Source organism: Blastococcus sp. SYSU DS0539 (genome assembly GCF_054050855.1).
On sequence record NZ_JBJHAF010000004.1, the window covers coordinates 112,458 to 169,711 of the forward strand.

The 57,254-nt window shown below is 74.0% G+C and carries 50 protein-coding genes and 1 pseudogene (2 of these 51 cut by a window edge); 21 read left to right on the forward strand and 30 right to left on the reverse strand.

Features of this window, described 5'->3' with window-relative positions:
• Positions 1-614, reverse strand: partial view of a hydroxymethylglutaryl-CoA lyase gene (locus ACI790_RS06750; RefSeq protein ID WP_456569024.1) — the 5' portion only. The gene continues 325 nt to the left of window position 1, outside the view; the window shows 614 of its 939 coding nt (coding positions 1-614); the start codon lies at positions 612-614; the stop codon falls past the left edge of the window.
• Positions 615-767: 153 nt separating this feature from the next.
• Here ACI790_RS06750 and ACI790_RS06755 point away from each other — a divergent pair, with 153 nt between their 5' ends.
• Positions 768-1,667 carry a GGDEF domain-containing protein gene (locus ACI790_RS06755; protein ID WP_456569025.1) on the forward strand — a complete coding sequence of 300 codons (900 nt, stop codon included), beginning with the start codon at positions 768-770 and terminating at the stop codon, positions 1,665-1,667.
• A 17-nt stretch (positions 1,668-1,684) separates the two neighbouring features.
• Here the strand turns inward: ACI790_RS06755 and ACI790_RS06760 are convergent, their stop codons facing one another.
• The 5 genes from ACI790_RS06760 to ACI790_RS06780 form a co-directional block, all read right to left on the reverse strand.
• Positions 1,685-2,437, reverse strand: a complete 753-nt coding sequence (locus ACI790_RS06760) for a hypothetical protein (protein WP_456569026.1) — start codon at positions 2,435-2,437, stop codon at positions 1,685-1,687.
• Positions 2,438-2,530: 93 nt separating this feature from the next.
• Positions 2,531-4,165 carry a phosphoglucomutase (alpha-D-glucose-1,6-bisphosphate-dependent) gene (pgm, locus tag ACI790_RS06765; protein ID WP_456569027.1) on the reverse strand — a complete coding sequence of 545 codons (1,635 nt, stop codon included), beginning with the start codon at positions 4,163-4,165 and terminating at the stop codon, positions 2,531-2,533.
• Positions 4,166-4,212: 47 nt separating this feature from the next.
• Positions 4,213-4,647: a VOC family protein gene (locus ACI790_RS06770; RefSeq protein ID WP_456569028.1), complete on the reverse strand. Its 435-nt coding sequence runs from the start codon at positions 4,645-4,647 to the stop codon at positions 4,213-4,215.
• Complete coding sequence (locus ACI790_RS06775) at positions 4,644-5,498, reverse strand: helix-turn-helix domain-containing protein (protein WP_456569029.1); 855 nt, start codon at positions 5,496-5,498, stop codon at positions 4,644-4,646. Before ACI790_RS06775 ends, ACI790_RS06770 begins: the two co-directional genes overlap by 4 nt.
• 94 nt (positions 5,499-5,592) lie before the next feature.
• Positions 5,593-6,021 (reverse strand): DUF4190 domain-containing protein, encoded by a 429-nt coding sequence (locus ACI790_RS06780; RefSeq protein WP_456569030.1) that lies wholly within the window; start codon positions 6,019-6,021, stop codon positions 5,593-5,595.
• A 143-nt stretch (positions 6,022-6,164) separates the two neighbouring features.
• Between ACI790_RS06780 and ACI790_RS06785 the strand changes: the two genes are divergently transcribed.
• Positions 6,165-6,860, forward strand: a complete 696-nt coding sequence (locus ACI790_RS06785; RefSeq protein WP_456569031.1) for a DUF222 domain-containing protein — start codon at positions 6,165-6,167, stop codon at positions 6,858-6,860.
• On the opposite strand, the gene ACI790_RS06790 is transcribed toward ACI790_RS06785, so the two are convergent.
• The 3 genes from ACI790_RS06790 to ACI790_RS06800 are packed head-to-tail and all read right to left on the reverse strand — an operon-like array spanning position 6,838 to position 9,308.
• Positions 6,838-7,170: a YnfA family protein gene (locus tag ACI790_RS06790; protein ID WP_456569032.1), complete on the reverse strand. Its 333-nt coding sequence runs from the start codon at positions 7,168-7,170 to the stop codon at positions 6,838-6,840. The two genes, ACI790_RS06785 and ACI790_RS06790, sit on opposite strands and share 23 nt — an antisense overlap.
• Complete coding sequence (locus tag ACI790_RS06795) at positions 7,167-8,012, reverse strand: alpha/beta fold hydrolase (protein WP_456569033.1); 846 nt, start codon at positions 8,010-8,012, stop codon at positions 7,167-7,169. Before ACI790_RS06795 ends, ACI790_RS06790 begins: the two co-directional genes overlap by 4 nt.
• A gap of 48 nt (positions 8,013-8,060) precedes the next feature.
• Positions 8,061-9,308: a DUF3152 domain-containing protein gene (locus tag ACI790_RS06800; protein WP_456569034.1), complete on the reverse strand. Its 1,248-nt coding sequence runs from the start codon at positions 9,306-9,308 to the stop codon at positions 8,061-8,063.
• A gap of 228 nt (positions 9,309-9,536) precedes the next feature.
• On the opposite strand from ACI790_RS06800, the gene ACI790_RS06805 reads away from it, so the two are divergent.
• On the forward strand, positions 9,537-11,288 hold the full coding sequence (locus ACI790_RS06805; protein ID WP_456569035.1) for a helicase: 1,752 nt from the start codon (positions 9,537-9,539) through the stop codon (positions 11,286-11,288).
• A 36-nt stretch (positions 11,289-11,324) separates the two neighbouring features.
• Here ACI790_RS06805 and ACI790_RS06810 read toward each other — a convergent pair.
• Positions 11,325-11,528: pseudogene (locus tag ACI790_RS06810) on the reverse strand (acyl-CoA dehydrogenase family protein); the annotation flags it as partial.
• Between the two features lie 445 nt (positions 11,529-11,973).
• Between ACI790_RS06810 and ACI790_RS06815 the strand changes: the two are divergent.
• On the forward strand, positions 11,974-13,317 hold the full coding sequence (locus ACI790_RS06815; RefSeq protein WP_456569036.1) for a DNA polymerase IV: 1,344 nt from the start codon (positions 11,974-11,976) through the stop codon (positions 13,315-13,317).
• 70 nt (positions 13,318-13,387) lie between these two features.
• On the opposite strand, the gene ACI790_RS06820 is transcribed toward ACI790_RS06815, so the two are convergent.
• Entirely contained in the window at positions 13,388-14,320 is a 933-nt protein-coding gene (locus tag ACI790_RS06820; RefSeq protein WP_456569037.1) for a hypothetical protein, read from the reverse strand.
• A 137-nt stretch (positions 14,321-14,457) separates the two neighbouring features.
• On the opposite strand from ACI790_RS06820, the gene ACI790_RS06825 reads away from it, so the two are divergent.
• Positions 14,458-15,063: a class I SAM-dependent methyltransferase gene (locus ACI790_RS06825; RefSeq protein WP_456569038.1), complete on the forward strand. Its 606-nt coding sequence runs from the start codon at positions 14,458-14,460 to the stop codon at positions 15,061-15,063.
• 27 nt (positions 15,064-15,090) lie between these two features.
• Here the strand turns inward: ACI790_RS06825 and ACI790_RS06830 are convergent, their stop codons facing one another.
• Positions 15,091-15,978, reverse strand: coding sequence for a hypothetical protein (locus ACI790_RS06830; protein ID WP_456569039.1), 888 nt, complete (start codon positions 15,976-15,978; stop codon positions 15,091-15,093).
• Between the two features lie 94 nt (positions 15,979-16,072).
• Positions 16,073-17,284, reverse strand: a complete 1,212-nt coding sequence (locus ACI790_RS06835; protein ID WP_456569040.1) for a PucR family transcriptional regulator — start codon at positions 17,282-17,284, stop codon at positions 16,073-16,075.
• 91 nt (positions 17,285-17,375) lie between these two features.
• Here ACI790_RS06835 and ACI790_RS06840 point away from each other — a divergent pair, with 91 nt between their 5' ends.
• Entirely contained in the window at positions 17,376-18,485 is a 1,110-nt protein-coding gene (locus tag ACI790_RS06840) for a ferredoxin reductase (RefSeq protein WP_456569041.1), read from the forward strand.
• A gap of 26 nt (positions 18,486-18,511) precedes the next feature.
• A complete protein-coding gene (locus ACI790_RS06845; RefSeq protein WP_456569042.1) occupies positions 18,512-19,708 on the forward strand; it encodes a fatty acid desaturase family protein in 1,197 nt (398 codons plus the stop codon).
• Between the two features lie 58 nt (positions 19,709-19,766).
• Here ACI790_RS06845 and ACI790_RS06850 read toward each other — a convergent pair whose 3' ends face one another.
• The 9 genes from ACI790_RS06850 to ACI790_RS06890 all read right to left on the reverse strand — a co-directional run bounded on the left by ACI790_RS06850 (position 19,767) and on the right by ACI790_RS06890 (position 29,455).
• A complete protein-coding gene (locus ACI790_RS06850) occupies positions 19,767-20,186 on the reverse strand; it encodes a DUF7715 family protein (protein ID WP_456569043.1) in 420 nt (139 codons plus the stop codon).
• Positions 20,187-20,365: 179 nt separating this feature from the next.
• The gene (locus ACI790_RS06855; RefSeq protein ID WP_456569044.1) at positions 20,366-22,264 is read right to left on the reverse strand and encodes a hypothetical protein; all 1,899 of its coding nucleotides are present in this window, start codon (positions 22,262-22,264) and stop codon (positions 20,366-20,368) included.
• A 322-nt stretch (positions 22,265-22,586) separates the two neighbouring features.
• Positions 22,587-24,074, reverse strand: coding sequence for an amidase (locus ACI790_RS06860; RefSeq protein ID WP_456569045.1), 1,488 nt, complete (start codon positions 24,072-24,074; stop codon positions 22,587-22,589).
• A gap of 607 nt (positions 24,075-24,681) precedes the next feature.
• Entirely contained in the window at positions 24,682-26,052 is a 1,371-nt protein-coding gene (dnaB, locus tag ACI790_RS06865) for a replicative DNA helicase (protein WP_456569046.1), read from the reverse strand.
• A 652-nt stretch (positions 26,053-26,704) separates the two neighbouring features.
• Entirely contained in the window at positions 26,705-27,151 is a 447-nt protein-coding gene (gene rplI / locus ACI790_RS06870; RefSeq protein ID WP_456569047.1) for a 50S ribosomal protein L9, read from the reverse strand.
• A gap of 11 nt (positions 27,152-27,162) precedes the next feature.
• Positions 27,163-27,399, reverse strand: a complete 237-nt coding sequence (gene rpsR / locus ACI790_RS06875; RefSeq protein WP_014378671.1) for a 30S ribosomal protein S18 — start codon at positions 27,397-27,399, stop codon at positions 27,163-27,165.
• A gap of 41 nt (positions 27,400-27,440) precedes the next feature.
• On the reverse strand, positions 27,441-27,929 hold the full coding sequence (locus ACI790_RS06880; protein WP_456569048.1) for a single-stranded DNA-binding protein: 489 nt from the start codon (positions 27,927-27,929) through the stop codon (positions 27,441-27,443).
• A gap of 2 nt (positions 27,930-27,931) precedes the next feature.
• Entirely contained in the window at positions 27,932-28,222 is a 291-nt protein-coding gene (gene rpsF, locus ACI790_RS06885; protein WP_347058678.1) for a 30S ribosomal protein S6, read from the reverse strand.
• Positions 28,223-28,435: 213 nt separating this feature from the next.
• On the reverse strand, positions 28,436-29,455 hold the full coding sequence (locus tag ACI790_RS06890) for a hypothetical protein (protein ID WP_456569049.1): 1,020 nt from the start codon (positions 29,453-29,455) through the stop codon (positions 28,436-28,438).
• Between the two features lie 126 nt (positions 29,456-29,581).
• Here ACI790_RS06890 and ACI790_RS06895 point away from each other — a divergent pair, with 126 nt between their 5' ends.
• On the forward strand, positions 29,582-30,394 hold the full coding sequence (locus tag ACI790_RS06895) for a deoxyribonuclease IV (RefSeq protein WP_456569050.1): 813 nt from the start codon (positions 29,582-29,584) through the stop codon (positions 30,392-30,394).
• Between the two features lie 124 nt (positions 30,395-30,518).
• On the opposite strand, the gene ACI790_RS06900 is transcribed toward ACI790_RS06895, so the two are convergent.
• The 3 genes from ACI790_RS06900 to ACI790_RS06910 form a co-directional block, all read right to left on the reverse strand.
• Positions 30,519-32,027 carry a glycosyltransferase family 87 protein gene (locus ACI790_RS06900; RefSeq protein WP_456569051.1) on the reverse strand — a complete coding sequence of 503 codons (1,509 nt, stop codon included), beginning with the start codon at positions 32,025-32,027 and terminating at the stop codon, positions 30,519-30,521.
• Positions 32,028-32,048: 21 nt separating this feature from the next.
• Positions 32,049-34,589 carry a transglycosylase domain-containing protein gene (locus ACI790_RS06905; protein WP_456569052.1) on the reverse strand — a complete coding sequence of 847 codons (2,541 nt, stop codon included), beginning with the start codon at positions 34,587-34,589 and terminating at the stop codon, positions 32,049-32,051.
• A gap of 144 nt (positions 34,590-34,733) precedes the next feature.
• A complete protein-coding gene (locus ACI790_RS06910; RefSeq protein ID WP_456569053.1) occupies positions 34,734-35,150 on the reverse strand; it encodes a DUF5318 family protein in 417 nt (138 codons plus the stop codon).
• Between the two features lie 160 nt (positions 35,151-35,310).
• Here ACI790_RS06910 and ACI790_RS06915 point away from each other — a divergent pair, with 160 nt between their 5' ends.
• The 3 genes from ACI790_RS06915 (at position 35,311) to ACI790_RS06925 (ending at position 38,009) form a co-directional block, all read left to right on the forward strand.
• Positions 35,311-35,973, forward strand: a complete 663-nt coding sequence (locus ACI790_RS06915; RefSeq protein ID WP_456569054.1) for a PadR family transcriptional regulator — start codon at positions 35,311-35,313, stop codon at positions 35,971-35,973.
• A gap of 95 nt (positions 35,974-36,068) precedes the next feature.
• Complete coding sequence (locus ACI790_RS06920) at positions 36,069-37,148, forward strand: inositol-3-phosphate synthase (RefSeq protein ID WP_456569055.1); 1,080 nt, start codon at positions 36,069-36,071, stop codon at positions 37,146-37,148.
• Positions 37,149-37,250: 102 nt separating this feature from the next.
• Complete coding sequence (locus ACI790_RS06925) at positions 37,251-38,009, forward strand: hypothetical protein (protein ID WP_456569056.1); 759 nt, start codon at positions 37,251-37,253, stop codon at positions 38,007-38,009.
• A gap of 118 nt (positions 38,010-38,127) precedes the next feature.
• On the opposite strand, the gene ACI790_RS06930 is transcribed toward ACI790_RS06925, so the two are convergent.
• Positions 38,128-38,649 carry a YqgE/AlgH family protein gene (locus tag ACI790_RS06930; RefSeq protein ID WP_456569057.1) on the reverse strand — a complete coding sequence of 174 codons (522 nt, stop codon included), beginning with the start codon at positions 38,647-38,649 and terminating at the stop codon, positions 38,128-38,130.
• 263 nt (positions 38,650-38,912) lie between these two features.
• On the opposite strand from ACI790_RS06930, the gene ACI790_RS06935 reads away from it, so the two are divergent.
• On the forward strand, positions 38,913-40,184 hold the full coding sequence (locus ACI790_RS06935; RefSeq protein WP_456569058.1) for an MFS transporter: 1,272 nt from the start codon (positions 38,913-38,915) through the stop codon (positions 40,182-40,184).
• Positions 40,185-40,197: 13 nt separating this feature from the next.
• Here ACI790_RS06935 and ACI790_RS06940 read toward each other — a convergent pair whose 3' ends face one another.
• Positions 40,198-41,139, reverse strand: a complete 942-nt coding sequence (locus ACI790_RS06940) for a matrixin family metalloprotease (RefSeq protein WP_456569059.1) — start codon at positions 41,137-41,139, stop codon at positions 40,198-40,200.
• Between the two features lie 76 nt (positions 41,140-41,215).
• Complete coding sequence (locus ACI790_RS06945) at positions 41,216-42,703, reverse strand: CCA tRNA nucleotidyltransferase (protein ID WP_456569060.1); 1,488 nt, start codon at positions 42,701-42,703, stop codon at positions 41,216-41,218.
• A gap of 184 nt (positions 42,704-42,887) precedes the next feature.
• Between ACI790_RS06945 and ACI790_RS06950 the strand changes: the two genes are divergently transcribed.
• The 9 genes from ACI790_RS06950 (at position 42,888) to ACI790_RS06990 (ending at position 55,108) form a co-directional block, all read left to right on the forward strand.
• Positions 42,888-43,364 carry an NUDIX hydrolase gene (locus ACI790_RS06950; protein ID WP_091930860.1) on the forward strand — a complete coding sequence of 159 codons (477 nt, stop codon included), beginning with the start codon at positions 42,888-42,890 and terminating at the stop codon, positions 43,362-43,364.
• Complete coding sequence (locus tag ACI790_RS06955) at positions 43,361-45,751, forward strand: DUF6049 family protein (RefSeq protein WP_456569061.1); 2,391 nt, start codon at positions 43,361-43,363, stop codon at positions 45,749-45,751. The genes ACI790_RS06950 and ACI790_RS06955 overlap by 4 nt, the downstream gene beginning before the upstream one ends.
• Positions 45,748-47,832 (forward strand): murein biosynthesis integral membrane protein MurJ, encoded by a 2,085-nt coding sequence (murJ, locus tag ACI790_RS06960; protein ID WP_456569062.1) that lies wholly within the window; start codon positions 45,748-45,750, stop codon positions 47,830-47,832. The genes ACI790_RS06955 and murJ overlap by 4 nt, the downstream gene beginning before the upstream one ends.
• A gap of 80 nt (positions 47,833-47,912) precedes the next feature.
• Positions 47,913-49,565, forward strand: coding sequence for a hypothetical protein (locus tag ACI790_RS06965; protein WP_456569198.1), 1,653 nt, complete (start codon positions 47,913-47,915; stop codon positions 49,563-49,565).
• A 65-nt stretch (positions 49,566-49,630) separates the two neighbouring features.
• Positions 49,631-50,644 (forward strand): thioredoxin-disulfide reductase, encoded by a 1,014-nt coding sequence (trxB, locus tag ACI790_RS06970; RefSeq protein WP_456569063.1) that lies wholly within the window; start codon positions 49,631-49,633, stop codon positions 50,642-50,644.
• 127 nt (positions 50,645-50,771) lie between these two features.
• On the forward strand, positions 50,772-51,098 hold the full coding sequence (trxA, locus tag ACI790_RS06975) for a thioredoxin (protein WP_456569064.1): 327 nt from the start codon (positions 50,772-50,774) through the stop codon (positions 51,096-51,098).
• Between the two features lie 210 nt (positions 51,099-51,308).
• Positions 51,309-52,406, forward strand: coding sequence for an N-acetylmuramoyl-L-alanine amidase (locus ACI790_RS06980; protein ID WP_456569065.1), 1,098 nt, complete (start codon positions 51,309-51,311; stop codon positions 52,404-52,406).
• Between the two features lie 288 nt (positions 52,407-52,694).
• Entirely contained in the window at positions 52,695-54,116 is a 1,422-nt protein-coding gene (locus tag ACI790_RS06985; protein WP_456569066.1) for an aminotransferase-like domain-containing protein, read from the forward strand.
• A complete protein-coding gene (locus ACI790_RS06990; RefSeq protein WP_456569067.1) occupies positions 54,113-55,108 on the forward strand; it encodes a D-alanine--D-alanine ligase family protein in 996 nt (331 codons plus the stop codon). The genes ACI790_RS06985 and ACI790_RS06990 overlap by 4 nt, the downstream gene beginning before the upstream one ends.
• Before the next feature lie 73 nt (positions 55,109-55,181).
• Here ACI790_RS06990 and ACI790_RS06995 read toward each other — a convergent pair whose 3' ends face one another.
• Positions 55,182-56,240: a ParB/RepB/Spo0J family partition protein gene (locus ACI790_RS06995; protein ID WP_456569068.1), complete on the reverse strand. Its 1,059-nt coding sequence runs from the start codon at positions 56,238-56,240 to the stop codon at positions 55,182-55,184.
• Positions 56,241-56,265: 25 nt separating this feature from the next.
• Positions 56,266-57,254 carry the 3' portion of a ParA family protein gene (locus ACI790_RS07000; protein WP_456569069.1) on the reverse strand. 64 nt of this gene lie beyond the right edge of the window, so only the last 989 of its 1,053 coding nucleotides appear in the window; its start codon lies beyond the right edge, outside the window; its stop codon occupies positions 56,266-56,268.

Here is a 57,254-nt window from a genome sequence, read left to right on the forward strand (position 1 = left end):
CCCGGGCAGGCCCGGCGGACCGCGTCGAGGAGGGTGACCACGCGCAGCGGCGTCGTCGTCCCGATGGTGTCGCCGAGGCAGAGCTGGTCGGCGCCGGCGGTGACCGCGGCGCGGGCGACGTCGACCGTGCGGGTCACCGGGGTGCGGCCGTCGAACGGGCAGTCCCAGGCGGTCGCGATGATCACCTCGAGGGAGCCGCCGGCCCCGTGGGCGAGGGCGGCGATATCCCCGACCGCGGCCAGCGCCTCGGCCGTGCTCCGCCCGGCGTTGGCCCGGCTGTGCCCGTCGGCGGCGGAGACGACGTACTCCAGGTCGGCGACGCCGGCGTCCACGGCCCGGACGGCGCCGCGGGGGTTGGCCACCAGGGCCGACCAGTGGACCTCCGGCCAGCGGCTCAGCTCGGCGGCCACCTGGTCGGCGTCGGCGAGCGCGGGCACGGCCTTCGGCGACACGAACGACGTCACCTCGATCCGGCGGACGCCGGTGGCCACCAGCGCCTCCAGCATCTCCAGCTTGGCCTCCAGGGGCACGGGGGCCTCCAGCTGGAGCCCGTCGCGCATGCCCACCTCGCGGACGTCGACCGACGCGGGCAGCACCAGGTCGAACTCGGACATCTGCGTCTCCTCGGCGTCGGGAACGGGTACCACCGCATCCTCCACCCACGGCGGGCGGTCCCTCGATCGGGCGGTCCGGGTCCCTGGCAGCCGATCCGGGGAGCAGACCGTCGGACCCGTCCCGCAAGATGAGTGCAGCACGGGAGGTGTGGAGTGAGCGAGGCGGCCGGCACGCTGCCCCCGGCGGATCGGCGGAGCGCCTTCGCCAACGCGCCGATGGGGATCGCGTTGACGACCCCTGCGGGCGTCCTGGTGGACGTCAACCCCGCCCTGGCGGAGATGGCCGGCCGCGCCCCGGCGGAGCTGCACGGGCGCTCGGTGCTGGACCTGGTGCACCCGGACGCCGCCGCCGCCGCTCAGGAGGCGCACGCCACCCTGACCGCCCGGCCCGACCGGCCGATGCGGCACGAGACCCGGCTGACGCGGGCGGACGGCTCCGACGTACCGGTGCAGATCACCGCCTCGTGGGTGGCCGAGACCGACGGCCAGGCCGCGCACCTGGTCCTCATCGTCGAGGACATCACCGAGCGCAAGGCGCTCGAGGCGCAGCTGGTGCACCGTTCGCTGCACGACCCGCTCACCGGGCTGCCGAACCGGTTGCTGTTCCACGACCGGCTCCGGCACGCCCTCGACCGCGGGCACCGGGAGAACACCCCCACCTGCGTGCTGATCATCGACCTGGACGGCTTCAAGGCGATCAACGACGAGCTGGGGCACCCGATGGGTGACCGGGTCCTCGTGTCCTTCGCCGATCGGTTGCGCTCGGTGCTGCGGGCCAGCGACACCGCAGCCCGGCTGGGTGGCGACGAGTTCAGCATCGTCTGTGAGAACACCGAGCGGGCCGACGCCGAGGCGCTGGCCGACCGGCTGCGCACGACGGTCACCGAGCCGCTGGAGCTCGACGGCGCCCGGGTGCCCGTGGGCATCAGCATCGGCATCGGCACCGCGCTGGGCGGCGAGGAGCCCGGAACCGTCGACGAGCGGGTGGTGCGGGCCGCCGACGACGACATGTACGCCGACAAGGCGCGCCGCCGGTCGGCCCGCCGCGGCTGAGCCGGGGTCCGGCCCGCTCAGCCCTCGGCCCAGGCGGTGACCCGGGGCAGCCGGGCGAACACCGCCGTGACGACGGGCAGCACGCAGGCGAGGACGACGAACGCGGCGACGCCGAACCGGCCCCCCTCGTCCAGGGTCAGCAGGCCGGCGACCAGGGCGGCCAGCAGCACGCCGACGGCGGCCAGCGCCGAGACGAACAGCAGCCCGGCCGCACGGTTCTGCAGCACGCGGACCCCGCCGACGACGAGGCCGACTGCGCACGGCAGGCCCAGGGTGAGGACCGTCGTCGCGGCGTCGTCCTCCCCGTCCAGCATCATCACGAGCATGAGGAGGGAGCCCAGCGCGGTCAGGCCGCCGGTGACGATGCCCAGCACGCCGGCCGCGGTGACCACGCCCGGGCGGGCTTCACCGGGAGCTCGGCCGACCCACCCCGGGGGTGCGTACGGCGGCTGCCCGTACGGCGCGTAGCCGTAGGGCGCCTGGCCGTACGGCGGCTGCCCGTAGCCGGCCTGCCCGTACGGCGCCTGGCCGTACGGAGCCTGGCCGTACGGAGCCTGGCCATACGGAGCCTGGCCATACGGAGCCTGGCCATACGGAGCCTGGCCATACGGAGCCTGCCCGTACGGAACCTGGCCGTAGCCGGGCTGGCCGAACGGCGCCTGGCCGTACGGGGCCTGGCCGTACGGGGCCTGGCCGTACGGGGGCTCGCCCGGCTGCTGGGGGCCGGGCTGACCGCCGGGCGGGGACGCCCAGTGCTGAGGGTCGCTCATGCCCGTCAGTCTGCCCGCCTCCCCGGCCGGACCCGGTGCCGACGCGGATGGGCTCACCCGCGCGAGCGGTCCCGGCCGCGCTGCGCGCGCCGGCTACCCGCCGAGTGCGGCGCCGACGACGGCGCGGGCCTCCTCCTGGACCTGCGCGAGGTGCTCGGGGCCGCGGAAGGACTCGGCGTAGATCTTGTAGACGTCCTCGGTGCCGGACGGGCGCGCGGCGAACCAGGCGTTCTCCGTCGTCACCTTGAGCCCGCCGATGGGCGCGTCGTTGCCCGGCGCCCGGGTGAGCTTCGCCGTGATCGGCTCGCCCGCCAGCTCGGTCGCCGAGACCGCCTCGGGGGAGAGCTTCCCGAGGGCCGCCTTCTCCTCGCGGGAGGCCGGGGCGTCGATGCGGGCGTAGGCGGACTCGCCGAAGTGGTCGGTGAGCTGCCGGTGCAGCTTGGAGGGCGACCGGCCGGTCACGGCCTGGATCTCCGCGGCCAGCAGGGCGAGCAGGATGCCGTCCTTGTCCGTCGTCCAGACGCTGCCGTCCCGGCGCAGGAAGGAGGCGCCGGCGGACTCCTCGCCGCCGAAGCCGACCGAGCCGTCCAGCAGCCCCGGCACGAACCACTTGAACCCGACCGGCACCTCGACCAGCGTCCGGTCGAGGTCGGCCACGACCCGGTCGATGAGCGAGCTGGACACCAGCGTCTTGCCGACGGCGACGTCCTTGGCCCAGCCGGGGCGGTGGCTGAGCAGGTAGGCGATCGCCACCGCGAGGAAGTGGTTCGGGTTCATCAGCCCGCCGTCGGGGGTCACGATGCCGTGCCGGTCGGCGTCGGCGTCGTTGCCGGTGGCGATCTGGAACTCGTCCCGCCGGGCGACCAGCGAGGCCATCGCCGACGGGGAGGAGCAGTCCATCCGGATCTTGCCGTCCCAGTCCAGCGTCATGAACCGCCACGTGGGGTCGACCAGGGGGTTGACCACCGTGAGGTCGAGCCGGTGGCGCTCGGCGATGGCGGCCCAGTAGTCGACGCTGGCACCGCCGAGCGGGTCCGCGCCGATCCGCACGCCGGCGTCGCGGATCGCGTCGAGGTCGACGACCTGGGGGAGGTCGTCGACGTAGCTGCCGAGGAAGTCGTAGGACTCGGCGGCGGAGCGGGCCTGGTCCAGCGGCACCCGGCGCACCCCGCTCAGCCCGGCGCGCAGCAGCTCGTTGGCCCGCCCGGCGATCCACCCGGTGGCGTCGGTGTCCGCGGGGCCGCCGCTCGGCGGGTTGTACTTGAACCCGCCGTCGCGCGGCGGGTTGTGCGAGGGAGTGACGACGACGCCGTCGGCCAGCCCCGAGCTGCGGCCGGCGTTGGCCCGGAGGATGGCGTGGCTGATCGCCGGGGTCGGGGTGTACCGCCCGCCGGCGTCGACCAGCACCGTCACGTCGTTGGCGGCCAGCACCTCGAGTGCCGTCGCCCAGGCCGGCTCGGAGAGCGCGTGGGTGTCCCGGCCCAGGAAGAGCGGCCCGTCGTAGCCCTGCTCCGCGCGGTACTCGCAGATCGCCTGGGTGGTGGCGAGGATGTGCGCCTCGTTGAACGCGGCGTCGAACGCCGACCCCCGGTGGCCGGAGGTGCCGAACACCACCTGCTGCGCGGGCTCCGCCGGATCGGGCTCGACCGTGTAGTAGGCGCTGACCAGCGACGCGACGTCGATCAGGTCGGCGGGCTGGGCAGGCTGTCCGGCACGGGCGTCGCTCATGCCGTTGATCTTGGCGCGCCCGCGCCGTCCGCGCGATATCTGCGGGGTCAGCCAGCCCGGCGCGGCTCTCCGCGGTAGGTGCCGAACTGCCAGACGTTGCCTTCGGGGTCGCGGATCGTCACGTCCCGGGAGCCGTAGTCGGTGGTGTGCGGGGCCCGGAGGATCTCCGCGCCCGCGGCGACGGCCCGGGCGTGCACGGCCTCCGGGTCGTCGGTGACCACGTAGGCGCCGGTCGAGCCCTGCCGCACCGGCCACTGGCCGCCGTCGTCGCGCTCGGAGCCGAGCATGACGCCGCCGCCCTCGGGCCAGTCGAGCTGGGCGTGGTCGACCCGGTCGCCCTCGCCGTACACGACCGTCTCCTCGAACCCGAGGACGTCCACGAGGAAGCGGATGAGCCCCCGGGCGTCGCGGGCCCGGAAGGCCGGCCAGACCACGGGGGCCGGCGTTGCCTGCTGGTCGGTCTGCTGCGGTGTCGTCGTCATGGCGTCGACAGTGCCGTGCTCATGGCGCGGGTGTCTTGTACGTATCCGAACTCCGCCGCGAGCCAGCGGGTGGGCGGCAGGCCGGAGAAGGCCCGCCACTCCCGGGTGAGGTGGGCCTGGTCGGCGAATCCGCCGGCCACCGCCAGCGACGCCAGGTCCGGCGCCCCGCCGGCCGCGACCCGGGACGCCAGGGCGCGCCGGGCCCGGTCGAAGCGCACCACCCGGGCCGCCTCCTTGGGCCCCAGGCCCGTCTCGGCGCGGAACCGCTGCTCCAGGTACCGGGCCGACCAGCCGGTCCGCCGGGCCACCTCGGCAACCGGCAGCCGCCCGCCGGCCGCGGTGGTCAACCGCCAGGCCTCGGCCACCTCGGGCGGTGGACCGGCCCCCGGGCGCAGCCGCCGTCGCAGGACCTGCTCCAGGGCGGCGAACCGGCCCGCCCACCCGTCGGCCGCCCGGACCCGGTCGGTCAGCTCGGTGCCCGCCGGGCCCAGCAGCTCCTCGAGCGGCACGTCGACCGAGGCCAGCTCGCCGGCCGGGCAGCCGAGCAGGGCCCGGGCGCCGAGCGGGGTCAGCGACAGCTGGACGCCGGCCTGCCGGCCGGGATGGACGATCCGGGCCGGGCGGGTGTGCAGCCCGCCGACGATCGTGTCGAACCGGCCGGGGGACTGCGCCGGGTCCGGGTGCGCGGCCAGCTCCAGCGGCTCGTCCAGGGTGACGACGACGGTCAGCCAGGGGGAGGGCAGGCCCAGGTGCTCACCGGGCGGGAGGCCCTCGTGCCGGTAGCCGACCGCCGCGGCGATGTACGGGCGCAGCGCGGGGTGCAGCGGGTGCACCACCGACTCCTGCCGCACGGCGCCATGCTGGCACCGGAGCGGTCCGCGCTCCAGGGCAGCGGGCGCGCTCAGGAACGGCGGCTCCCGGGGCGAGCGACCGTGCCCGCCGGACTCAGTAGCCGGTGGACGCCGCCACCCCGAACAGCAGCCCGAGCACCAGGAGACCGACCCCGATCCAGCCCAGCACGATGCCGGCCGTCGCCATGCCGGACCCGGACTCGCCGCGCTCCTGGATCTGGCGCTTGGCGGTGTATCCGAAGACCAGCGCCAGGATGCTGCCGACCCAGTACAGCCAGAGGATGCCCAGCACCAGCGAGGCGATCGCCATGCCGTTGGTGCGCTGCGGCGGGGCGTACGGGTAGCCGCCGTACGGCTGACCGTAGGGCCGCGGGTACCCGCTCCCGGGTGGAGGCGGAGGACCCGGGTACCCGCCGGCCGGCGGGTAGCCGGCGTAGGGGGCCTGCTCCTGCCCCCAGGCCGCCGGAGCCGGCCTGCCGTACGGGTCGCCGGCGGCGGGCTGACTCGGACCGGGGTGTGTCATCTACTCGCTCCTGGGGTGTACGTCCGGAGCGACGTCGGTCCCCGGGCGGTCGCCACCATCGTGGCGGCCGGCGGCGGCCGGAGGGACGCGGCGCGCGGCGCGACCACCCGGACTGGGGAGTCGCAGCGCCCGCGCCCGCGCGCGTGGGGCGCGCTCGCGGCGACTACCTGCACACGGCACTGGCCGCACTCATGAACGGTGATCGCCGCGCCGGGGACATGCGCTCGCACGCGGAACGGCAGGTCGACACGCTCGTCGCGCTGCCCAGTGGAGCGCTGGACGGTGGCGGACTGCCGACCGGTCGGGGTGAACGGCCGCACCTCCGGGTCACCATCGACCTGATGGCGCTGTGCGCCGAACGAGGGGCTGCGGGCTTCGCGGGCGGTTCCCTGGGATGGGCCGGTCCGATCAACGCGGAGACGGCGAGACGGCTGGCGTGCGATGCCGGCGTCGCACGCATCCTCACCGGCCCGAGCGGGCTGCCGCTCGACGTCGGCCGCGAGCAGCGGACCAGGAGCACGGCCATCCGCCGGGCGATCGAGATCCGCGACGAGCATCGCGTGTTCGCCGGCTGCGACGCCCCGCCCGAGTGGTGCGACGTCCACCACGTCGTGCACTGGGCGCACGGCGGGCCGACGAGCTGCGAGAACGGGGGCGCTGCTCTGCGAGCGGCACCACACCAGCTGCCACGAGGGCGGGTTCACCATCCGTCGGGATCCCGGCACCGCCCGATGGCACACCTACCGGCCGGACGGCACCGAGATCCTCCGCCGCGCCGGCCCCTGACTCCTCGGCGGCCCGGCCCGCTCGCTGTGGCTACCCGCGTGGGGAGTACATGATGACCGCGACGCCGACGAGGCAGAGCAACGCGCCGGCGACGTCGTACCGGTCGGGCCGGAACCCGTCGACGACCATGCCCCAGGCCAGCGAGCCGGCCACGAAGACGCCGCCGTAGGCGGCGAGGATGCGGCCGAAGTTGGCGTCGGGCTGGAGGGTGGCGACGAAGCCGTAGAGGCCCAGCGCCACCACGCCGGCGCCGATCCAGGCCCAGCCGCGGTGCTCCCGGACCCCCTGCCAGACCAGCCAGGCCCCGCCGATCTCGGCGAGCGCGGCCAGGGCGAAGAGGACCAGCGACCGGGTGACGGTCACTCCTCGACCGCGGCCAGGAAGCGTCGCAGCGTCTCCAGGAACACCTCGGGCTGCTCCGAGTGCACCCAGTGCCCGGCGTTCTTGACCTTCACCAGCCGGGTGGCGGGGAAGAGCGCGTCCATGTGCGGCCGGTCCTCGGGCAGCACGTAGTGCGAGTTCGCCCCCGCGATCCACAGCACGGGCCCGTCGAAGGTGGCGCCGGGCGGCGGCTCGGGAAAGCCCCGCAGCTCGCCGAGGTCGCGCTCGAGCAGCTCCAGGTTCAGCCGCCAGCGCCAGCCGTCGTCGTCCCCCACCCCTTCCCGGACCAGGCTCTGCAGCAGGAAGCTGCGCACCATCCGGCTGGGAACGGCGGTGCGCAGAGCGGCGTCGGCGTCGGCGCGGGAGTCCAGCGACCCCAGGTCCACCTCACGCATCGCGGTGATGAAGGCGGCGAACGGCGACGCCTCCTCGTCGGGGTCCTCGGTGCGGCCGCCCTGCAGCGGGTACTCGACCGGGGCGATGTCCACGACCACCAGTGCCCGCAGCAGCTCCGGCCGGCGCAGCGCCAGCTGCATCGCCACCTTGCCGCCCATCGAGTGCCCGACGAGCGTGACCGGCTCCCCGAAGGACGCCAGCTCGGCGGCGACCATCCCGGCCATGTCGACGTAGTCGATGCGCTCGGTCCACGGGGAGTGCCCGTGGTTGGGCAGGTCGAGCAGGGTCACCCGGTGGTCCTCGGACAACCCCTTGGCGATGGTCGTCCAGTTCTTGCCCTGGCCGAACAGGCCGTGCACGAAGACGACGCGCGGGCCGGCCTCGCCGAGCGTCCGGGCGGCCAGGGCTTCGTCGGGGTTCTCCGTCACCGGGCGATTCCACCAGAGCGGGCAGCGCCGCGCGCCGCCCGGCCGCGATCAGTCCAGCACGACCTCCGTCTCGCCGGTCTCGGCGTCCAGCGTGATGGCACCGTTCTGGAAGTCGGTCCGGCTACCGCCCTCGACGTCGTAGACCCCGCTCACCGGGTAGCCGAGCGGCCCCAGCTCCCAGTCCATCTGCCCCCAGCGGGCCCAGATCGGCCCGTAGACCTCGTGCGCCCCGGTGGCCGGCGTGAAGTAGATCGAGGCGCCACCGGGCCGGGAGAAGTTCTGGTAGCGCCCGACCCCGTCGGGCGAACCCAGCTCCCCGGTGGTCGGGTAGCCCAGGGGCCCGAGCTCGTAGCGCAGCGCCCCGTAGCGCGCACGGATCGCCCCGTAGATCTCGTACGCCCCGGTCGACGGGCTGAAGTAGATGGTCCCGGGCCGGGCGAAGTTCTGGTAGCGCCCGATCCCGTCGGGCGAGCCCAGCTCCCCGGTGGTCGGGTAACCCAGGGGCCCGAGCTCGTAGCGCAGCGCCCCGTAGCGCGCACGGATCGCCCCGTAGATCTCGTGCGGCCCGGTCGACGGGCTCCAGTAGATCGTCCCGGGCCGGGCGAAGTTCTGGTACGCGCCGACGCCGTCCGGGGAGTGCCGCTCCCAGTCCACCGGCACCCCCAGCAGCCCGCTCTCCTGACCCAGCGCCCCGTAGCGCGCCTCGATCGCCGACCAGTGGACCGAGACCCCCAGCCGCTCCCCGGCCTGCGCCCGCTCCGCGATGACCGGCCACAGGTTGGCCCGGCAGCCCTGCAGGGAGATCGACTGCTGCTGCATCACCCAGGCGGTGCGCCTCGGGGTGGGGCAGTCGGTGTGCGGGATGCCGATCCAGTGCCCGATCTCGTGCAGGATCACGTAGCGCTGGTAGGACGCCAGGTCGTGCGGCCAGGCGTCGGTGCCGAACCGCCAGCGCTCGTCGTTGATGTAGACCGAGCGCCCCACCCGGCAGCTCCACTGGGCGCTGCAGCCGGGCGCCGCGGCCGCGACCACCGCCGGGGAGGCGAGGATCAGGTCGAAGTCGCTGCCCGAGGCCACCTCCTGGAACGCCACGGTGCCGCCGAGGGCCCACCCGCGGGGGTCGGAGAGCGCGTCACGGGCGACCGTCGCGAAGGTGCCGAGGTCGCCGGCGACGACGCCTTGCGAGGACACGGTGTAGGTCACCGTCCGCTCCGCGGCCGAGGCGCCGGACGGGACCAGCAGCACCGCCGACAGCGCGACGAGGACGGCGAGGAGGAGACGAGCAGCTCGGGTCATGAGGGCCTCCGGCGCGGACCGGTCGTCCACGCGCAGGTCGACGTCGGAGCCGGTGCCCGGCGGACGCTCCCGGACCGGTGCCGGCTTCTGCCGGGAACCGGTCTACCGCATCCGGGCCCGCCGGAGAAGGGGGTCCCGAGGGCGCCGCCGCGACGGCGCGCTCGGCACCTGCGGGGCCTCGTCGGTCCCCGCCTCTACCGTGCCGGGGGATCCACGAGGGGGACGCACATGCCAGGACGACGCCGCAGCGCCAGCAGCGGCCGAAGCACGAGCAGCACTCCGCGCACCCGCCGGACGGCGGCGAAGGCCGCGCCGAAGAATGCCGCGCCGCGCCGGGCGGCCCCCAAGAAGGCCGCACCCGAGCTGCCGACCGCCCGGCCGGGGGAGCGGGTCTGGGTGCTGGCCGTGCCGTTCCGCGCGCCGGCACCGGGGGCCGTCTGGCACCCGGGTCTCCAGGCGCACGTGTGGGTGGGCCCGGAGCTGCCGGCCGAGCTGGCACCGTACGACCCGCCCGCCTACAGCCTGGAGCGGTTCCTCGAGGACCAGCTGAACGAGGAGCCCCGGCCGATCCCCCCGGCGCGTCCGCTGACCCCGCGGGCGCAGCAGTGCGACGGCGCCGACGTGATCGCCGAGCACGCCGCGGCCGGTGGGCGGGTGTTCCTGCTCGGGGACGACCCGGGAGTGGGCAAGACGGGCACGGCGATCCTCGCCGTGAAGGCGGTCGCGGAGCAGCGGGACGTCCGCACCGTGCTGGTGATCGCCGACCGGCCCGCCGCCATCACCATCCCGCACTGGGCCCGCTCGATCGCCGGCTTCGGCGACGGCGGTCTGCGCTGGTGCGTCACCACCTGGGACCGGCTGGGCAAGGTGGCGAAGCTCCGGTTCGACGTCGTCGTCGCCGACGAGGCGCACATGGTGCGGCACACGACGACCCAGCGGTGGAAGCACTGGAAGGCCGTCTCCGGCGCCGCGCGGGTCAAGGGCGCCCCCTACGTGCTGGCCGCCACGGCCACCCCCGCCCACACCCCGCTCGAGCTGCCGTACCTGGCCCCGGAGTTCGCTGCCCGGCACGGCGAGTCGATCCGGGAGTGGGCCGACCTGCCGGTCGCGCTCGACCGGCACACGTTCCACGTGGAACGTGGGCGCTACGGCTGGCAGTGGACCGAGGACGCCGACGAGCGCCGGGCCGACCTCGCCCGGCTGCAGTCCTGGCTGGCCCGTGCCGAGCCGCCGGCCACCCTGCACCGGCCGGCGCCGTGGGGGCCGGTGTCGGTCACCGGCACCCCGGTGCTGCTGACGCCGGCCGAGCGGTCCTCCTACGAGGCGGAGTGGTCGGAGTTCCGGGCGGAGATGCAGCTGGCCCGGCGCGGGCGGCAGACGGCGCGGGGCCGGGCGGCGCTGCTGCGCTTCCGGCAGAAGGCCGGGCTGATCCGCGTGCAGGCCACCGTCGACTGGATCAAGGCGCAGGTGGAGGCCGAGCGGCAGGTCGCCGTGTCGGTGGAGTTCGTCGAGACAGCGGCCGACCCCATCCGGGAGGCGCTGCTCGACGCCGGCATCCCGGTCGCCGGAATCTACGGCCGCGACCGGTTCGACGTCGAGGCCGAGCGGCTGCGGTTCCAGCGGGGCGAGGCGGCGGTCTGCGTCTTCACGGTCACCGCGTCGATCAGCCTGCACGCCGGGGAGCTGCTGCCCGACGGCTCGACGGCGTCCGAGCTGCCCCGCGTGGGGCTGTTCCACCAGCCGCGGTTCTCCGGCATCCAGGCCCGCCAGGTGACCGGCCGGACGCACCGGGACGGGAAGACCTCGCCGTGGCGGGTGGCGTTCGCCGCCGACACCGTGGAGGAGCAGGTGGCCCGCGTGATGGTGGAGCGGCTGGCGGTCAGCGGATCGGCCGCGGGTGCCGACACCAGCTCGCTGCAGGAGATCGCCGAGCTGCTGGACGCCGACTGGCTGCCGGCCGCCGCGCTGACCGAGGGCTGAGCGCTCCTCCCCGATCGACCCGGTCCGGACGGTCCGTCAGCCGGAGAGGTCTCGGAATGCCGACTGCGCGTACCGGCCCAGGTGCATGTCGGACGTGCCGTACTCGTATTCGATGGCGGTGAGCCGCTTGAAGTAGGAGCCGATCGCGAGCTCGTGGGTCATGCCCATGCCGCCGTGCAGCTGCACCGCGCTCTGCCCGACGAAGCGGGCCGCGCGGCTGACCGTGACCTTGGCGGCCGAGGCGGCGCGCGCCCGTCCCGGCCCGGTCGTTCAGGTAGCGCAGCGGCGCCACGGCCTGCCAGTTCTCCCCGCTGACGTAGCCGTCCAGGGGTGGGGCGAAGCCGGCGAGCGGTCCGCCGGGGCGGGTGGCGTGCGGCTGGTAGGCGCGCCCGCGTGGCCCGGCGGCCTCCAGCAACAGCGCGGTCAGCGTCTGGCTCAGCTCCGTGCCGACGATCTTGAGCATCGAGGCGGCGGTCCCCGGGTTCCTCCCCTCGGCCGCGGTGGACATGACGCGGAACTCCAGCACCTCGAGCACGTCGACTCAGATCCCCGGGAGAGGCTCGGAGTTATCGTCCACTCTCTTTGCCGACCGTCAACGGTCAGGACTGACTGGCCGCAGATTCCTTGAGTGGTGGAACGGCGCCCCCCGAACCGCGGCCGCACGCGGGCGGGGATCATCAGAGGCATGCGGCGGGAGGCGAGCATCCTGCATCTGGACCTGGATGCCTTCTTCGCCGCCGTCGAGCAGCGGGACAAGCCGTCGCTGCGCGGGCGGCCGGTCGTGGTCGGCGGGGTCGGGGGGCGCGGCGTCGTCGCGACGGCGTCCTACGAGGCGCGGGCCTACGGGGCCCGCTCGGCGATGTCCACGGCGGAGGCCCGCCGGCGCTGCCCCTCGGGGACGGCGTTTCTCGGCGGCCGGTTCGCCGCCTACCGGCGGACCTCCGACGTCGTCATGGAACTCCTCCGCGAACTCTCCCCGCTGGTCGAGCCGGTCTCCATCGACGAGGCGTACGTCGACCTCGCGGCGGGCCCCGGTCACGACCTCTCTGTTTCCGGTGTGACGGAATTGGGCCGAAGGCTCAAGGAGCGCATCGCGGTGGCCACCGGGGGCGTCACCGGGTCGGTCGGCATCGGCAGCTCGAAGCTCATGGCCAAGATCGCCTCCGACCTCGACAAGCCCGACGGTCTCGTCGTCGTCCCACCGGGTGGCGAGCTCGAGGTGCTGCACCCGTTGCCGGTCACCCGCCTCGGCGGGGTCGGCCCCGCGACGGCGGAGCGGTTGCACCAGGTGGGGGTGAAGACGGTCGCCGACCTGGCGGCGAAGTCACTGCCCGACCTGGTGGCGCTGGCGGGGCGCGCCCACGGCGCGGGCCTCCACGCCCTGGCCCGGGCGGAGGACGATCGCGCCGTCGTCCCGGACCGGGAGGTGAAGTCGGTGTCGCACGAGGAGACGTTCGAGCGCGACCTCACCGACCTCGACGTCCTCGGGCGGGAGATCGACTCGATGGCGACCCGGGTGGGCAGCCGGCTGCGGACCTCCGCGTACTCGGGACGGACCGTCACGGTGAAGCTGCGGCGGTACGACTTCACCACGATCACCCGCTCCCAGACGCTACCCCAGCCCACCGACGACCCCCGGCTGATCGCCGCGACCGCCCGCCGCCTGCTCAGCGAGGCCGGCACGAGCGGCGGGCTGCGGCTGCTCGGTGTCGGGGTCTCCGGGCTCTCGCTCTACGCGCAAGGGGACCTGTTCGCCGACGACGAGGAGGTCCCCGAGGAGGCGCCCGCAGCCGCCCGTCCGGAGCTCCCCGCCGAGGATGCGGAGCTCCCGGCCGAGAAGCGCTGGTGGCCCGGGCAGGACGTACGGCACGAGGAGCTGGGGGCGGGCTGGGTGTGGGGCCGCGGGCTCGGCCGGGTGACGGTGCGCTTCGAGGGGCCCACGACGCCGCCCGGGCCGGTGCGCACGCTGGCCGCCGACGACCCGTTCCTGCAGCCCTCCGATCCTCCCGACTGGCGGGCGCAGGGCTGACCAGCCCCGGAACCGCGAAACGGCACCGCCCGGGGGTCCCCGGGCGGCGCCGTCCGTCGTGCGGCGGGTGCTACTTCTGCTTCGCCACCGAGCTGACGCACTGGCCCTGGTTGCGGAAGGACGGGTTGTTGAAGGTGGCCCAGCCGCCCTTCTTGCACTCGTCCTTGCTCACCGGCGGCGGGGTGTCCCGGATGCCGTCCCCATCGCAGTCGCCGTGGCCGTACATGGATCCGAAGGTCTCGTCGGTGGCCTGGTCCCAGACCGACAGGCACTCGTTGGCGGCTCCCAGCGCCTGCACGTCGTACGGCGTCTCGTTCACCGCGAAGATCACGATGCTCCACTCGCTGGGCAGGTCCGCCGGCCCGGCACTGTTGCCGCTGATCACGAAGTCCGCCTGGTCGGCGAGCAGGTAGTCACCCTTGGTGTTCCAGGTGACGTTGTCGGAGATGACGCCGGACCCGCCGTCGATGTATCCGCCGGTGCGCAGCGTGTGGAAGGTGTTCCCGGTGACCGCCAGGCCGGAGACGTTGTTGTTCGTCCACGCCCGGTTGGTCACCCACTTGCCCATCGGACCGGTCTGAGCGGGCCCGTAGATGGTGTTCCTGGAGATCGTGACGTCGTCGGCGCCGTTGATGCCGATGAACTCGCCGCGCACCGGTGTCGCGCTGGTCAACTCGATGCCGGAGATGGTGGCTCCGCTGCCGCCGGCAAGGACGGTGAAGGTCCGGGCGTTGGCGCCGGTCTGCGTCAGCAGGACGCCGGCGTCAGCGGTGATCGTGACGTCCTTGTTGATCGCGGTAGCGCCGGTGACCGACAAGTGCTCGGTGATGCGCACCGTGTCGCCGGCCGCGGCGGCCGCCACCGCCGCGGCGATGGAGGTGTAGTCGCAGTCGGTGGCGCAGACGGTCATCGTCCGAGGGGCGTCGTCGGCGGTGGCGACGGACGGCAGTCCGACGACGGCGGCGGCGCTGACGACAGCTCCGGCGAGAAGAGCGTGGCGCATGGACAAGAATGGCTCCCGGACGGGCGTGGACCGCGGCCCGAGTGCCGCAGTGCTGCCGCGGCAGCCTCGGGTACCGGAACGCCGATGTCAACGATCCCCTGGGGAGAAACGCCCGCTCAGGGGCTGGAGGGAATGACGTGACGGAACCGAGTACCTGGGTGCGGCTGACCCAGGAGGACCCGCAGCACTCGGCGGCCTACGTGCAGCGGTTCCGCACGCTGGCGGAGCAGGGGATGGACCTCGTCGGTGAGGCGCGGCTGGTCGACGCGATGCTGCCGCGCGGGTCCCGGGTCCTGGACGCGGGCTGCGGCCCCGGGCGGGTCGGCGCGCACCTGCACGAGGTCGGGCACCACGTCGTCGGCGTGGACGTCGATCCGGTGCTCGTCGCGGCCGCGGAGGAGGACCACCCCGGGCCGCGCTGGCTGGTCGGCGACCTGGCCGAGCTGGACCTGCCCGCCCAGGGCATCGCCGAGCCGTTCGACGCCATCGTCAGCGCGGGGAACGTGATGGCGTTCCTCGCGCCCTCGACCAGGGGCGCGGTGCTGCGCCGCCTCCGGGCCCACGTGGCGCCCGACGGCCGGGCCGTCATCGGCTTCGGGGCCGGCCGGGGCTACGGGTTCGACGAGTTCCTCACCGACGCCCGGGCCGCGGGGTGGGAGCCGGACGTGCTGCTGTCCACCTGGGACCTGCGGCCGTTCACCCCCGACGCGGACTTCCTGGTGGCGATCCTGCGGCCGGTCTGATCCGGCACTGCTCTTCGTCGACGGCGGTCAGAGGCGGCCGTTGGCGCGCAGCAGCAGCAGCGCCTGCACGGTCCGGTGGCCGCGCCACTCCAGCGTGGCCGCGGGGGAGTAGCTGGCGAAGTCGACCGCCCACCCGCCGTCGGCCTGCTGTCCGGCGGCCAGCCGGTCGAGCTCCGCCTCGACGACGGCCGGGGCGAACAGCGCGCGCACCGGGCCACCCGGCAGCGGCGCGAAGTCCAGGGGCCGCATGTACTCGTCGTCGGCGCCGCCGGCCACGTGCAGCAGACCGTCCTGCGGCACGTGCGAGAGCAGGTGGTCGACCAGGTCGGCGGCGTCCGGCCGGGCCGGGGCGGCGGCGTCGAGGAACTGGGCGGCGAACGCCAGCTCCATGGCGTGCGTGCTGCCGTCGAGCCCGCGGATGGCGGTCAGGCAGTGGTCCGTCGCCCGGGCGAGCCACGGGTGCCGGCCCACGGCGGCATCGGTCCCGGCCACCCGGTGCGCCACCGCGGCGACGACGGCGGTGATCTGCAGCGAGGAGCGAGCAGGGGCGGCGCCCGCCCAGAAGGGGGCGCACGCCGCCGGGTCGGGAACCGGCAGCGCGAACGGCAGTCCGCCGTCGGGCAGGGTCACCCAGCCGAGCCAGTCGCACAGCTGCCGCGCGCGCACCGTCGTCGTCGGCGCGACGTCGGCGAAGACCTCGAGCGCGTGCAGCGCCCCGCCCGGCTGACTCGATCCCGAGCGGAGGTCGGGCTCCAGGCCCCAGCCGTACCCGCCGTCGGCGTTGCGGTAGCCGTCGACGGCGGCCAGCACCGGCTCGGGCCCGCCGCCTCCGAACAGCAGCTCGAAGCGGCGCCGGTCCAGTACGCGGCCCGCGCCGGCGAGGAAGGCGGCGGCCGCGGCCAGGTCGACGGTCACCCGGCCACCCTGGCGCATCGCGGCCGCCGCGTCAGCGGCCCGTCACCCGCCTTCCTGTTTCCCGTGAAACCGATCCGCACCGGCGGGGGACCGGTCACTCCACGGGCGGCGGCGGCACCGCCGGCAGCGGCACCCCGAGGGCGACGGTGAGGTCCCGGACCACCAGCGGGTCCTCCAGCCGCGGCCCGTAGATCTCGCGCAGCTGCGTCATCCGGTAGCGGACCGTCTGCGGGTGCACGAACAACGCGGCGGCTACCTGGTCCCGCCGGCCGTGGTGCAGCAGCCACCAGCGCAGCGTCTCGGTGAGCTTCTCGCGCGCGGTCTCCCCCACCGCCTCCAGGGGCGCCAGCACGCGGGCCCGCAGATCGGTCAGGGCCTCCTCGTCGGCGCGCACCACCAGCTCGGCCAGCCGGGCGTCGGTGTCCACCGGCCCGCCGTCCGGCGGCGCCATCCCGAGCCGGAGCGCGCGCAGCGCCCGGCGGTAGGACGCCTGGGCGTTCCACCAGGCCCGCGCCGGCCCGACCACCGCCTCGCGGCCGCTGAGACCGCGCAGCAGGGCACCCCGGGCGGCACCCTCGGCGTCCGGCACCAGCAGCACGGCGAGGTCAGCGGCCGGGTCGAGCTCGGGAACGTCCTCGGCGGTGACCAGCGTGCGCGGGTCGAGGGAGACCATCGCGCCGCGGGTGCGGCCGTCAGGCAGCAGCACGGCGGTCAGGGTGCGCGGCGGAGCCCACTCGGCGCGCTGCGCCATCGCGGTCAGCTCCGTGTGCGGGCTGCCGGTGAGCAGCCCGTGCGCCAGGCGCTCCAGCAGCCGCTGGCGGGCCCGGCCGCTGGAGGCCAGCTCGTCGGCGTGCCCGGCGACGCTCGCGGCGGAGAGCCGGTCGATGTAGGCGAAGACCAGCTCGGCGAACCGGGCCACGGGTTCGGGCCCCAGGCCCGCGCCGACCGCGGCGGCGCTCATGTCCCGCCAGGACACCCGGGCGCCGACCCGGTAGGCGGCCAGCAGGGCGTCCATCGAGCGGCCGCTGCGCGCCTCTCCCCTGCCCAGCGCGTACGCGGCCTCGACCACCGGGCCACCCGGCGTGCCCGCGTCGGCGTTGCCACCCGCGGCCGCGAGCTGCAGGAATCCGCGCAGGGTCAGCTCGACGGCGGTGGAGATCTTGCGGCCCATCGGTCCGGAGAACGCATCGGCGTAGCTCGGCACCGCGACGATGATCTCCTCGACGGCCCGCTCGGCCACCTTCGGCAGCTCGACGCGCATCGCCTCGGCGACCGCCACGGGAAAGGGAGCGGGGTCCGATGTCATCTGGCTCCTTTGTCCTCGGCGAACAGAAGCTACCCGTCGATTCACGTCCGGAGCACAGGTAATTGACTACCGGCCTGGGAAAGCTAAGACCATGACCGCAACCGCCCCCCGCCCTCCGGCGGCCCGACCGCCGACGCGGGTCGCGCTGCGCGACCGGGTGCTCCGGGTCGCCGAGCTGGTGACCACGCCGCTGCTGCCCGTCGACTACCTCGACCTGTTCGACCCGCTCCGCTCCGGTGCGGCCCTCCGCGGCCGGATCGAGGCCGTGCAGCGGGAGACCCGGGACTCCGCGAGCATCGTCATCCGCCCGGGCCGCGACTGGCTGCCCCACGTGCCGGGCCAGTACGTCCGCATCGGCATCGACATCGACGGCGTCCGCCAGTGGCGCGCCTACTCGATCACCTCGGTCCTCGACCGCGCCGACGGCTGCTTCACCATCACCGTGAAGGCCATCCCCGACGGGAAGGTGAGCAACCACCTGGTGCACCGGGTCCGCCCGGGCACGATCATCCAGCTCGACCAGGCGACCGGGGAGTTCTGCCTCCCCGAGGAGACGCCCGCCAAGACGCTGTTCGTCACCGCCGGGTCGGGGATCACGCCGGTCATGGGCATCCTGCGCAACCACGCCGCGCAGCTCACCGACACCGTGCTGGTCCACTCGTCGCCCACCGCCGACGACGTCGTCTTCGGGGCCGAGCTGCGGCAGATGGCCGCCGAGGGCCGCATCCGGCTGATCGAGCAGCACACCGACAGCGCCGGGATGCTCGACGCCCGCTCCATCGCCGAGCTGGTGCCCGACCTGCACGAGCGCGCCACCTGGGCCTGCGGCCCCGTGGGCATGCTCGAGGCGCTGGAGGAGCACTGGGCGGAGGCAGGTCTCGCCGACCGGCTGTACACCGAGCGCTTCCGCCCGCGGATCCTCGTGACCGGCGAGGGCGGCACGGTGACGTTCACGAAGAACGGCACCACCGTCGAGGCCGACGGCGCCACGCCGATCCTCGACGCCGCCGAGGAGGCCGGCGTCCTCATGCCCAGCGGCTGCCGGATGGGCATCTGCTACGGGTGCGTGCTCCCCATGCGAACGGGCGCGGTCCGCGACCTGCGCAACGGCGAGATCACCACCGCCGAGGACGTCGGTGACGGCGTCCTCATCCAGACCTGCGTCAGCGCCGCCGCCGGCGCCTGCGACATCGACCACTGACCGCCTCGAGCCCTAGGAGCCCGGACATGACCGTCATCCAGAAGAAGCCCGAGAACCCGATCGCGCACCTCACCCCCGAGGACATCGAGCTGATCGGCAAGGAGCTCGACACCGTCCGCCAGGAGGTCCGCGACAGCCTCGGCGAGGACGACGCGAAGTACATCCGCACCGTCATCGACGTGCAGCGGAAGCTCGAGCTGGGCAGCCGCGCCGTCCTGCTGTTCTCGAAGTTCCCGCCGGCCTGGCTGCTCGGCACCGCCGGCCTCTCGGTCGCCAAGATCCTCGAGAACATGGAGATCGGGCACAACATCCTGCACGGCCAGTGGGACTGGATGCGCGACCCCAAGATCCACTCCACGACGTGGGAGTGGGACATGGCCAGCCCCGCCGAGCAGTGGAAGCACTCGCACAACGAGCTGCACCACACGTACACGAACGTGATCGGCAAGGACAACGACCTCGGCTACGGCATCATGCGCGTCGACGAGGACCAGAAGTGGCACCCGATGTACCTGGCGCAGCCGCTCTGGAACTTCATCAACGCCTGCTTCTTCGAGTACGGCATCGCCGCCTACGACCTCGAGCTGGGCAAGAACCTGGCGACCAAGAAGCGCCGCAGCGACCCGAAGTTCCGCGCCGCTGCCAAGCAGGTGCTGAAGAAGATCCGCAACCAGGCGGCCAAGGACTACGTCGTCCACCCGCTGCTGTCGGGCCCGTCGTTCCTGCCGACCCTGGCCGCGAACTTCACCGCCAACGTGGTGCGCAACCTCTGGTCGCACTCGGTGATCATGTGCGGTCACTTCCCCGAGGGCGTCGAGACGTTCGAGAAGAAGTCGATCGACGGCGAGACCCGCGGCGAGTGGTACGTCCGCCAGATGCTCGGCTCGGCCAACATCTCCGGCAGCAAGGCCATGCACCTCATGACCGGGAACCTGTCGCACCAGGTGGAGCACCACCTGTTCCCCGACATCCCGAGCAACCGGTACGCGGAGATCGCGCCCAAGGTGCAGGACATCTTCGACCGGTACGGCCTGACCTACCACTCCGCCCCGCTGTACAAGCAGGTCGCGAGCGCGTGGCACAAGGTCATCCGCCTGTCGCTGCCCAACGGCTGGCTGGCCGAGACCACCCCGAAGAACGCCCCCGCCCAGGTGGTCAAGCTGGTGCGCATGACGACCGGTGGCAAGAAGGTCCGCCGCGAGCTGATGCGCGCCGCCGCCTGATCCAGCGGAAGCCCTGAACGGAGAGGCCAGAACCGTCATGGTTCTGGGCCTCTCCGGTTCACTGCTCCCCGACCTCGCTCGGCTCCGACCGCCAGGTCAGGTGGTCGAGCCGTCGGCCGACGACGGCGCCGACGGGGAGGTGGGCGATCTCCGCGAGGTCGGCCAGGGTCGCGGACACCGCCTCCTGGAACTCGGTCCCGCCGATCACGTCGGGACCGGTTCCCGCGGAGACGTAGTAGCCCTCGACGGCGAGCCGGACGTCGTCGAGGGAGACGTCGAGGTCACGCACGAGGGCGGTGGTGGTGGCCCGCATGGAGCTCATCCCCGAGAAGGCGCGGCCGCAGCCGCACCCACCGGCCGGATCCGCTTCGTCGGCCGCACAGACGACGCCGAGCAGGACCAGCTCGCCTTCGATCGCGTGGCAGAAGTCGCCCGGGTGCTCGCCCTGTCGTTCCCTCGTGGCCGTCAGCAGCTTCATGCCCGCACCCTGGCACCAGGGTCCGACAGGTCCCGGGCCACAGCGGGGCCGGAGCGCCGGCTGGTCTGGCGCTCGCGGGTGGCCACGGCGGGACGGTGACGGCCGACCCCGGGCCGCCAACCACGGAGGCCCAGAACCGGAGTGGTTCTGGGCCTCGGTGGTTCAGGGCGTGCCGGTGATCAGGGGCGGAGCGCCGGCTGGTCGAAGTTCAGCGGGAGCAGCAGCGCCGGGTCGCTGATCGGCACCTCCCACACCGGGCCGGCACCGTCGGGGTCGATGACCCGGCCGGTCCCGAGGAAGGCCGCGACCTGCGCCTGCCCCTGCAGCCCGCCCGTGGAGGCGAGGTTCAGCAGGAACGCGTGCGGGTTGGCCACCGGGTCCGCCGCCTTGTCGTTGCGGAAGAGGCTCGTCCGCGACCACAGGTCCCCGGCGTCGACCAGCGTGTACGACGTCGGGTTCGGCACCGTCCGGTCGCCGTAGGCCACCTGGACCAGCACCCGGTCGTCCCGGATCAGCGGCGCGAACGTCTCGGGGCTCCCGGGTCGGGTCAGCCACGTGGCCTCGGCCAGGTAGTCCTGGACGGCGACCGCGCCGGGCACGGTGGCGGTGACCGGCCCTTCGCCGCGCAGCGGCATCTGCTCCTGGAAGAAGGCCCGCGACTCGTCGAGGCTGTTGGTCAGCCCCGCCGCCGCGAGCGACTGGGTGATCAGCAGGCGGAACGACGGCGACAGCCGGGCGATCTCGGTGACCGGACCACCGGGCACGTTCAGCACCGAGCGGGCGATCGTCCGGTCGGCGCCGGCGAGCATGGTGCCGTAGATGCCGCCGAAGCTCTGGCCGAAGTAGGTGACCCGCGTGCCCGAGAGGTCCGCGCGCCGGTCGCCGTCGACGTCCGTGCCGTCCAGCGAGCGGACCAGCGTCATGATGTCGGCCGCGGTCTGCCGCAGCGCGTCCCGCGAGGAGACCGCCGCGGCCGCCCCGGTGGCCGAGGAGCCCTCGGTGCTGGCGATGAGCGCATCGGCGTCGTCCTGGTCGACGCCCCGGCCGTAGCTGGGCAGCGTCGTGGTGGTCCCATCGTTGGTGACGAGCCACTCGCTCTCCGGACCGAAGCCGTGACCGACGACGTTGGTGGCGACGGTCGCGATGCCGCTCTGCGCGTTGGTGGCGGCGGCGAGGAAGACGTTCGCCGTGGAGCCGGTGAAGCCGTGCCCGAAGACCGCCACCGGCCAGCCACCGCGCGGCGCGGGACCGTCGGGGAGAACGGCGACGAACGGCAGCCGGTCGGCCTCCACCGGCGCGGGGCCGCTGTCCCGGGTGGGGGTCTGCTCGATGGTGACGTCCGGGCGCAGCCAGGACGGAGCGAGGTAGGAGCCGAAGACCAGCGTCCCGTTCGCCACCGGCTGGAGAACCTGCGCCGGCTTCGGGTCGGCGGCACCGGCGTCGGCCTGGAACTGCAGGGTGGTCCCGGCGGCCGGGAAGACGCCGTCGATCTGCAGCCCCGGGCGCTCGATGCCGACCGCCCTCAGCGCGCGGCCGGACTGGATCTGCCGGTTCAGGTCGAGGAGCCCGTCGGTGGCGCTCATGGTCGTGAACGTCTCGACCGTGGCCCCTTCCCCGGCGCCGTTCCGGACGCTGATCCGGTAGGTGGTCCCGGGCGCCAGCTGCTCGACCGGGTGCGCGTAGAGCGTGTTCGTGGCCGGGTTCCAGACCACGCGGTCGACGCCGGTGCGCCACGTGCTGCGCGCCCCCTGCACGGTGATCCGCTGCGCGGCCTCGGCCGGGTCGACCGGACCGTCGAACCGGACCGCGACGCGCGGGTCCAGGTCGAAGCCGTCGAGCTCGTTGAGGCGCTCGACGAGGCCGCAGGTGATGGCCGCGCCGCAGTCGCCGGCCGGCAGGGCCACCCGGAGGCCGGTGAGCTCCCGCGGGTCGGGGACGGTCAGGTCGTTCGAGGGGAACAGCGAGACCGGCTGGGCCGGGGCGGGGGAGGCGAGCGCCGGTGACGCGGTGGCCGTGACGGTCAGCGCCAGGGCACCGACGACGGACGCGGTCGCCCGGCGCCAGGAACGTGAGGACAAGAAGGTCTCCAATGGCTCAGGGAGGCCTCTTCCTAGCCGACGGTGATGCGCACCACAACAGTTGCCGTCCGCAATAGTGCTGGTCGCAGCGCTGTGCTGGACGGAACGGTCCGTCGACAGTGCTCCCAGCCCAGTCGGGAGCCGTCGGAGGGCCCCGGTACGCCACGAGGCCCGGGACCGTCCGGTCCCGGGCCTCATCGCATGCAGGGCGACATGCATCTGTCAGTGCGCACGACGCCAGGTGTCATCGGTGACGCGGCCTGTGCCCGCCCTCAAACTCCTGGTCCACGCACTCGTCTCGCGACTTCGCGGCAGCCCTGGGTCATCGCCTTCCCGGATGGCCGCTCTCCAGGGCCGGGGCGGAAGCGGGCGGGACACGGACGTCGGCGGCCTGCTCGAACGCGTAGGCGTAGGAGAGAAGGTCGTCCTCGCTGTAGGCGCGGCCGAGCAGCTCGATGCCGATCGGGACGCCGACAGGCGCGGTCTGCGACGGAGCGGAGAACCCGCCTTGGAAGGTGACCGCCGGCAAGCCGGTGCTGTTCGACATCAAGCCGTTCCGCTCGACCTGCGACTCCCCGATCGGCACCACGAGGCGCTTCTGATGCGGGTAGACGATGGCGTCGAGGTCGAGGTCGGCCATCGTGCCGAGGACGAGGTTGCGCATCTGGTCACGGTTGGCGTAGCGCTGGAGGTACTCCGGCGTGCTCGTGCCGCCGCCGGCGAGCAGCTCCAACTCCTCCTCCAGGGTCTGCTGGACCGACGGCGCCGTCTTGCCGGTCGCGACGATGTCCGCCAGGGAGGTGTACGGGGTGTCGGGACCGAAGTCCTCGAGGTAGTCCGCCATCGCCTCGGCCGCTTCCCAGTTGCTGGTGGAGACTTGGGCGCTCAGCTCCTCGAAGCCCTCCATCTCGAACGGGACGACCTCGGCGCCGAGAGCCTCCATCTGCTTCACGGCGTCGGCGACGACGGCGTTGACCTCGCCGTGGACGGCCGGGTCGTCGCCCATCAGGTTGGTCATGAGGCCGATGCGGGTCCCCTTGAGCGCCTTCTTGGTGAGACTGTCCAGGTAGGAGTTCGGGGGCATCTCCTCACCGTTGGCGGTGATCGGATCCTCGGAGTCGTAGCCCACCATTACGTCGAGGAGGCGGGCGGCGTCCTCGACGGTGCGCGCAATGGGGCCAATCTCGTCCTGGGTGTAGCTGTTGGGTGCCACGCCGTGGCGGCTCACCAGTCCCCGGGTCGGCCGGATGCCGACCAAGCTGTTGGCCGAGCTTGGGGAGCGGATCGACTGCCCGGTGTCGCTGCCGGTGCCGATGAGGCCGAAGTTCGCGGCTATGGCCGCACCCGTTCCCCCGCTCGAGCCTCCCGGTGTGCGGGTGAGGTCGTACGGATTGTGAACCTGGCCGCCGAGGCTGGAGAGGCTCTCACCTCCACGGGCGAATTCGTGGAGGTGTGTCTTGCCGAGGATCAGGGCGCCCTCGTCCCGCATGGCGGCAACAGTCGTGGCATCTTCAGCCGGAGTCATGCCCTCCATCGCCTCGGAGCCGGAGGTGGTGGGCATGTCGGCGGTGTTGAAGTTGTCCTTGAGCAGGATCGGGACGCAGTGCAGGCTGCCGACGGACTTCTTGTCCTTCTTGTACTGCGCGTCCTTCTCTGCTGCCGTCTCCAACGCGTCCGGGTTGACCGTGACGATGGATGCGAACTGGTCGTCGTAGGCCTCGATGCGGTCCAGGTAACCCTGGACCAATTGGGCACAGGTGAGTTTGCCGCTGCGGAACGCGGTCTGCACCTCGGAGACGGTCGTCTCCATGATGTCGAAGGAGGGCCTTCCCGGGTGCTCGCCCCGGGGTTGAGCATGTGCAGCGGCCGGGACGACTAGTGAGACTCCGAGAATTGCCGCTGCCAGGGGAACGGCGCGTGTGCTATGTAGGCGACGCATGACAACGCCTTCCGATGAGGGAGCTGGGAGAGCTGGGGTCCCTCAGACCGTTCCAGTGCCTCGTTTCGGCCCGATGACGGCGGCCTCACCTATCCGTTTCCAAGCACAACCCGGCGAATCCGCAGACCTGGTGCTCTCGACCGTCTTCACGAGGCGCTGACGGAGGCCGACCGGCGCCTCCGCGCAGCCCGGTTGCGAATCACCCGCACGCATGGCCAAAGCAGGATGCAAGCGCTGCACGACCATGCGCAGGCACGCCACGAACTGACCCAGTTTCACGCTCACCGCGGGGGCCCCAAGCCCTACGAGTACCAGGCCGCATACCGGATCTACACCGGTCAACCGACCGGTGAAACTCCGTGACGCCTGTCCACGGACACGGGTAACACTCACCCGTTGGAACTGGTGACAGGAGGGTGTCGCGTGCTGGTGACGCTCATGTCGTAGCCAGTGACGGATTCAGGTCCTCCTACACCGCTCAGTTCGCCATGTCGACGAAGCGGCTGTAGTGACCCTGGAAGGCGACGGTGACGTTGGCCGTCGGGCCGTTGCGGTGCTTGACCAGCATGATGTCGGCCTCGCCGGCCCGCGGGGACTCCTTCTCGTACATGTCCTCGCGGTGGATCATCATCACCATGTCGGCGTCCTGCTCGATGGAGCCGGACTCGCGGAGGTCGGAGAGCATCGGCTTCTTGTCCTGACGCTGCTCCGAGCCACGGTTGAGCTGCGACATCGCGATGACCGGGACCTCGATCTCCTTGGCCAGCAGCTTGAGCGCACGGGAGAACTCCGAGACCTCCTGCTGGCGGCTCTCGACCCGCTTGCCCGACGTCATCAGCTGCAGGTAGTCGATGACCACGAGCTTGAGGTCGTTGCGCTGCTTGAGCCGCCGTGCCTTGGCCCGGATCTCCATCATCGTCATGTTCGGCGAGTCGTCGATGTAGAGCGGGGCGTCGGCCACCTCGCCCATGCGGCGGGCCAGCTTCGCCCAGTCCTCGTCGGAGAGGGTGCCGGCGCGCATGTGGTGCAGCGGCACCTTCGCCTCGGCCGACAGCAGACGCATGGTGATCTCGTGCTTGCTCATCTCGAGCGAGAAGATCACCGCCGGCATCTGGTGCTTCACGGTGGCCGAGCGCGCGATGTCCAGGCCCAGGGTGCTCTTGCCGACACCGGGACGGGCCGCGATGACGACCATCTGGCCGGCCTGGAGGCCGTTGGTGAGCTCGTCGAGGTCGCGGATGCCGGTGGGGACGCCGCGGGCGGTTCCGCCGCGGGAGGCGATGGCGTCCAGCTCGTCCATCGTCGGCTGGAGGACGTCCTCGAGGCGCGAGTAGTCCTCGCTCATCCGCTTCTCGGTGACGTCGTAGATCTCCTGCTGGGCGCGGTCGACGATGTCGTCGACGTCGCCCTTGCCACCGGCCGCGCCGTACCCGAGCTGCACGACGCGGGTGCCGGCCTCGACGAGGCGGCGCAGCACGGCCTGCTCGGCGACGATCGCCGCGTAGTAGCCGGCGTTGGCCGCCGTCGGCGTCGAGGCGATGACCGTGTGCAGGTAGACCGCGCCGCCCATCTTCGACAGCTGGTCGGTGCGGTTGAGCTCCGCGGCGACGGTGATCGCGTCAGCGGGCTCACCGCGCCCGTAGAGGTCCAGGATGCAGTCGAAGATCACCTGGTGCGCCGGACGGTAGAAGTCGTTGCCGTGCAAGACCTCCACGACGTCGGCGATCGCGTCCTTGCTCAGCAGCATGCCGCCGAGCACCGACTGCTCCGCCGCGACGTCCTGGGGCGGCTGCCGGTCGTACTCCGGCGCCGTCACGGACGGTCGGCTGAACTCGTCGGCCACCGCCACGGGGTACCTCCATCTCCTTGCGGGCGCGCCCGCATCACCACTCCGCGCAGGGGAAGTACGCGAGCTCGGCGGGCAGCGCCGGACCGAACGTCCGTTCGATCTATGCCTACCGGAGGGGACCGACAGTTCGCCGTCCCCGTGGTGGCCGGAGAGGACGTTAGGAAGCTGCGGCGGCGGAGTCCACCACCGCTGTGCACGTCGATCTGCACAACTTGTGGACAAGTCGGTGGACGGAGGCGTGTCGACATGTGGAGAAGGCGGGGGACGCGACCGCCCCGTCCCGGTCGACACCCCGGCCGACCTGCGCGGATGCCGCGCACCGGGTGTGGACGGAAGAAACCCGCCGAGAAACTTTCGGGCTTCGCACCACGTGTCACAGCGGTGCACCGCACCGCGTCGGAGGACCGCCGGCGGCTGCGTCAGCCCGGGCGCCGTCGCCCTGGGGGAGCCGCTGATGGCACGCGGCCGGCGCGGGGTGACCGGAGTGCGGGCGGCCCGCTGGGCGGCTGCCCAGCCGCCGTCAGCGGCGAATGCGGCCGGAGCACCGGCGGGACGTACCGGGGCCGGCACCCGGAACGCCGTGAGGGGCGCCGGACGGTGTCCGGCGCCCCTCACGGGCAGTGCAGCGACCCTCCGCGGGAGGGTCCGTTCCCTACTCGGCGACGACGTCGATCGTCAGCTGGGAGCTGACCTCGGGGTGCACCCGCACGGTGACGGTGTGCTGGCCCGTGGTCTTGATGCTGCTGGGCAGCTCGATCCGGCGACGGTCGAGCTCCGGGCCACCGGCCGCGGTGACCGCGGCGGCGACGTCGGCGGTGGTGACGCGGCCGAACAGGCGACCACCGTTCCCGGCGCGCGCCGGCACCTGGACGGTGAGGCCGTTGAGCCGGCCGGCCAGGGCCAGCGCGTCCTCGTGCGAGGCCACCTCGCGGGCGGCACGCGCCCGGCGCAGGGAGTCGACCTGCTTCTCGGCACCCCGGGTGGCCACGATGGCCAGCCCGCGGGGCAGGAGGTAGTTGCGGCCGTAGCCGCCCTTGACCTCGACGGTGTCACCGGAGGACCCGAGACCGGTGACCTCCTGCGTGAGGATCAGCTTCATCGTGCTCATGATCAGCGCGCCGTCGAGGTGTAGGGCAGCAGCGCCATCTCACGGCTGTTCTTCACGGCCGTGGCGACGTCACGCTGGTGCTGGCTGCAGTTGCCGCTGACGCGGCGGGCACGGATCTTGCCGCGGTCGGAGATGAACTTCCGCAGCAGGGTCGTGTCCTTGTAGTCGACGTAGGTCGCCTTGTCCTTGCAGAACTGGCAGACCTTCTTCTTGGGCTTGCGAACAGGGGGCTTGGGCACCTGGTTCTCCAGAGAGATTCAGTGAGAGAGGAAGTGGGGGATCAGAACGGCGGTTCGTCGGACGGACCGGCGGGCGTCGACCACGGGTCGCTCGCACCGCCACCGCCGCCACCACCGAAGCCGCCGCCACCGCCGCCGCCGCCGAAGCCGCCGCCGCCCTCGCCGCGCGAGGCCTTCGTGACCTTCGCGGTCGCGTAGCGGAGCGACGGGCCGATCTCGTCGACCTCCAGCTCGATGACGGTGCGCTTCTCGCCTTCCTTCGTGTCGAAGGAACGCTGCTTCAGCCGGCCGCTGACGATGACCCGCGACCCGCGGGTCAGCGACTCGGCGACGTTCTCGGCCGCCTGCCGCCACACGTTGCAGCGGAGGAACAGCGCCTCGCCGTCCTTCCACTCCTGCGACTGGCGGTCGAAGGTCCGGGGCGTCGAGGCCACGGTGAAGTTGGCGACGGCAGCGCCCGACGGCGTGAAGCGCAGCTCCGGATCGGCGGTCAGGTTGCCGATGACGGTGATGACGGTTTCGCCGGCCATGGTCAGTGGACCTCGGGGCGCATCAGCTTCGTGCGCAGGACCGACTCGTTCAGGTTCAGCTGCCGGTCGAGCTCGGAGACGGCGGCGGGCTCGGCATCGATGTCGATGACCGCGTAGATGCCCTCGGCCTGCTTGTTGATCTCGTAGGCCATGCGACGGCGGCCCCAGATGTCGACCTTGCCGACGTTGCCACCGGAGTTGGTGATGACGGTCAGGAACCGGTCGAGCGAGGGCGCGATCGTGCGCTCCTCCAGATCGGGGTCGAGAATGACCATCAGTTCGTAATGACGCACGGAGAACCCCACCTCCTCTGGTCTCAGCGGCTGCAGGGAATCTGCAGCAGGAGGGTCGTACACGCGTCGCGCGCCCCGGCAGGAGCCGGAACGCGCAGCTCCACGCTACCAGCGGTGCGGATGCGGCGGCCAGGCGCTGTCCTCGAGCACCACCGACGACGACGGCCGCCACCCCCCCGGAGGGGCTGGCGGCCGTCGTGGAACGCGCGCGGGTCAGCGGGTCGCGCGGGCCGCCTGCGTGGTGCGCACCAGCGCGGCGGTGACCGCTGCCAGCGCGACGACCGCCGCCAGCGCCGCGGCCGGCAGGGCCATCGGCTCGGCGCCGGACGGGGCGGCGACCTGGTCGGCACCCTCGTCGTCCAGCCCGGTGGAGCTCAGGCCGGCCAGCTGGCCGAACACCGGGACCGACGCGCCGTCGTAGGAGCCCGCGACGCCGCCGGCTCCGGCGCCGTCGGCGCTGCCCGGGCCGGCGTTCGGGGTGACGAAGCGGGACGGGTCGAAGGCCGCGGCGGCCGCCCCGGACCCGGGGGCGAGCTGCGCCGCCCCGCCGCTGCCGAGGTCGTACGTGTACTGGTCGCCCGGCACGTCCTGCACCGCCGGGGCGGCCTCCGGAGCCGCTGGCCCGGTGGGCACGGGGGCGGCGGGTGCACCCTGCGTGGGCGGCGCCGGCGGCGTCACCGGGGGCGGGGCGGCGGGCAGCGCCACCGGCGGCAGCTGCGGCAGGTTCACGCCCTCCAGGTCGGGCAGCGGCAGGAGCGTGTTGACCACGAGGGGCTGCGGTCGCGGCAGGGGCGGCAGGAGCTCGGCGGCCGCGTCGACGAGCGGCTGGGTCAGCGAGGCTCCGCTCGAGTACGTGTAGCCGAAGGTCAGCCAGCAGCCGGCGACGCAGCTGCGGTCGAACGTCTCGGTGACGCTGGCGCCCGGGGCGAGCGACTTCTGCCCCGAGGGCACGGTGAGCGTGACCGAGGTCTTGGCCGTCACGTCGACCAGCGCCGGCAGCAGCGTGCCGCCGACCTTGACCGTGTGGTCCCGCAGCTCGTTCACGAAGGTGACCGACCCGCCCTGGTCGACCGAGACGACCAGCTGGGTCAGGTCCCGGATCGGCACGGTGGCCGTGGGCGCGGCGCTGGCTGCGGGCGCCACCGTCACCGATGCCACTGCCACGCCCAGCCAGCTCAGGACGGCCACGGCGATGCCCCGGCGGGCAGTGCGACGGATGCGACCCGTTGCCATGTTCTGCTACCTCCACGTCGACGTCACACCGCTACCGGCGAGTAATCCCCGTCACGATCATGAACGATGATGTGACGCGGGCGATACGGGTAGACCCGGAAACTCGTCGAGATTCGGAGATCCGGCATGGCAGCACACCCGATCGGCGTACACGTGGGCGCCGGCCTCACCGACGACGGCGAGCTGGACCGCGGCGGGCCGCTGGCCCGCGCGGCGGAGATGGACGCCGACGGCGTCCAGGTCTTCCTCGCCGATCCGCAGGGGTGGAAGGCCCCGCGTCCCCGGCCGGACGCCGCGGAGCTGCAGGCGTCCGACGTCGCCGTGTTCGTGCACGCGCCGTACGTGCTGAACGTGGCGACGACCAACAACCGCATCCGGATCCCCAGCCGCACGCTGCTCGGCAAGCACGCGCAGGCCGCGGCCGACGTCGGCGCTCGCGGCCTGGTGGTGCACGGCGGGCACGTGCTGGCGAAGGACGACCCGGCGGTGGGCGTGGACAACTGGCGCAAGACGTTCGCCCGCCAGGCGGAGCAGGGCGGCTTCCCCGTGCCGGTGCTGATCGAGAACACGGCCGGGGGCGGCAACGCCATGGCCCGCGACCTGGACGCCCTCGGCCGGCTCTGGGACGCCGTCGGCGAGTTCGGCGCGGGGTTGGTGCTCGACACGTGCCACGCCTGGGCCGCCGGGTGGGACCTCACCACCGTCGTCGACGACGTGCGTGCGGTGACCGGCCGGATCGACCTGCTCCACCTGAACAACAGCCGCGACCCCGCCGGGTCCAGCCGGGACCGGCACGCGCCGCTCGCCGGCGGGGAGATCCCGCCGGAGGTGCTGATCGACGTCGCCCGGGCCGCCGGGTGCCCGATCGTGCTGGAGACCCCCGGCGACGCCGCCTCCCACGCCGAGGAGATCGCCACCCTGCGGGCCGCGCAGGCGTGACGGACCCGCTCAGCCCGGTCGGGGGACGGCACCTGGCCGCGGTCACACCCAGGAGCCGTGAACGGCGCCGCACGGTCTCGCGGAGTGGGGCCCGAAGGGTCCCGCGCAAGCGTGACGGACGCGCTCAGCTGGGCCGGGGGACGGCACCTGGCCGCGGTGACGCCCGGAGGGCATCCATGGCATGGTCCAGCGACCCGCCGGCCGTGTCGTCGACGCCGGGCCAGCTGGTGCGGACGACGTCCCGGTCGGGGTCGAGCACGTCCCGCACCACCAGCGCCACGAGGACGACGACGGCGACGTCCCGGAGTGCGACGGCGAGGAAGAACCACTCGACGTCGATGCCGCGGTTCTCCGCGCCGAGGTACCAGAGCATCCGGGGCACCCACAGCAGCGCCTCGGTGGCCTGCCAGGCCAGCAGCGAGCGCCACTTCGGCCGGGCCAGCACCGCCAGGGGGAGCAACCACAGCGAGTCCTGCGGGCTCCACGCCTTGTTCGTGAGCAGGAAGACGGCGACGAGGAGGAAGGCGACCTGGGCCACCCGGGGCCGGACCGGTGCGGCGAGGGTCAGCCAGCCGACCGCGGCCACGCCGGCGAGCAGCGACAGCACGACGACGGCGTTGAGCAGCGGCGACGCCCCTCCGCCGGCCGCCTCGCCGGCGACCGCCCCGTCCCCGGTGACGTGCAGGGCCAGGTTCCAGACGGAGTCGGGTTCGACCGGGCGGGTGCCGACGACGGCGAAGAAGTACGCCCAGTTGCCCGGCTCCGCCAGGGCCAGGGGCACGTTGACCGCCGTCCACGCGGCGGCCGCGGCCAGCGCCGTCCGCAGCCAGATGCGCAGCTGGCCGGTCCGCAGGCACAGCAGGAGCAGCGCCACGAGCACGAGCACGGGGTAGAGCTCCGCCGCGACGGCCAGCCCGAGCAGCACGCCGGCCAGCACCGGGCGGCGCCTGGCCCAGGCCCACATGCCCAGGCCGGCCAGGGCGACCGCGAACAGGGCCCAGTCCGTGAACGCGTGCACCACCAGCAGCGGGGACAGCCCGATCATGGCCGCGTCCCAGGGCCGGCGGCCGGCGAGCGCGAGCGTGCTCCGGACCACCAGCAGCGCGCACGCGGTGAGCAGCAGGCAGGTGACGACGTAGTAGCTCTGCACCGGCGGCACCGCGGGCAGCAGGCCCGAGGCGACCGCCGCGCGGTCGTACCCGCCGGAGAGCGTCGCGGCGAGCGCCATGAAGCCGCCGGTGAGGACGGGGTACTCGACCGCGACGTCCAGGTAGGGCAGCGCGCCCCCGAGGCCGTACCCGCCGAAGAGCGGCACGGGATCCGAGTAGCAGAGGTGCGTGTACTGCAGCTGGTCCGGCCAGTTGCCGTCCGAGCACGGCGCCTGCTTCACCCAGGCCGCGGCCAGGGCCAGGGTGGCGAACAGCAGGCACACGCGCAGCGGCGTCCAGAACCAGGCCCGCCCGGTGACGGCGAACCTGCCCCACGGGCCCCCGACGGCCTCGCTGGCCTGCCGGACGACCGGATCGGTCCAGGACGGCACCACCCGGTCGGGCGTGCCGGGCGCCCGCGTTCCACGTGGAACGAGCACGGGCCCGTCCGCGGTGGCGGACGGGCCCGTGGGCGAGCTGCTCATGTGAGCAGTGTGCGGGATCGGTCAGTCGGCGGGCGGCGGGACGACGGGGCCCGGCGAGCCCTGTGCCGGAGTGGGCGGCGTCGACCGCTCGGTGCGGTCGTCGACGCCGTTGTTGTTCGCGTCCGGGAACTCGGTGCGGTCGTCCACGCCGTTGTTGTTCGCGTCCGGGAACGACTCTGTCCGGTCGTCGACGCCGTTGTTGTTCTCGTCCGGGAACTCGGTGCGGTCATCCACGCCGTTGTTGTTCGCGTCCGGGAACTCGGTGCGGTCATCCACGCCGTTGTTGTTCGCGTCCGGGAAGTTGGGTCGGGGTGGACTGGAGGGCGTGGATGGCGGGGCAGTAGTGGTCACCGGCGCCGGCGCCGGCGCCTCGGTGGTGGGCTCGGGCACGCCCCGCCCCGAGTCGCCGGTGATCAGCGCCCGGTCCGGCAGGTCCTCCCTGGGCACACCGGAGAGGACGGCGTTCATGTACTCCTGCCAGATCGCGCCGGGCAGCCCCGCGCCGTAGATGATCTGGCCCCGGGCGGTCCGGATCGGGTCCCGCAGGTCCGTGCCCATCCACACCGCGGTGGAGACCGACGGGGTGTAGCCGACCATCCAGGCGTCGGAGTTGTCCTCGCGGTTGAGGCCCTGGGTACCGGTCTTGCTGGCCACTTCCCGGCCGCCGTCCAGCGCGCGGCGCGAGTAGGAGGCGACGTCCTTGAGCGCCACGGTGACGTCGTTGACGACGTCGGCCGGCAGCACCTGCTCACCGGGCCGGCCCGGCTGCTCGTAGAGCACGGTGCCCGCGTTGTCGGTCACCCGGGAGACGAAGTAGGCGTCCCGGAAGACGCCGCCCGCTGCCAGGGTGGCGAAGCCCTGCGCCTGGTCGAAGGGGCGCATCTCGTACTCGCCGATGCCGATGGACGAGCCGGTCAGGCCCTCGGAGTTCGCCAGCGTCGTCTCACCCGCGTAGTTGCCGCCCTCCCAGGTCTCGGGGAGGCCGGTCGCCGCCAGGATCGTCTCCCGGACGTTCTCCGGGCCGACCTCGTACGCCAGCCCGTAGAACGTGGTGTTCAGCGAGCGGGTGATCGCCTCGGTGAGCGTGCAGGCCCCGCAGCTGGTGCCGCCGGAGTTGGTGACCGGCTGGCCCGGACGGTCGGGGAACGTCTGCGGCGAGCTGCCGTCGCGCCGCGCCCGGATGCCGATGCCCTGCTCCAGCGCCGTGGCCAGGACGTAGGGCTTCACCGACGAGCCGGGCTGCCGCACGGCCTGCGCGTAGTCCGTCCCGACGCCGTTCTCCCCGCCGTAGTAGGCGATGACCCCGCCGGTCTGCGGGTCGACGGAGACCAGCGCCGAGCGGAGGTTGTCCGGCTGGCCGTCCAGGGTGCTCCGCGCACTGGCGACGGCGGCGTCCTGCGCCGGCTTGCTGATCGTGGTCGTGATCTGCAGGCCGCCGGCGTTGATCTGCTGCTCGTCGTAGCCCTCGGCCTCGAGTTCCTGCCGGACCTGGCTGACGATGTGGCCCTCCGGGCCCTCGGGGGTGCCGAGCGGTGAGTCGCCCCGCGGCAGCACGGTCGGGTAGACCGAGGCCTCCCGCTCACCCTCGGTGAGCCAGCCCTCCTCGACCATGGCGTCGAGCACCAGTTCCCAGCGCTCCTGCGCGCCGTCCGGGTTGGTCTCGGGGTCGTTGCCGGAGGGGCTCCGGATCAGCACGGCCAGCACCGCGCCCTGCTGCGCGGTCAGCTCGGCGGCCGGGACACCGAAGTAGGTGTCCGCGGCGGCCTCGATGCCGTAGGCCCCGCGGCCGTAGTAGATGGTGTTCAGGTAGTTCTCGAGGATCTGCTCCTTCGAGAAGTTGTTGTCCAGCTTGATGGCCAGGAAGAGCTCCTGGAACTTGCGACTGAACGTCTGGTCCGACGTCAGGAACGCGTTCTTGACGTACTGCTGCGTGATCGTCGACCCGCCCTGGGTGGAGCCACCCGTCAGGTTGTTCCAGGCCGCCCGGACGATGCCGGTGAACGAGATGCCCGGGTCGGTGTAGAAGCTGCGGTTCTCCGCCGCGAGCACCGCGCGCTGCGCCGCCTCGCTCACCTCGGACAGCGGCACGTTGGTCCGGTTCTCGTCGCCGAGCCGCGCCATCTCGGTCACGCCGTCGGCGTAGTAGAGGACCGTCGTCTGCTTGGTCGAGACCGAGTCGGGGCTGGGCACCTCGGTGCTGGCGTAGACCACGCCCACGAAGACGCACAGGAGGGCGAGCAGCCCGCCCATGACCCCGGCGGCGATCTTCAGCCGGCGCTTGCGGCGCTGCTTCTTCGGACGGGCCTTGCCCTTGGCGGCGGGGCGGGCCGCCGGGCGACCGGAGCCGCCGCGCGAGGCGCTCGTGCCGCCCCGGGACGCCGGGGTGCCACCGCGGCCGGCCGGGGGACGGCCGGAGCCACCGCCCGGCGGCCGGCCGGAGCCACCACCCGGCGGCCGGCCGGAGCCACCGCCACCGCCGGTGCTGCGGGTACGGGCGGCCGGCGGCCGGCGGACCGAGCCGGCCCGCGGTGCGACGGGCGAGGTCTCGTCGTGGCTGGGCACGAGCGCACCCCTTCCTGGACTGTCGTGGTCGACGCCGGGCACCTGCCCGGACACGGGAACGTCTTCAGCTGTGGGAGCGGAGCGGGTCCGCGTCATCGCGGGCCCGGCTCCACGCGCGGCGCGGGCCGGATGCCGATCGGCCGGTCACTGCTCGGTGGCCGCCCGGCGCCGGCCGCGGCGGGGCCGGCGCCCCGGCTCGGGCTCGGCTCCGAGGACGTACGAGCAGTCCAGGTGGTTCCACCCGCAGCCGCGGCAGACCTCCACCCGGTAGACGGAGAACTCCTCCTGGGCGGCGTCCATGCGGGCGAGCTCGGCCTCGGTCTTGGCCTGACCGGCCACCGGGCCGAGGTGCTCGCCGTACACGTAGTGCACCAGGGTGAGCCGCTCCCGGCGGCACACCGGGCAGGGCACCTCGGTGGGCTGCCCGTGGTACTTGGCGGCGCGCGACAGGTACGGGCTCGCGTCGCACACCTCGAACAACCCGGTGCGGCCGGAATGCACTCCCGCCAGGACGGCTCGCCGCTGCAGCGAGTAGTCCACGACGGATCGACGTCCGGGCACGGCGGCCAATGTACGCACCGGCCCGTCCCACGTGGGGTTCCTGCGGTCGACCGCCGTCCCGGGCGGCCCATGCGCCCCACTGCTGCGGGTGGATCCGCTCGAGGCCGTCGATGTATCGTGCCGATACATCGATGCGCAGGGCCGACCGGGGAGGGGCGAGTTGCTCGAGTTCGCCATCCTCGGCCTGCTGCACCAGGCCCCCATGCACGGCTACGAGCTGCGCAAGCAGCTCGCCCAGGTGCTCGGCGGGCTGCGCAGCATCTCCTACGGATCGCTGTATCCCGCGCTGCGGCGGATGCAGGCGGCCGGGCTGATCACCACCGACGAGCCCAGCCCGCGTGCCCTGCTGCCGGCCGACGCACCGCCGCTGACCGGCCGGCGCGGGAAGGTGGTCTACACGATCACCGCGGAGGGCAAGGAGCGCTTCCACGAGCTGGTCGGCCAGACCGGCCCGGAGGCGTACGACGACGGCGGGCTCTTCGGCGTCCGCCTGGCCTTCTTCCGGCACACGGCCCGCGACGTCCGGCTGCGGATCCTCGAGGGCCGGCGGCGCACCGTGGAGCAGCAGCGGGAGGGCCTGCGCACCTCGCTGAGCCGGACCCGTGAACGGCTCGACCGCTACACCCTCGAGCTGCAGCGGCACGGCCTCGAGTCGGTGGACCGGGAGGTCCGCTGGCTCTCCGAGCTCATCGACAGCGAGCGCCGGGAGGGGACGGAGCCCGGAGCGACGCGCCGGGAGGCGACGGAGCCCGGAGCGACGCGCCGGGAGGCCGGGTGCACGCGTCCGGACCCGCTCGACGAGGAACGGCCGAGCACCACTTGAACCAGCCGACGGGGTGTCCGTCCCCGCCGGCAGACAGCACCGGACCGCTCGCGGTTCACGTACACGGGCCCAACGGTCCAGGGAGAAGGAGAGTCATGGGGTCAGTCAAGGTCGCCATCGTCGGCGTCGGTAACTGCGCCGCCTCGCTCGTGCAGGGCGTCCACTACTACCGGGACGCCGACGCGACGACGTCCGTGCCGGGGCTCATGCACGTCCGGTTCGGCGAGTACCACGTCTCCGACATCGAGTTCGTCGCCGCCTTCGACGTCGACGCCAAGAAGGTCGGCCGCGACCTCTCCGAGGCCATCGTCGCCAGCGAGAACAACACCATCAAGATCTGCGACGTCCCGCCGCTCGGCGTGCACGTCCAGCGCGGCACCACCCTCGACGGGCTCGGCAAGTACTACCGCGAGACGATCGAGGAGTCCGACGAGCAGCCGGTCGACATCGTCTCGGCCCTGCGGGAGTCCGGCGCCGACGTGCTCGTCTGCTACCTGCCGGTCGGCTCGCAGCAGGCCGCCGAGTTCTACGCGCAGGCCGCGATCGACGCCGGCGTCGCGTTCGTGAACGCCCTCCCGGTCTTCATCGCCGGCACCAAGGAGTGGGCGGACAAGTTCACCGCTGCCGGTGTGCCGATCGTCGGCGACGACATCAAGAGCCAGGTCGGCGCCACCATCACCCACCGGGTGCTCGCCAAGCTGTTCGAGGACCGCGGCGTGCAGCTCGACCGCACGATGCAGCTCAACGTCGGCGGCAACATGGACTTCAAGAACATGCTCGAGCGCGAGCGCCTGGAGTCGAAGAAGATCTCCAAGACCCAGTCGGTCACCAGCCAGGTCGACCGCGACATGGGCGTCGGCAACGTGCACATCGGCCCGTCGGACCACGTGCCGTGGCTGAGCGACCGCAAGTGGGCCTACGTCCGCCTGGAGGGCCGCGCGTTCGGCGACGTCCCGCTGAACCTGGAGTACAAGCTCGAGGTCTGGGACTCCCCGAACTCGGCCGGCATCATCATCGACGCCGTCCGCGCCGCGAAGATCGCCAAGGACCGCGGCATCGGCGGCCCGATCCTGTCGGCGTCGTCCTACTTCATGAAGAGCCCGCCGGTGCAGTACGACGACAGCGAGGCCCGCGACGCCGTCGAGGCCTTCATCCGGGGCGACATCGAGCGCTGACGTCCGCCCGGGCAGTCCGTGCGGGGCCCGCATCCCCTCGGGGATGCGGGCCCTGCCGCGTTCCTCCCCGGGTTCGGGCCCCACGCTGCCTACGCTGCCGCCATGGCCCGTCGCACGTTCGTCCCGCGGGCGGGCGCGGCCGGGCTCACCCTGCTGCTGCTCGCCGGCTGCACCGGTGACGAGCGGCGGGCCGGTGAGCCGATCACCGAGGACGACGCCGCCGTGCTCGCCGAGCTGCTGCACCGCAACCACGAGGAGGGCGGGGCGGACTTCGTCGTCACCGTCCCGTTCGCCGACGACGCGGTGCTCACCCTCACCGGCGAGATCGACTTCCGCAGCGGTGTCGGGCAGGCCCAGGCCGTGACCGTGGTCGACGGCGAGGACCGCGACACCCGCACCCTCTTCTTCGACCGCGACGGGTTGTGGTCCGGCGACCTCCCGGGCCTCACCGAGGCCCTCGCCGCCGACGGCGCCCCCACGGCGAGCTACCTGCACCGGCCGCTGCCCGCGGAGCCGGGGGAGGCCGAGCTGATCGACGTCGTCGTCCGGGTGCTGCAGAACCTCGCCACGGACACCGCCGACGACCCCCGGAGCTTCCTGGCCGGCCCCTACCGGTGGGCGGGCGAGCAGGCGGTCGACGGGCAGCCGACCACGGTGTACCGGCTGCGGGACGAACGCACGGTCGCGGTCGCCGACTCGGACGAGACGCTGGTGCAGTACCGGACGCCGCTGCCCGCCGGCGGCCGGGAGCTGACCGTCACCCTGACCGACCACGGCACCCGCCGGCTCGCGCTGCCCGCGGAGGACGAGACGGCGGCGGCGGCGGACCACCCGGAGATCGCCGAGGCGTTCGGGGCCTAGGGGCGGGGAACGTCACCGCCGGTGGAGAAGCGGGAAGGGGCGGCCTCTTCCCCAGACCGCCCCTTCCCGGGCTCTTTCCTACCAGACCGCCGGCGATCGCGCTGCAGGCGCGCCGGGATCAGTTGTGCGTCGGATCGGCTGTCGCCGACGACAACACCGCCAGCCGGCCGGTCTGCCGGCCCAGCACGCGGCGCCACAGCCGCGGCCCGGAGAGGTCGGTGAGCACGTCGCCGGGCCGGCTCGGGACGCACGCCCAGGCGCCCTCGGCGATCTCCGCGGCCAGCTGGCCGGGGGACCAGCCCGCGTAGCCGGCGAAGACCCGCAGGCCGCTGAGCCGGCCCACCAGCGCATCCGGATCGCCGTCGAGGTCCACCAGGTGCACGTCACCGGCGACGGGCCGCAGGCCGGGCGCCGGCTCCTCCGCCGACGCGGTCGCCAGGCACAGCGCGGTGTCGGTCTCGCACGGCCCGCCGACGTGGAAGACGCCGGGGGGGACGGCGAGATCGCACCACCCCGGCAGCACGTCCCGGATCTGCACCTGGCTCGGCCGGCCCAGGACCACGCCCAGGGTGCCGGTGTCGGAGTGGTCGAGGACGTAGACGACCGACCCGGCGAAGGTCGGGTCGGTCAGCGCCGGCATGGCCACCAGCAGGGCGCCCGCGCTGACGTCGTCCAGGCAACCGACCGACAGCTGCGGGACCGCACGGGCACGTCGGCGACCTGTCGCGGGCCGCGTGGGCGGACCGGACTCGGGTTCGGGTGACGCAGGCGCCGGCGACATCTTTCCCAGTGTGCCCCAGATGCGCACCACCCGGGCGCGCCGCGCTGCCCGGCCGCCACGGCCGCCCGCTGCCGGGGCGGCGGTCACCCAGGGGACCTGCCGCCCCGCCCTAGGGTGATCGCGTGGCCGGGACAGGGACGACGGTGCGCACCCTGCTCGCGCGCCGGGACTTCCTGCGGCTGCTCGGCACCCGGCTGCTGTCCCAGTTCGGCGACGGCGTCTTCCAGGCGGCGCTGGCCGGCACCGTGCTGTTCAACCCCCAGCGGGCCGCCGATCCGGTCGACGTCGCCGCCGGCTTCGCCGTGCTCCTGCTGCCCTACTCCCTGGTGGGACCGTTCGCCGGGGTCTGGCTGGACCGCTGGAGCCGCCGGCAGGTCCTGCTGCGCGCCAACGTCCTGCGCGCCGGCCTGGTCGGCGTGGTGGCGGCGCTGGTGCTCGCCGGGGTCCAGGGTCCGGCCTTCTACGCGGCCGGCCTCGCCGTCTTCTCGGTGAACCGGTTCGTGCTGGCCGCGCTGTCGGCCGGCCTGCCGCACACCACCGACGAGGAGTCGCTGGTCACGGCCAACGCCCTGTCCACGACGTCGGGCGCCGTGGCCACGGTGGCCGGCGGCGGCGCCGCCCTGGCCCTCCTGCAGCTCACCGGGTCCGACGACGCCGGCTACGCCTCCCTGGCGCTCTCCGCGGCGCTGCCCTACCTCGGGGCGGGCGCCGTCGTCGCCGGCTTCACCCGGGCATACCTGGGCCCCGACCACATGGCGCGCTCCGCCCTGCTCTCCGCCCGGCAGGTCCTGGCCGGCATGGCCTCGGGCGCGCGGCACGCCTGGCGCGACCGGGACGCGGCCGCCGCGCTGACCGCGATCACCCTGCACCGGGTCTGGTACGGGCTCCTGACGCTGATGGTGCTGCTGCTCTACCGCAACACCTACACCGACGAGACCGGGGCGTTCCCCGGCGGGCTGGTCGGGCTGGGCGAGGTGGTCGCCGCGGGCGCCGTCGGCACGCTCACCGCCGCCGCGGTGACGCCGTCGGCGGTGCGCCGGCTGGGCAAGGAGCGCTGGATCGCGCTGCTGCTGACCGCGGGCGGGGCGGCCCAGGTGGCCCTGGGCCTGCTGTTCCAGCCGCCGGCCGCCGTGCTGGCCGGCCTCCTCCTGGGCCTGATGGGCCAGGGCGTGAAGATCTGCGTGGACGCCACGCTGCAGGAGTCCATCGACGACGACCACCGCGGCCGGGTGTTCTCCGTGTACGACACCCTGGTCAACGTCGCCTACGTCGCCGCCCTCGTGGCCGGCGCGTTCGCCCTCCCCGCGTCGGGGGTGTCCCGCCCGCTGCTCGCCGTCGTCGGCGTGGGGTACGTGGTGACCGCCCTGCTGCACAGCCGCATGACCCGGCGCTGAGCCGCACCCGCCCTCACAGCTCGGGGACGCACGGTCCCTGCCCCAGCGCCGCGAGACCGGTCAGGTCGCCGCCGGCGAAGTCGGTCACCGTGCGCCGGGTCTCGGGGAACATCAGCTCGCGGTCGTCGTCGACGTGGGTGAGACCGACCAGGTGCCCCAGCTCGTGCAGCACCACCGAGCGCATGGTCGCCAGGCCGTCCGGGGCGGCGAGGAGCTGCGGCCCCTGCCCGGCGTCGAGGCTCACCGTGCCGGTCACGTAGACGCGCGGCCCGTCCCCGAGGGACACCGCGGTGCTGCCCGCCTCGCCGACGACGTCCGCGGCCAGCGCGGGGTTCTCCGCCTCGGTCTGCCAGCCGATCAGGACCGGCGCCCACCGGTCGCCGTAGCGGTCGGGCTGGTACGGGGCCCGCTCCCCGGTGAGCGGCTCGTCGGAGTAGCCGTCGAACACGAAGCGCAGCCCGGTGACCTCGGCGACCCGCGCGACGGCGTCGTGCACGAGCTGCTCGGTGCCCGGTGGGGCCCCGTCGGGGCGGAGCACGTAGCGGATCTCGCGGCAGGGGTCGTAGGTCACCGGGGTGACGCCGTCCTCCTGGAAGGAGACGTAGCCGTAGGACCCGCCCTCCGGCGGGGGCACTGCGGGACGCCCCAGCGGCGTCGTCGCCCCCGCCGGCAGCGGCCGGTCGGTGGGCCGGGCCGGCGCGGTCGGGACGGGGGCGCCCGGTGCGGCGGCCGGCGGGTCGCCCGGCCACGGCCACGCCGGCGGGTCGGCGAGCACCAGGCCACCGGCCACCGCCGCAACGAGCAGCGGCACGGTCCACCGGCGACGGCGCCGGCGGGCCGGTGCCGGCTGCGGCGCCGGGGTGCCGGACAGCTCGTCGAGGACCCACTGGGGCGTGCGGCCGGTGGGCGACGCCGGCGGCCGGGCGTCGTCGGGGTGCGGGGGCACGCTCGTCATCTCGGCATCCCCGCGACCTCCCTGCACCCGGGCCACCCCTCCAGGGGTGACCCCGTCGTCGTCCCCCGGTGGCCGGTCAGGCCCGGCGGCCGGCCCACCAGGCGCGCAGCGCCGCCTCGGCCTCGTCGGGGTCCAGCGGTCCCCGCTCCAGCCGCAGGTCCTTGAGGAACCGCCAGGCCTCGCCCACCTCGGGCCCCGGGCCGAGGCCGAGGATCTCCATGATGGCGTTGCCGTCGAGGTCCGGGCGGACCCGCGCCAGGTCCTCCTGCGCCGCCAGCTCGGCGATCCGCTGCTCCAGCGAGTCGTAGGTCGCCGCGAGGGCGGCGGCCCGGCGCTTGTTGCGGGTGGTCGAGTCCGACCGCACGAGCTTGTGCAGGCGGGGCAGCAGGTCACCGGCGTCGGTGACGTAGCGGCGGACGGCGGAGTCGGTCCACTGGCCGTCCCCGTAGCCGTGGAAGCGCAGGTGCAGGAAGGTCAGCCGGGAGACCGCCTCGACGACGTCCTTCGGGTAGCGCAGCGCGGTCAGCCGCTTGCGCACGAGCTTGGCGCCGACCACCTCGTGGTGGTGGAAGGAGACCCGGCCGCGGTCCTCGTGCCGCCGGGTCGCCGGCTTGCCGATGTCGTGCAGCAGCGCGGCCAGCCGCAGCACCAGGTCGGGGGACTCGTGCGCGTCGTCGGCGAGCTCCAGGGCGATCGCCTGGTCGAGGACGGTGAGCGAGTGGGTGTAGACGTCCTTGTGCTGGTGGTGCTCGTCGATCTCCATGCGCAGGGCGGAGAGCTCCGGCAGGACGACGTCGGCCAGGCCGGTGGCCACGAACAGCTCCAGCGCCGCCCGCGGGGCGTCCTGCAGCAGCGTCTTGGACAGCTCGGCCTGCACCCGCTCGGGGGTGATCCGGGCCAGCTCGCCGGCCAGCGACGCCATCGCCGCGACGACCTCGTCGGCCGGGGCCAGCCCCAGCTGGGCGACGAACCGGACGGCGCGCAGCATGCGGAGCGGATCGTCGGCGAACGACTCCTCGGCGGCTCCGGGCGTGCGCAGCCGCTTGGCCAGCAGGTCGCCGAGGCCGCCGAAGGGATCGGTCACCGTGCGGTCGGGGCCCAGGGAGACGGCCATCGCGTTCACCGTGAAGTCCCGCCGGGCGAGGTCGTCGGTCAGCGAGTTCCCCCACGCCACCTCCGGGTTCCGGGAAGTGCGGTCGTACCGGTCGGCGCGGAAGGTGGTGATCTCGACGCGCACCCCGCGGACGTCGGCGCCCACCGTGCCGAAGGCGATGCCGGTGTTCCACGTGGAACGGGCCCAGCCCCGCAGCAGCTCGAGCACCTGCTCCGGGCGGGCGTCGGTGGTGACGTCCAGGTCGCCCGGGACGCCGGTGCCGCCCGATCCGGCCGCGAGCAGGGCGTCGCGCACCGAGCCCCCGACCAGGTGCGCCTCGAAGCCGGTCGCGGCGAACCGCTCGCCCAGCTCGGTCAGGACGGGGGAGACCTCCACGAGCTTCCGGACGGTCTCCTGGACGGCCGGTGGCACGGGTTCCGGCTCGGGACGACGCGGCGGGGTGGCGGACACGACGAGCCAGGGTAGTGCGGTGGCCGACCCGGTCCCCGCTGCGCTGCTCCCGGGGCCCGCGCCGATGCTCCCTGGGCTGCCGCCCGCTGTGCACACCGGTCCGACTCCGCGCCGGTCCGCTCCTCGCTCGTTCCTCGCTGCGATGCTCCCTGGGCTGTCGCCGGACTCGCGCTACCCTCCTGGCATGGCTGGGACGGGCGGGCGAGGGCGCCCGGGCCGCCGGCTGCGCCGGGTCGACGAGACCTCCGCCGGGGGCCTGGTGGTGGCCGACGACGGGGTGACCGGGCCCCGTGCCGCCCTGATCGGCCGCACGGACCGCCGCGGCCGGCTGCTCTGGTCCCTGCCCAAGGGGCACATCGAGGCCGGTGAGACCCCCGAGGACACCGCCGTCCGCGAGGTGGCCGAGGAGACCGGGATCATCGGCGAGGTGGTCGCCCCGCTCGGGATCATCGACTTCTGGTTCGTCGCCGAGGGCCGCCGCGTGCACAAGACGGTGCACCACTTCCTCCTGCGAGCCGTCGGCGGCGCCCTCTCCGACGCCGACGTCGAGGTCACCGAGGTCGCCTGGGTCCCGCTGGAGGAGCTGAGCACCCGGCTGGCCTACGCCGACGAGCGGGCACTCGTCGAGCGCGCGCCCGGACTCCTGGCCGACAGCGCGTGACGCGGCCGGCTGCCGCCCGCGCCGGCGGCCGCCCCGCCGCCGACGCGCCCGCCCGGCCGGGTGCCGCCCGGCGCGCGGCCGCGCTCGCCCCGCTGCTGGCCGGCAGCCTGGTGCTCGGCGGGCCGCTGCTGGCTCCGGGCGCCGGGCTCGCCCCGGCGGTCGCGGCGCCCGGCACCGCGGCCCCGGCCGACGCGGCCGACGCCGACCGCCCGGTGCGCATCGACGTGGCCCGGTTCGAGCCCCGCACGGTGACCCCCGGATCCCTCGTCACCGTGACCGGCACGCTGACCAACACCGGCACCGAGCCGATCACCGACCTGGCCGTGCGGCTGCAGCGCGGGGAGGTCCGCACCGACCGCCCCGCGCTCGCCGAGGCGCTGAGCGACCCCGATCCGGCCACGGCCGTGCAGCCCGCCTTCACGCCGCTGCCCGGCGAGCTGCGTCCCGGCGGCAGCACCGAGTTCAGCTACACGCTGGACTCCGCCGAGCTGCGGCTCGAGCAGGACGGCGTCTACCCGGTCCTGTTCAACGTCAACGGCACCGTCGCCGGCGACCAGGAGCGCCGGGTGGGGGAGCTGGCGACCTTCCTGGTGCAGCAGCCCGTCGTCCCCTCCTCGCGCACCACGGTCGCCTGGCTGTGGCCGCTGTCCGAGCGCAGCCACCGCGACGCCCCCGGCGACTTCGTCGACGACGAGCTCACCGGGGCGATCAGCGCGGGCGGGCGGCTCGACCGCGCCCTGGCCGTCGTCGAGCGGCTGCCCGCGGGCCCGGCCGACGGGGGAACCGGGCCCGCGGCGTCGCTGCCGGTCACCCTGGCGATCGACCCGGCGCTGGTGGAGGAGCTCGCGCTCATGGCCGAGGGGCCCTACGCCGTCGCCGGGGTCGCCGACGCCGGGACCGGGACCGAGGCGGCCCAGGCGTTCCTGGCCCGACTGCGCGCGGCCGCAGCGTCCCGCCCGGTCGTGGCCCTGCCCTACGGCGACGTCGACGCCGACGGCCTGCAGGCCGCCGGGCTGCCGGCGGTCGTCACCCGCAGCCTGCCGGGCACGCCGGAGGGCACGGCGCAGGACCCGATCGGCCCACCCCCGGTCGTGGTCGACCCGGCGGCGGAGAGCACCGCGCCGCCGGCCGATCCGGGGAACCAGCCCACCACGGGCGCCGGCGCCGAGATCCTGGCGCGGGTGCTCGACGTCGCGCCCGCCACCGACCTGGCCTGGGCCCCGGACGGCGCCTACGACCCGGAGACGCTCGCGACCCTGCGGGCCGGCGGCATCGACCGGGTGGTCCTCGGCAGCGGCGCGCTCACCGAGGGCGGCTCCGCCGTGGGCCTGGACGGGTCCGACGCGGTGGCCCGCACCGCCGTGGCCACCGGGGAGGAGCCGCTGGACGTGCTGGTCGCCGACCCCGCGCTGAGCGCCGTCGTGGGCGCGGCCCAGGTGACCGCCGGGGGGCCGCGCATCGCCGAGCAGCGCTACCTGGCCGAGCTGGCCGCCCTCACCCTCCAGGCGCCGCCGGGCAGCGAGCAGACCGTGCTGGTCGCGCCGCCGCGCGACGTCGAGGCGGGGCTGGAGGGTGCCGGCGCCATGATCTCCGACACCGCCGGCCTGCCGTGGCTGCGCGCGGGCAGCGTGGCGGCGCTGGGCGACGTCCCCGCGGCGGACGCCGGATCGCTGGCTCTCCCCGACGAGCGGACCGGCCTGGACGGCGCGGGTATGGCCACTCTCGGCGCCGCCGTCGCCGCGCGGGACGACCTCGCCGCTGCGGTGGCCGGGGACGCCGACCAGGCGCTGCGCTCCTACGACGCCGGCATCGCCCGCGCCGCCTCCGTCCTCTGGCGCGAGGAGCCGGAGCAGTTCGTCCAGGCCGCCGCGGACGCCCGGGCCACCCTGGCGCGGCTGCGCGAGCGGGTCACCGTCGTCGCCCCGGTGGACGGCACGTACAGCCTGGCCTCCAGCGACGCCCCCCTCGTGCTGACGGTGGACAACCCGCTGCCCTTCCCGGTGCAGGTCCGCCTCCGCGTCGAGACGCCGGGCAACCGGGGCCTGACCGTGGGGGACATCGGCGTGCAGACCCTGGCGCCGGAGCAGCGCACCACGCTCCAGGTGCCCACCGAGCTGAGCCGCTCGGGCGGGTTCGCGGTGACCGCCCAGGTGACGACGCCGTCGGGCAGCCCGCTCGGGGACCTCGTGGAGATGCAGGTGAAGAGCACGGCGTACGGCCCGATCTCGCTGTCCATCACGATCGGGGCCGCCGCGCTGCTGGGCCTGCTGTTCCTCCGCCGCCTCGTGCACTTCGTGCTCCGCCGCCGCGGGACCGCAGCCGCCGACGCGGGAACCGGCCCGGCGCCGGCCGGCCTGTCCACGCCGCCCACCCGGAGCCCGGTGTGAGCGACCGGCCCGAGACCACCGGCGACGGCGCGGCGACGCCGGGGGGCGCCGGGGCCCCCGACCGCGCCGGACCCGTCCGCCTCCCCCCGCCCCCTGCGCCGACCCGCGCGCCCGCGGGGCGGCGCCCCTGGGGTTCCCCGTCCCCCCTGCCGCCGGCCCCCTACCTGGCGACCCCGCCGAGCGACGCGGTGTTCGCCGCGCCGCCAGCTGCCGACGGCGGGCCCGCGGGTGCCGTCGTCGACGGGGCCGTTCCCCCGCCCGCCCGGCCCCCGCTGCCGCCGGTCCCGCCGCCGGCGGGCCGGTCGGCCCCGGCCCGCGCGGCCACCCCCGTGCCACCGCTGCCGACGGTGCGGCACCGCTGGGTGCCGGCCGCGGACGAGACCCAGGTCTTCCCGATGCCGGTGCTCCCGCCGGTGCCGCGCGCGGTGCAGGAGACGGACGAGGACGTCGAGCGGCGGGAGGGCGCGCCCGGCGCGAGCGGGGGCATCCTGCGGGCGGCCGGCACGATGGCCGTCGCCACGCTGGTCTCCCGGGTCACCGGCCTGCTGCGCACCATGGTGCTCGCCGCCGCCCTCGGCGTCGGCCTGTTCGCCGACGCGTACAACACCGTCAACACGCTGCCGAACATCGTCTACGAACTGCTGCTCGGCGGCGTCCTGACGTCGGTGATCGTGCCGCTGCTGGTGCACGCGCAGGAACGCGACCGGGACGACGGCGTCGGGTACGCCCAGCGGCTGGCCACCATCGCCATGACCGGCCTGGTGGTCATGACGGTGCTGGCGATCCTCGCCGTGCCGCTGCTGACCTCGCTCCTCGGCCTGGACGAGGACCCCGAGCAGTACCGGGTGGCCAACTGGCTGGCCCGCATCCTGCTGGTCGAGATCGTCTTCTACGGGCTGGGCGCCTTCGCCCAGGCGATCCTCAACTCCCGTGGCGTCTTCGGCCCACCGGCCTGGGCGCCGGTCCTCAACAACCTCGTGGTGATCGCCACCGGCCTGGCGTTCCTCGTGGCGAGCGGCCCCGGCGCCCTCGAGCCGGGCACCATCGCCCCGGGGCTGGTGTGGCTGCTGGGCGTCGGCACGGTGCTCGGCATCGTGCTCCAGGCCGTCGTGCTCGTCCCGCTGCTGCGCAAGGCCGGCGTGCCGCTGCGGCCCCGCTGGGGGCTGCGGGACACCGGCCTGCGGGAGGCCGGGGCCCTCGGGCTGTGGGTGATCGGCTACGTGGCCGTGAGCCAGATCGGCGTCGTGGTGGCGCTTCGGACCGCCAACGCGGCCCAGCGCGACGGCGGCCTGGGCTCCACCGCGTTCCAGTACGCCAGCCTGCTGTTCCAGATGCCCTACGGGATCATCGGCGTCGCCCTGCTGACGGCGCTGGTGCCCCGGATGAGCCGGGCGGCGGCGCGACACGACGTGCCGGGCGTGGTCGAGGACCTCTCCCTCGGCACCCGGCTGTCGGCGCTCGGCCTGCTGCCGGTCACCGCCGTGCTGACCGTCCTCGGCCCGCCCCTGGGCGTGCTGGCCTTCGCCCGTGGCAACACGTCGGTGGACGAGGCGCAGGCGATCGGCACCGCGCTGGCCGTCGGCGCCTTCGGCCTGCTGCCGATGGCGGTGACGCTGCTGCAGCTGCGGGTCTTCTACGCCATGAAGGACGCCCGCACGCCCACGCTCATCCAGATCGGCATGGTCGCCGTCCGGGTGCCGCTGCTGGTGCTCGTCCCGGTGGTCGTCGAGCCGGAGCTGGTCGTGGCCGGGCTGATGCTCGTCACCAGCCTCACCTACGTGGCGGGCTGGATCATCGGCGACCTCGCGCTGCGCCGCCGGTTCGGGGGCCTGCGGACCCGGGAGACGTTCGGCCCGCTCGCCCGGATCGCCGCGGTGGCGCTGGCGGCCGGCCTGGTCGGCGGTCTTGTCCGGATCGTGACCGACGACCTGCTCGGACGCTCCACCACAGGGTCGCTCCTGCAGGTGCTCATCGGTACCGTGGTCGTCAGCGGCGTCGCACTGGTCGGTCTGGTGGTGGCCCGCGTTCCGGAGCTCCGGGAGCCCCTGGCTGCGGTCAGGGCCCGGCTGGGACGCAGGTGACCGGAGACCCCCGGCCGGAGCCGACCGTGCCGGAGCGTCCGCCTCGGCGGCCCGAGCAGCACAGGGAGTCGACAGTGTCGATGGCGTCCACGACCACCGGCCTGCCCGATCGCTACCGCCCACTGGACCAGATCGGTCCCGACGAGACCACCCCGACCGGCGTCATCCAGAGCTGGCGGGCCAAGGACCGCGTCCTCAACCGCGACGTCGCGATCCGGGTGCACATCCCGGCCGGCCCCGCCGCGCACGCCTGGATCACCCGCGCGCTCACCGCCGGCGGGCTGGCCACCCCCGCGCTGGCCATGGTCTACGACGCCTCGGAGGGCAGCGGCGACCCGCAGTCCCCCGGCGGCGCGGCCTACGTCGTCAACGAGTGGATCGACGGCGAGACCCTCGGCGACCGGCTCAGCTCCGGTCCGATGCCCGAGCGCGAGGTGCGGCTGGTCCTCCGGCGGCTGGCCGAGGGCGTGGCCGAGGCGCACCGCGTGGGCCTGGCCGTGGGCGGGCTCTCCCTGGAGAACGTCGTGCTGCGGCCCAACGGGCTGGTGGGGCTGCGGGCCGTGCCCGCGGCCGCCGGCACGGTCGAGGGCGACATCACCGCCCTCGGCGAGCTGCTGGAGGCCTGCCTGACCGGTGTCGGGCCCGGCGCCGGGCCGATGACCGGCCCGTCCGACCTGGTGGCCCTCGCCCGCCGCGCCCGGTCCACCGCCCCCGGCCAGGGGCTCTCCAGCGTCGCCGCCATGGCGGCCCTGCTCGGCGAGCGGTCGCGCGCCGGCACCACGCAGAACCTCCACCCGAACCGGACCGACGACACCGACGGTGGTCGCCGGCGCCGCCGCCGCGACGCCGGTGCCCCGGTGCGGCTCGAGCCCGGCACGCTGCCCCCCGTCCCGCGGGGACGGTCCGTCGTGGACGGCTCTCCGCTGCCCGCCGCCGTGCTGGGCGGCGACACCATCGCGGCCGGTCCCGCGTCGTTCCCGCCCGCTCCGGGCAGGGACGAGGAGCCCTTCGGCGTCCTGCACGGCGACGGTGCGCGCGACGACGAGTACGACGGCTACCCGGCCGAGGACGACGTCGACGAGGACGCCGCCCGCAGGCGCAGGCTGGTCGTCGTCGGCCTCCCGCTGCTCGCCCTGGTCGTGGTCATCGCGCTGGCCTGGTGGTTCGGCTCCAGCGTGCTGTCGGTCACCAACTCGGTCGACGAGGAGATCGACGGCTCGACCCCGCCCGCGACCAGCGCCCCGGTGGCCGACGGCGGCGCGGACGAGCCGGCGCCCGAGCCGGGTGCGACCGCCGCCATCAGCTCCGCCGAGGTGTTCGACCCCTTCGGCGACGGCGAGCCGGAGAACGACGGGGACGTGCCGCTGTCCTACGACGGGGACCCCGCGACCGGTTGGTCCACGCTGACCTACCGGGGCTCCCCGGCCTTCGGCAACCTCAAGCCCGGCGTCGGCGTCGTCTACGACCTCGGCGACGCGCAGGAGCTCTCCGGCGTCACCGTGCAGACGCCGGTGCCCGGTGCCACCGTCGAGGTTCGCACCGGTGAATCGGCCGACGCCGCGCTGGACGACTTCGCCGTCGCCGCCGCCGGCACGCTCACCGAGAGCACCGACCTCGCCTTCGACGAGCCGGTCACCGCCCGCTACGTGCTGGTGTGGATCACCGGGCTGGTCGACGGACCCGACGGGTTCTCCGCGGAGCTGGCCGAGGTCGACGTCCGCACCGCGGGCTGACCCTCGTCCGGGGGGCCGCCCTCGGCGAGGGAATGCCGTACCTACGATCGGAGGTTGTGCCGCCCGTGACGACAGACCAGCCGACCCCCGGCCCCGCCGTGACCACCGGCGAGGTGACGCACCCGGTGATCCCGCCGGCCGAGCACGACGGCGTCCGCGACCTGATCATCATCGGGTCCGGCCCCGCCGGCTACACCGCGGCGACCTACGCGGCCCGCGCGAACCTGCACCCGCTGGTGTTCGAGGGTTCGCAGTTCGGTGGCGCGCTCATGACGACCACCGAGGTCGAGAACTTCCCCGGCTTCCCCGAGGGCATCCAGGGCCCGCAGCTCATGGACGACATGCGCACCCAGGCCGAGCGCTTCGGGGCCGAGCTGGTGCCCTCCGACGTGACCGAGGTCGACCTCACCGCCGAGCCGAAGATCGTCAAGGTCGGCGACACCGTCCACCGCGCGCACGCCGTGATCGTGGCCACCGGCTCCAAGTACCGGTACCTGGGCCTGGACAACGAGCAGCGGCTGCTCGGCCGCGGCGTCTCGGCCTGCGCCACCTGCGACGGCTTCTTCTTCCGCGACCAGGACATCGTGGTCGTGGGCGGGGGCGACTCGGCGATGGAGGAGGCCACCTTCCTCACCCGGTTCGCCAAGACGGTCACCGTCGTGCACCGCCGCGAGGAGCTGCGCGCCTCGAAGATCATGCAGAAGCGGGCGCAGGACAACGAGAAGATCCGCTGGGCGCTCGGCAAGCAGGTCACCGACGTGATCGGCGATGCCACCGTCTCCGCCGTCCAGCTGACCGACATCGCCACCGGGGCGACCGAGCAGATGCCGGTGACCGGCATGTTCCTCGCCATCGGGCACGACCCGCGCAGCGAGCTGTTCGCCGGCCAGCTGAAGCTGGACGACGAGGGCTACATCAAGGTGGACCACCCGACCACCCGCACCAACATCGACGGCGTGTTCGCCTGCGGCGACGTCGTCGACCACATCTACCGCCAGGCGATCACGTCGGCCGGCACCGGTGCCGCCGCCGCGATCGACGCCGAGCGGTGGCTCGCCGAGACCTTCGACGAGCGCTGAGGAAGGACCCCGGCCTTCCCGCACGAGGCGGCCCGCGCCGGGCATAACCGGCTGGTTCGAGCGGTTATCCCCGCGGGCACCTCGTCAGCGCCACCAACGAGCCAGTCGACCGAGAGGGAGAACGACCATGGCAGGCAACACCGTGACGGTCACCGACGCCAGCTTCGCCACCGACGTGCTGGGCAGCGACAAGCCCGTGCTCGTCGACTTCTGGGCGGAGTGGTGCGGGCCGTGCAAGATGGTCGCCCCCGTGCTGGAGGAGATCGCCTCCGAGCACGGCGACAAGCTCACCATCGCCAAGCTCAACATCGACGAGAACCCGCAGATCGCCCGCGACTACCAGGTCATGTCGATCCCCACCATGACGGTCTTCCAGGGCGGCAAGCCGGTCAAGAGCATCATCGGCGCCAAGCCCAAGGGCGCCATCCTGAACGACCTCGCCGACTACATCTGAGCGACGATCCCCGTCGCCTGAGCGCGACGCGGTCACGTTCCGTGCGACCGAAGGCCCACCCGTCCACCGGACGGGTGGGCCTTCGGCGTTCCCGGGGGAGCACCGCGCGCCCCGGGTGCGCCGTCCGCGGCGGGAGGGACGACAATCGGTGACACCATGGGAACCGACAGCCGCATGCAGCCCCTGAGGCTCGGGGACCGCGGACCGGCCGTGGCCGACGTGCACGCCGCCCTCCGCAGTCTCGGCCTCCTCCCCGCCGCCGCGGACGGGGCGGACCCGGGCCTCGAGTCGGCCGAGTACGACGCCGGGACCGAGCTGGCCGTCCGCCACTTCCAGCAGGTGCGCGGCCTGTCCGTGGACGGACGGGTCGGCGAGGAGACCTACCGGGCGCTCAGCGAGGCCCGCTGGTCGTTGGGCGACCGGCTGCTGCGCTTCGACCCCGAGCGCCCCATGCGCGGCGACGACGTGACCAACCTGCAGGAGCGGCTGCTCGAGCTCGGCTACGACGCCGGCCGCGCCGACGGGATCCTGGGTCCGGAGACCGAGACCGGTCTGCGGGCGTTCCAGCGCGACTACGGCCTCACCTCCGACGGCACCTGCGGGCCCGCCACGCTGCGTGCCCTGCGACAGCTGGGTCGCAAGGTCACCGGTGGGCGGCCGCAGCTGCTGCGCCAGAGCGCCTCGTTCGTGGAGAGCGGGCCGCACCTGATCGGACGGCGGATCGTCGTGGACGCCGGGCACGGCGGCGCCGACACCGGCACCACCTCCGGCGAGACCACCGAGGCCGACCTCGTCTTCGACCTCGCCTCGCGGATCGAGGGCCGGCTCGCCGCCGCGGGGGCCACCGTGTACCTCACGCGGGGGCGCGGCCAGGCGCCCGCGCCCTCCGAACGCACCGCCTTCGCCAACGATGCCCGCGCCGACCTGTTCCTCTCCCTCCACCTGGACGCCCACACCTCCGAGCACGCCCGCGGCGTCGCCAGCTACTACTACGGCACCGGCTCCGGGGCGTCGTCCACCGTGGGGGAGCAGTTCGCCAACCTGGTGCGCCGCGAGATCGTCGCCCGCACCGGCATGCTCGACCTCGGTTCCCACCCCAAGACGTGGGACCTGCTGCGCATGACCCGCATGCCCGCGGTGCGGCTCGACTGCGGTTACCTCTCGCACCCGGTCGACCGGCTGCTCCTGCTCGACGCGCGGGTGCGCAGCGCCATCGCCCACGGCGTCCTGGCCGCCGTCCAGCGGCTCTACCTCCCGGCCGAGGCCGACCCCGCCACCGGCACCTTCGTCCTCCCCGGCAAGGCATAGCGCCCACGCCGAGTGCGCCCGAAGGGTCTGCGGAGGCGCGGGCTGAGCCGCCCTGCGAGGCGGTCCGAGGAGTGCGGCCCGAAGGGTTCCGCCATGGCATCGTCGTCCTCCGGACGACACCGCGGCCACCGGCCGTCCCCCGGTGGCGCCGAGCGCGTCCGTCACGCCTGCGCGGGACCCTCCGGGCCCCACTCGGCGTGACCCTGCGCACCGCACCGTGACTGAACAGTCCGTCCTTCTGACGTGTTGCGCGCGGCCGGTCACCCGGGGCTGCTTAGACTCCTGTAGGTGGCCACCATCCCGCCCGGCACGCCTGCCGGTCCCGGACAGCAGGGGGCGCACCCTGGTGCGCATCCCCATCCCGCGCCGCGGCATCCGCGGCTCGACCCGCTGGCCGACCGGTACGCAGCACGCACCCACGGGATGAAGACCTCGGAGATCCGGGCGCTCTTCTCCGTGGTGAGCCGGCCCGAGGTCGTCTCCCTCGCCGGCGGCATGCCCGCCGTCACCGCCCTCCCGCTGGACGCCGTCGGCTCGATGATCGGCGACCTGGTGTCGGGGATGGGCGCGCAGACGCTCCAGTACGGCTCGGGTCAGGGTGATCCGCGGCTGCGCGAGCGGATCTGCGACGTCATGGCGCTGGAGGGCATCACCGACGCCTCGCCCAGCGAGGTCGTCGTCACCGTCGGCTCCCAGCAGGGCCTGGACCTGGTCACCCGCGTCTTCGTCGACCCCGGCGACGTGATCCTGGCCGAGGCGCCGTCCTACGTGGGTGCGCTGGGGGTGTTCCAGTCGGCCGAGGCGCGCGTCCGGCACGTCGCCATGGACGACGACGGGCTGATCCCCGAGGCGCTCGAGGAGGCGCTGGTCGCCTGCCGCGCCGCGGGCGACCGGGTGAAGTTCCTCTACACGGTGCCGAACTTCCACAACCCGGCCGGCGTCACCCTCTCCGAGCCGCGCCGCGAGGCGATCATGGCGATCGCCGAGCGCTGGGACCTGCTGATCATCGAGGACAACCCCTACGGGCTGCTGGGCTTCGAGCAGGAGCCGATGCGCGCGCTGCGGGCCCGGGACGCCCAGCGGGTCATCTACCTCGGCTCGTTCTCCAAGACCTTCTCGCCGGGGCTGCGCGTCGGCTGGGTGCTCGCCCCGCTGGCGGTCCGGGAGAAGCTGGTCCTGGCCACCGAGGCGCAGGTCCTCTGCCCGCCGTCGCTGACCCAGTACGCGGTCGCCCGGTACCTGGACACCCAGCCGTGGCGCGAGCAGATCAAGCTGTTCACCGAGCTGTACCGCGAGCGGCGGGACGCCTGCCTGGAGTCCCTCGAGGCGATGATGCCGGCCGGCACCACCTGGACCCACCCGCACGGCGGGTTCTACGTCTGGCTGAAGCTGCCGGCCGGTCTGGACGCCAAGCTCATGCAGCCCCGCGCGGTGGGTGCGCTCGTGGCCTACGTGCCGGGGATCGGCTTCTACGCCGACGGCAGCGGCCAGGAGTACATGCGGCTGTCCTACTGCTACCCCGAGCCCGACCAGATCCGGGAGGGCGTGCGCCGCCTGGCGCGCGTCATCGAGGCCGAGCTGGACCTGCACTCCACCTTCGACAAGGTCGACACCGGCACGTTCCGGGCCGTCCGGGCGGGGTCCGGCCACGACGCCGAGTCCATGGTCGGGCCGGCCAACAGCGACCGATACGAGGACGGCCGAGCATGACCGAGTCCGCCGCCGCGCCCGCACCGGCCCCCGGCACCTCGCCGGAGCCGCTGCGCGCCGTCGTCCTCGCCGGTGGGCTCGCCTTCGAGCGCGAGGTCAGCCTCTCCTCGGGCACCCAGGTGGTCGAGGAGCTCACCCGCGCCGGGGTGGACGCGGAGCTGCGCGACGCCGACGCCGAGCTGCTGCCCGGCCTGGCCGCCGTGCCCGCCGACGCGGTGTTCATCGCGCTGCACGGCGCCACGGGGGAGGACGGTGCCCTGCGCGCGGTCCTCGACCTGGCCGGGGTGCCGTACGTGGGCTCGCCCGCGGCCGCGTGCCGCCTGGCCTGGGACAAGCCCGCCGCGAAGTCGGTGGTCCGGACCGCCGGGGTGACGACGCCGGACTGGGTCGCGCTCCCGCACAGCACCTTCCGCGAGCTGGGCGCCGGCGCGGTGCTGGACCTGATGGTCGCCCGGCTGGGCCTGCCGCTCATGGTGAAGCCGGCCTCGGGCGGCTCGGCCCTGGGCGTGCAGAAGATCAGCCGGGTGGAGGACCTCCCCGCCGCCATGGTGAGCTGCTTCGCCTACGGCGACACCGTGATGGTCGAGCGGTTCGTCGAGGGCGTGGAGGTCGCCCTGGCCGTCGTCGACCTCGGTGACGGCCCGGAGGCGCTGCCCGCCGTGGAGATCGAGCCGGAGTCCGGCGTCTTCGACTACACCTCCCGGTACACCCCGGGGCTCACCGAGTACCACGCTCCCGCGCGCATCCCCGACGCGGCCGCCGCCCGGGCCGCGGAGGTGGCCGTCCGGGTGCACGAGGTGCTCGGGCTGGCCGACCTCTCCCGGACCGACGCGATCATCACCCCGGACGGCGACGTCCACTTCCTCGAGGTCAACGTCTCCCCCGGCCTCACCGAGACCTCCATGTTCCCCATGGCGGTGGAGGCGGCCGGTTACGAGGTCGGCGACGTCCTCGCCCGGCTGCTGGCCCGCCAGGCCGGTGCCCGGGGCTGATCGGCGGAGCCACTGCGCGAACGGGCCGTTACGTCAGTGACGTAACGGCCCGTTCGCGGTGATCACGGGGTTCTCAGGCGTCCGGACGGCGTCCGGTGATGTCCGGTGCCATGACGCCGATGATCCGCTGCAGGTCGTCGACCGAGCCGAACTCGACGACGATCTTCCCCTTGGCCCGGCCGATCTGGATCTTCACCTTGGTCTCGAACATGTCCGAGAGCCGCGAGCCCAGCTCCTCCACGCCCGGGGCGCTGATGTTGCGGGCCCGGCGCTTGGCGGTCGGCTGCTCGGCGGCGGCCATGGCCACCGCCTCCTCCGTCGCACGGACCGACATCCCCTCGGCGACGATGCGGGTCGCCAGGGCGTCCTGGGCCTCGGCGTCGGGCAGCCCGAGCAGGGCACGGGCGTGGCCCGCGGAGATGACGCCTGCGGCGACCCGGGTCTGCACCTTCACCGGCAGCTTCATCAGCCGGATGGTGTTGGTGACCTGCGACCGGCTCCGGCCGATCCGCTGGGCCAGCTCCTCGTGGGTCGCGCCGAACTCCTCCAGCAGCTGCTGGTAGGCGGCGGCCTCCTCCAGCGGGTTGAGCTGGACGCGGTGGATGTTCTCCAGCAGGGCGTCCCGCAGCATGGCGTCGTCGGTGGTGTCCCGGACGATCGCCGGCACGCTCTCCAGCCCGGCCCCCCGTGCCGCGCGCAGCCGGCGCTCGCCCATGATGAGCTCGTACCGGCCGTCGGCCGCCTCGCGGACGACGATCGGCTGGAGCAGGCCGAACTCCCGGACGCTGTGGGTGAGCTCCTCCAGCGCCTCGTCGTCGAAGACCTGCCGGGGCTGCTTGGGGTTCGGGACGACGTCCTCGACCGCCACCTCGCGGAGCTGCGCGCCGGGCACCCCCACCGTGTCGCTCTCCGGGGCGGCAGCAGGTGCGGGGACCAGGCTGACCGGCGAGGACGACGGCTCCGGCTGACCTGCCCCGTCCGCCGCGGGGACCGTCCCCTGCTCCTCCGGCCGGCCGGCGCCGTCCGGTCCCTCGGGCGCCGAAGCCGGCGCGGCGACCGGGGGAGGGGTGGGCGGCGGCCCGGTGGGGATCAGCGCCGCCAGCCCGCGTCCCAGGCCGCCTCGCTTCGTCATGACTGCTCCTCGCTGGCAGTGGTGCTCACTGGGGATCCTGGGTGCGGAAGGGAACCGATGTCTCGCCGAAGGCGAGGGCGCCGACCGGGGTGGCCCCGTTGCTGCCGGCTCCGCTGTCGAAGGGCTGCAGGGCGACGCCGCGCTGGGCGAGCTCGCGCGCCGCCTCCACGTAGCTGGTCGACCCGCGGGACCCCGGGTCGTAGGTGAGGACGGACTGCCCGTAGCCGGGGGCCTCCGAGACGCGGACGTTGCGGGGGATCACCGCTCGGAGCACGAGCTCGCCGAAGTGGTTCCGGACCTCGTCGGCCACCTGGTCGGCGAGCTTGGTCCGCCCGTCGTACATCGTCAGGAGGATGGTCCGGACGGCGATCCCCGGGTTGAGGTGCTGCCGCACCAGATCGATGTTGTTGAGCAGCTGACCCAGACCCTCGAGCGCGTAGTACTCGCACTGGATGGGGATGAGCACCTCGTCGCCGGCGACGAGGGCGTTGAGCGTCAGCAGACCCAGCGACGGCGGGCAGTCGATGAGCACGTAGTGCGGCCGGCGCTCGCGGGGGAGCGCCGCGACGTAGGCCTCGATGGCGCGGCGCAGCCGGTGCTCGCGCGCGACGACGGAGACGAGTTCGATCTCGGCGCCCGCCAGGTCGATGGTCGCGGGCACGCACAGCAGGTTGGGGCTGGCCGTCGTCGGGTGCACGACCTCGGACATCGTGCTGTCGCCGACGAGGGCGTCGTAGATGCTCGGGGTGCCGACGGTGTGCTCCACCCCGAGGGCGGTGCTGGTGTTCCCCTGGGGATCGAGGTCGATCACCAGCGTGCGCAGCCCGTAGAGGGCGAGCGCCACCCCGAGGTTCACCGTGGACGTGGTCTTGCCGACCCCGCCCTTCTGGTTGGCGATGGTGATGACCCTGATCCGCCCGGGCGCCGGGAAGGGCTCCTGATCGGCCGCGTGCAGCACGCGGGTGGCGCGCAGCGCCTCCATCGCGATCGGGCTGTCGAAGTCCGTCGTGCTGA

What these genes read in the sequence shown, in the direction of transcription:
- ACI790_RS06805 (WP_456569035.1), top strand. Translation starts at nt 9,537, where the DNA reads ATGCCAGGACGACGCCGCAGCGCCAGCAGCGGCCGAAGCACGAGCAGC.
- ACI790_RS06895 (WP_456569050.1), top strand. Translation starts at nt 29,582, where the DNA reads ATGGCAGCACACCCGATCGGCGTACACGTGGGCGCCGGCCTCACCGAC.
- ACI790_RS06940 (WP_456569059.1), bottom strand. Translation starts at nt 41,139, where the DNA reads ATGACGAGCGTGCCCCCGCACCCCGACGACGCCCGGCCGCCGGCGTCG.
- ACI790_RS06860 (WP_456569045.1), bottom strand. Translation starts at nt 24,074, where the DNA reads ATGGAGACGACCGTCTCCGAGGTGCAGACCGCGTTCCGCAGCGGCAAA.
- ACI790_RS06995 (WP_456569068.1), bottom strand. Translation starts at nt 56,240, where the DNA reads ATGACGAAGCGAGGCGGCCTGGGACGCGGGCTGGCGGCGCTGATCCCC.
- trxA (WP_456569064.1), top strand. Translation starts at nt 50,772, where the DNA reads ATGGCAGGCAACACCGTGACGGTCACCGACGCCAGCTTCGCCACCGAC.
- ACI790_RS06760 (WP_456569026.1), bottom strand. Translation starts at nt 2,437, where the DNA reads ATGAGCGACCCTCAGCACTGGGCGTCCCCGCCCGGCGGTCAGCCCGGC.
- ACI790_RS06815 (WP_456569036.1), top strand. Translation starts at nt 11,974, where the DNA reads ATGCGGCGGGAGGCGAGCATCCTGCATCTGGACCTGGATGCCTTCTTC.
- ACI790_RS06900 (WP_456569051.1), bottom strand. Translation starts at nt 32,027, where the DNA reads ATGAGCAGCTCGCCCACGGGCCCGTCCGCCACCGCGGACGGGCCCGTG.
- ACI790_RS06930 (WP_456569057.1), bottom strand. Translation starts at nt 38,649, where the DNA reads ATGCCGGCGCTGACCGACCCGACCTTCGCCGGGTCGGTCGTCTACGTC.
- ACI790_RS06890 (WP_456569049.1), bottom strand. Translation starts at nt 29,455, where the DNA reads ATGGCAACGGGTCGCATCCGTCGCACTGCCCGCCGGGGCATCGCCGTG.
- ACI790_RS06780 (WP_456569030.1), bottom strand. Translation starts at nt 6,021, where the DNA reads ATGACACACCCCGGTCCGAGTCAGCCCGCCGCCGGCGACCCGTACGGC.
- ACI790_RS06820 (WP_456569037.1), bottom strand. Translation starts at nt 14,320, where the DNA reads ATGCGCCACGCTCTTCTCGCCGGAGCTGTCGTCAGCGCCGCCGCCGTC.
- ACI790_RS06880 (WP_456569048.1), bottom strand. Translation starts at nt 27,929, where the DNA reads ATGGCCGGCGAAACCGTCATCACCGTCATCGGCAACCTGACCGCCGAT.
- ACI790_RS06950 (WP_091930860.1), top strand. Translation starts at nt 42,888, where the DNA reads ATGGCTGGGACGGGCGGGCGAGGGCGCCCGGGCCGCCGGCTGCGCCGG.
- ACI790_RS06770 (WP_456569028.1), bottom strand. Translation starts at nt 4,647, where the DNA reads ATGACGACGACACCGCAGCAGACCGACCAGCAGGCAACGCCGGCCCCC.
- ACI790_RS06925 (WP_456569056.1), top strand. Translation starts at nt 37,251, where the DNA reads ATGGCCCGTCGCACGTTCGTCCCGCGGGCGGGCGCGGCCGGGCTCACC.
- ACI790_RS06965 (WP_456569198.1), top strand. Translation starts at nt 47,913, where the DNA reads ATGGCGTCCACGACCACCGGCCTGCCCGATCGCTACCGCCCACTGGAC.
- ACI790_RS06850 (WP_456569043.1), bottom strand. Translation starts at nt 20,186, where the DNA reads ATGAAGCTGCTGACGGCCACGAGGGAACGACAGGGCGAGCACCCGGGC.
- ACI790_RS06920 (WP_456569055.1), top strand. Translation starts at nt 36,069, where the DNA reads ATGGGGTCAGTCAAGGTCGCCATCGTCGGCGTCGGTAACTGCGCCGCC.
- ACI790_RS06800 (WP_456569034.1), bottom strand. Translation starts at nt 9,308, where the DNA reads ATGACCCGAGCTGCTCGTCTCCTCCTCGCCGTCCTCGTCGCGCTGTCG.
- ACI790_RS06990 (WP_456569067.1), top strand. Translation starts at nt 54,113, where the DNA reads ATGACCGAGTCCGCCGCCGCGCCCGCACCGGCCCCCGGCACCTCGCCG.
- rplI (WP_456569047.1), bottom strand. Translation starts at nt 27,151, where the DNA reads ATGAAGCTGATCCTCACGCAGGAGGTCACCGGTCTCGGGTCCTCCGGT.
- pgm (WP_456569027.1), bottom strand. Translation starts at nt 4,165, where the DNA reads ATGAGCGACGCCCGTGCCGGACAGCCTGCCCAGCCCGCCGACCTGATC.
- ACI790_RS06845 (WP_456569042.1), top strand. Translation starts at nt 18,512, where the DNA reads ATGACCGTCATCCAGAAGAAGCCCGAGAACCCGATCGCGCACCTCACC.
- ACI790_RS06835 (WP_456569040.1), bottom strand. Translation starts at nt 17,284, where the DNA reads ATGACATCGGACCCCGCTCCCTTTCCCGTGGCGGTCGCCGAGGCGATG.
- ACI790_RS06840 (WP_456569041.1), top strand. Translation starts at nt 17,376, where the DNA reads ATGACCGCAACCGCCCCCCGCCCTCCGGCGGCCCGACCGCCGACGCGG.